This window comes from Novosphingobium indicum (genome assembly GCF_014645195.1).
Lineage (GTDB): Bacteria > Pseudomonadota > Alphaproteobacteria > Sphingomonadales > Sphingomonadaceae > Novosphingobium > Novosphingobium indicum.
In genome coordinates this window covers 1-57,671 of the sequence record NZ_BMLK01000014.1, presented here as the reverse complement: position 1 = coordinate 57,671, position 57,671 = coordinate 1, and the positions used below count along the sequence as shown (strand labels likewise).

Annotated in this window: 47 protein-coding genes, 2 tRNA genes and 2 pseudogenes (1 of these 51 running past the window's edge); 25 read left to right on the top strand and 26 right to left on the bottom strand. The window is 63.6% G+C overall.

The window, feature by feature from the left end:
- Positions 1 to 154, top strand: the 3' end of a protein-coding gene (locus tag IEX64_RS15100; protein WP_188820826.1) for a BCCT family transporter. Its footprint begins 1,433 nt before the window's first position; only the last 154 of its 1,587 coding nucleotides appear in the window; its start codon lies beyond the left edge, outside the window; its stop codon occupies positions 152 to 154.
- On the opposite strand, the gene IEX64_RS15095 is transcribed toward IEX64_RS15100, so the two are convergent.
- Positions 151 to 3,030: a CHAT domain-containing tetratricopeptide repeat protein gene (locus IEX64_RS15095; protein WP_188820824.1), complete on the bottom strand. Its 2,880-nt coding sequence runs from the start codon at positions 3,028 to 3,030 to the stop codon at positions 151 to 153. The genes IEX64_RS15100 and IEX64_RS15095 overlap by 4 nt on opposite strands.
- A gap of 148 nt (positions 3,031 to 3,178) precedes the next feature.
- Here IEX64_RS15095 and IEX64_RS15090 point away from each other — a divergent pair, with 148 nt between their 5' ends.
- On the top strand, positions 3,179 to 5,740 hold the full coding sequence (locus IEX64_RS15090; RefSeq protein WP_188820822.1) for a cation-translocating P-type ATPase: 2,562 nt from the start codon (positions 3,179 to 3,181) through the stop codon (positions 5,738 to 5,740).
- 148 nt (positions 5,741 to 5,888) lie between these two features.
- On the opposite strand, the gene IEX64_RS15085 is transcribed toward IEX64_RS15090, so the two are convergent.
- The 11 genes and pseudogenes from IEX64_RS15085 to IEX64_RS15035 all read right to left on the bottom strand — a co-directional run bounded on the left by IEX64_RS15085 (position 5,889) and on the right by IEX64_RS15035 (position 17,646).
- A complete protein-coding gene (locus IEX64_RS15085; protein ID WP_188820820.1) occupies positions 5,889 to 6,893 on the bottom strand; it encodes a sodium:calcium antiporter in 1,005 nt (334 codons plus the stop codon).
- Between the two features lie 146 nt (positions 6,894 to 7,039).
- Complete coding sequence (locus tag IEX64_RS15080) at positions 7,040 to 7,879, bottom strand: TorF family putative porin (RefSeq protein ID WP_188820818.1); 840 nt, start codon at positions 7,877 to 7,879, stop codon at positions 7,040 to 7,042.
- A gap of 269 nt (positions 7,880 to 8,148) precedes the next feature.
- Positions 8,149 to 9,690 (bottom strand): SulP family inorganic anion transporter, encoded by a 1,542-nt coding sequence (locus IEX64_RS15075; protein ID WP_188820816.1) that lies wholly within the window; start codon positions 9,688 to 9,690, stop codon positions 8,149 to 8,151.
- The gene (locus IEX64_RS15070; RefSeq protein WP_188820815.1) at positions 9,687 to 10,376 is read right to left on the bottom strand and encodes a carbonic anhydrase; all 690 of its coding nucleotides are present in this window, start codon (positions 10,374 to 10,376) and stop codon (positions 9,687 to 9,689) included. The genes IEX64_RS15075 and IEX64_RS15070 overlap by 4 nt, the downstream gene beginning before the upstream one ends.
- Before the next feature lie 130 nt (positions 10,377 to 10,506).
- Complete coding sequence (locus IEX64_RS15065; RefSeq protein WP_229710413.1) at positions 10,507 to 11,820, bottom strand: ATP-binding protein; 1,314 nt, start codon at positions 11,818 to 11,820, stop codon at positions 10,507 to 10,509.
- Positions 11,821 to 11,831: 11 nt separating this feature from the next.
- Positions 11,832 to 12,559 (bottom strand): annotated as a pseudogene (locus IEX64_RS15060) (response regulator transcription factor).
- A 139-nt stretch (positions 12,560 to 12,698) separates the two neighbouring features.
- On the bottom strand, positions 12,699 to 13,316 hold the full coding sequence (locus tag IEX64_RS15055; RefSeq protein WP_188820810.1) for a hypothetical protein: 618 nt from the start codon (positions 13,314 to 13,316) through the stop codon (positions 12,699 to 12,701).
- Complete coding sequence (locus IEX64_RS15050; RefSeq protein ID WP_188820808.1) at positions 13,313 to 13,588, bottom strand: hypothetical protein; 276 nt, start codon at positions 13,586 to 13,588, stop codon at positions 13,313 to 13,315. The genes IEX64_RS15055 and IEX64_RS15050 overlap by 4 nt, the downstream gene beginning before the upstream one ends.
- Positions 13,589 to 13,835: 247 nt before the next feature.
- Positions 13,836 to 14,648, bottom strand: coding sequence for a TauD/TfdA dioxygenase family protein (locus IEX64_RS15045; RefSeq protein ID WP_188820805.1), 813 nt, complete (start codon positions 14,646 to 14,648; stop codon positions 13,836 to 13,838).
- Between the two features lie 129 nt (positions 14,649 to 14,777).
- Positions 14,778 to 15,833, bottom strand: a complete 1,056-nt coding sequence (locus IEX64_RS15040) for an AraC family transcriptional regulator (RefSeq protein ID WP_188820803.1) — start codon at positions 15,831 to 15,833, stop codon at positions 14,778 to 14,780.
- Between the two features lie 61 nt (positions 15,834 to 15,894).
- A complete protein-coding gene (locus IEX64_RS15035; protein ID WP_188820801.1) occupies positions 15,895 to 17,646 on the bottom strand; it encodes a cation:proton antiporter domain-containing protein in 1,752 nt (583 codons plus the stop codon).
- Between the two features lie 269 nt (positions 17,647 to 17,915).
- Here IEX64_RS15035 and IEX64_RS15030 point away from each other — a divergent pair, with 269 nt between their 5' ends.
- Positions 17,916 to 18,746, top strand: a complete 831-nt coding sequence (locus IEX64_RS15030; RefSeq protein WP_188820799.1) for a universal stress protein — start codon at positions 17,916 to 17,918, stop codon at positions 18,744 to 18,746.
- Positions 18,747 to 18,767: 21 nt separating this feature from the next.
- On the opposite strand, the gene IEX64_RS15025 is transcribed toward IEX64_RS15030, so the two are convergent.
- The 3 genes from IEX64_RS15025 to IEX64_RS15015 form a co-directional block, all read right to left on the bottom strand.
- A complete protein-coding gene (locus IEX64_RS15025) occupies positions 18,768 to 21,503 on the bottom strand; it encodes a cation-transporting P-type ATPase (protein ID WP_188820797.1) in 2,736 nt (911 codons plus the stop codon).
- A gap of 239 nt (positions 21,504 to 21,742) precedes the next feature.
- A tRNA-Leu gene (locus IEX64_RS15020) sits at positions 21,743 to 21,829 on the bottom strand.
- Between the two features lie 163 nt (positions 21,830 to 21,992).
- The gene (locus IEX64_RS15015; RefSeq protein WP_188820795.1) at positions 21,993 to 22,841 is read right to left on the bottom strand and encodes a zinc-ribbon domain-containing protein; all 849 of its coding nucleotides are present in this window, start codon (positions 22,839 to 22,841) and stop codon (positions 21,993 to 21,995) included.
- 148 nt (positions 22,842 to 22,989) lie between these two features.
- Here IEX64_RS15015 and ftsE point away from each other — a divergent pair, with 148 nt between their 5' ends.
- From ftsE to IEX64_RS14995, 4 genes are read left to right on the top strand one after another with little or no spacing between them, the layout of a single operon-like run.
- Complete coding sequence (gene ftsE, locus IEX64_RS15010) at positions 22,990 to 23,703, top strand: cell division ATP-binding protein FtsE (protein ID WP_188820793.1); 714 nt, start codon at positions 22,990 to 22,992, stop codon at positions 23,701 to 23,703.
- Complete coding sequence (locus tag IEX64_RS15005; RefSeq protein WP_188820791.1) at positions 23,703 to 24,605, top strand: cell division protein FtsX; 903 nt, start codon at positions 23,703 to 23,705, stop codon at positions 24,603 to 24,605. The genes ftsE and IEX64_RS15005 overlap by 1 nt, the downstream gene beginning before the upstream one ends.
- Before the next feature lie 28 nt (positions 24,606 to 24,633).
- Complete coding sequence (locus IEX64_RS15000) at positions 24,634 to 25,167, top strand: YdcF family protein (RefSeq protein ID WP_188820789.1); 534 nt, start codon at positions 24,634 to 24,636, stop codon at positions 25,165 to 25,167.
- A complete protein-coding gene (locus IEX64_RS14995) occupies positions 25,167 to 25,862 on the top strand; it encodes a lysophospholipid acyltransferase family protein (protein WP_188820787.1) in 696 nt (231 codons plus the stop codon). Before IEX64_RS15000 ends, IEX64_RS14995 begins: the two co-directional genes overlap by 1 nt.
- 34 nt (positions 25,863 to 25,896) lie before the next feature.
- Here IEX64_RS14995 and IEX64_RS14990 read toward each other — a convergent pair whose 3' ends face one another.
- From IEX64_RS14990 to hisC, 3 genes are all read right to left on the bottom strand, one after another.
- The gene (locus tag IEX64_RS14990; RefSeq protein ID WP_188820785.1) at positions 25,897 to 26,673 is read right to left on the bottom strand and encodes a transglutaminase-like domain-containing protein; all 777 of its coding nucleotides are present in this window, start codon (positions 26,671 to 26,673) and stop codon (positions 25,897 to 25,899) included.
- Between the two features lie 78 nt (positions 26,674 to 26,751).
- Positions 26,752 to 27,681: a prephenate/arogenate dehydrogenase family protein gene (locus IEX64_RS14985; RefSeq protein WP_188820783.1), complete on the bottom strand. Its 930-nt coding sequence runs from the start codon at positions 27,679 to 27,681 to the stop codon at positions 26,752 to 26,754.
- Positions 27,678 to 28,790 (bottom strand): histidinol-phosphate transaminase, encoded by a 1,113-nt coding sequence (gene hisC / locus IEX64_RS14980; protein ID WP_188820781.1) that lies wholly within the window; start codon positions 28,788 to 28,790, stop codon positions 27,678 to 27,680. The genes IEX64_RS14985 and hisC overlap by 4 nt, the downstream gene beginning before the upstream one ends.
- A 112-nt stretch (positions 28,791 to 28,902) precedes the next feature.
- On the opposite strand from hisC, the gene metX reads away from it, so the two are divergent.
- On the top strand, positions 28,903 to 30,018 hold the full coding sequence (gene metX, locus IEX64_RS14975) for a homoserine O-acetyltransferase MetX (RefSeq protein ID WP_188820779.1): 1,116 nt from the start codon (positions 28,903 to 28,905) through the stop codon (positions 30,016 to 30,018).
- Entirely contained in the window at positions 30,015 to 30,623 is a 609-nt protein-coding gene (metW, locus tag IEX64_RS14970; protein ID WP_229710411.1) for a methionine biosynthesis protein MetW, read from the top strand. Before metX ends, metW begins: the two co-directional genes overlap by 4 nt.
- Here metW and IEX64_RS14965 read toward each other — a convergent pair.
- The 3 genes from IEX64_RS14965 to IEX64_RS14955 form a co-directional block, all read right to left on the bottom strand.
- Entirely contained in the window at positions 30,616 to 32,295 is a 1,680-nt protein-coding gene (locus tag IEX64_RS14965; RefSeq protein WP_188820777.1) for an FAD-dependent oxidoreductase, read from the bottom strand. The genes metW and IEX64_RS14965 overlap by 8 nt on opposite strands.
- Positions 32,296 to 32,384: 89 nt before the next feature.
- Entirely contained in the window at positions 32,385 to 32,771 is a 387-nt protein-coding gene (locus IEX64_RS14960) for a VOC family protein (RefSeq protein ID WP_188820775.1), read from the bottom strand.
- A gap of 28 nt (positions 32,772 to 32,799) precedes the next feature.
- Complete coding sequence (locus tag IEX64_RS14955; protein WP_188820773.1) at positions 32,800 to 33,183, bottom strand: VOC family protein; 384 nt, start codon at positions 33,181 to 33,183, stop codon at positions 32,800 to 32,802.
- A gap of 209 nt (positions 33,184 to 33,392) precedes the next feature.
- On the opposite strand from IEX64_RS14955, the gene IEX64_RS14950 reads away from it, so the two are divergent.
- Positions 33,393 to 34,064, top strand: coding sequence for a glutathione S-transferase family protein (locus IEX64_RS14950; RefSeq protein ID WP_188820770.1), 672 nt, complete (start codon positions 33,393 to 33,395; stop codon positions 34,062 to 34,064).
- A gap of 58 nt (positions 34,065 to 34,122) precedes the next feature.
- Here IEX64_RS14950 and IEX64_RS14945 read toward each other — a convergent pair whose 3' ends face one another.
- Positions 34,123 to 35,091 carry a complex I NDUFA9 subunit family protein gene (locus IEX64_RS14945; RefSeq protein WP_188820769.1) on the bottom strand — a complete coding sequence of 323 codons (969 nt, stop codon included), beginning with the start codon at positions 35,089 to 35,091 and terminating at the stop codon, positions 34,123 to 34,125.
- A 248-nt stretch (positions 35,092 to 35,339) separates the two neighbouring features.
- On the opposite strand from IEX64_RS14945, the gene IEX64_RS14940 reads away from it, so the two are divergent.
- Both IEX64_RS14940 and IEX64_RS14935 read left to right on the top strand, forming a co-directional pair.
- Positions 35,340 to 35,426 (top strand) — tRNA-Leu (locus IEX64_RS14940).
- Between the two features lie 165 nt (positions 35,427 to 35,591).
- Positions 35,592 to 37,088, top strand: coding sequence for an integrase arm-type DNA-binding domain-containing protein (locus IEX64_RS14935; protein WP_188820767.1), 1,497 nt, complete (start codon positions 35,592 to 35,594; stop codon positions 37,086 to 37,088).
- 16 nt (positions 37,089 to 37,104) lie between these two features.
- Here the strand turns inward: IEX64_RS14935 and IEX64_RS14930 are convergent, their stop codons facing one another.
- Positions 37,105 to 37,647, bottom strand: coding sequence for a hypothetical protein (locus tag IEX64_RS14930; protein ID WP_188820765.1), 543 nt, complete (start codon positions 37,645 to 37,647; stop codon positions 37,105 to 37,107).
- A 25-nt stretch (positions 37,648 to 37,672) separates the two neighbouring features.
- Here IEX64_RS14930 and IEX64_RS14925 point away from each other — a divergent pair, with 25 nt between their 5' ends.
- The 6 genes from IEX64_RS14925 to IEX64_RS14900 all read left to right on the top strand — a co-directional run bounded on the left by IEX64_RS14925 (position 37,673) and on the right by IEX64_RS14900 (position 47,414).
- A complete protein-coding gene (locus IEX64_RS14925) occupies positions 37,673 to 39,475 on the top strand; it encodes an nSTAND3 domain-containing NTPase (RefSeq protein ID WP_188820763.1) in 1,803 nt (600 codons plus the stop codon).
- Positions 39,476 to 40,258: 783 nt separating this feature from the next.
- Positions 40,259 to 40,600 carry a hypothetical protein gene (locus IEX64_RS14920; protein ID WP_188820761.1) on the top strand — a complete coding sequence of 114 codons (342 nt, stop codon included), beginning with the start codon at positions 40,259 to 40,261 and terminating at the stop codon, positions 40,598 to 40,600.
- A 9-nt stretch (positions 40,601 to 40,609) separates the two neighbouring features.
- The gene (locus tag IEX64_RS14915; RefSeq protein WP_188820759.1) at positions 40,610 to 41,788 is read left to right on the top strand and encodes a hypothetical protein; all 1,179 of its coding nucleotides are present in this window, start codon (positions 40,610 to 40,612) and stop codon (positions 41,786 to 41,788) included.
- A 485-nt stretch (positions 41,789 to 42,273) separates the two neighbouring features.
- Entirely contained in the window at positions 42,274 to 44,025 is a 1,752-nt protein-coding gene (locus IEX64_RS14910) for an SIR2 family protein (RefSeq protein WP_188820756.1), read from the top strand.
- A 1,128-nt stretch (positions 44,026 to 45,153) separates the two neighbouring features.
- A complete protein-coding gene (locus IEX64_RS14905) occupies positions 45,154 to 46,188 on the top strand; it encodes a hypothetical protein (RefSeq protein ID WP_188820754.1) in 1,035 nt (344 codons plus the stop codon).
- A gap of 53 nt (positions 46,189 to 46,241) precedes the next feature.
- Positions 46,242 to 47,414 (top strand): hypothetical protein, encoded by a 1,173-nt coding sequence (locus IEX64_RS14900; protein WP_188820752.1) that lies wholly within the window; start codon positions 46,242 to 46,244, stop codon positions 47,412 to 47,414.
- Between the two features lie 944 nt (positions 47,415 to 48,358).
- Here IEX64_RS14900 and IEX64_RS14895 read toward each other — a convergent pair.
- Positions 48,359 to 48,829: a GIY-YIG nuclease family protein gene (locus IEX64_RS14895; RefSeq protein WP_188820750.1), complete on the bottom strand. Its 471-nt coding sequence runs from the start codon at positions 48,827 to 48,829 to the stop codon at positions 48,359 to 48,361.
- Positions 48,830 to 49,001: 172 nt separating this feature from the next.
- On the opposite strand from IEX64_RS14895, the gene IEX64_RS14890 reads away from it, so the two are divergent.
- On the top strand, positions 49,002 to 51,260 hold the full coding sequence (locus tag IEX64_RS14890; protein WP_188820748.1) for an FdhF/YdeP family oxidoreductase: 2,259 nt from the start codon (positions 49,002 to 49,004) through the stop codon (positions 51,258 to 51,260).
- A 3-nt stretch (positions 51,261 to 51,263) separates the two neighbouring features.
- Here IEX64_RS14890 and IEX64_RS14885 read toward each other — a convergent pair whose 3' ends face one another.
- Positions 51,264 to 51,950: a DUF2238 domain-containing protein gene (locus IEX64_RS14885; RefSeq protein WP_188820746.1), complete on the bottom strand. Its 687-nt coding sequence runs from the start codon at positions 51,948 to 51,950 to the stop codon at positions 51,264 to 51,266.
- A gap of 170 nt (positions 51,951 to 52,120) precedes the next feature.
- Between IEX64_RS14885 and IEX64_RS14880 the strand changes: the two genes are divergently transcribed.
- From IEX64_RS14880 to IEX64_RS24630, 6 genes are all read left to right on the top strand, one after another.
- Positions 52,121 to 53,131 carry a 2-hydroxyacid dehydrogenase gene (locus tag IEX64_RS14880; RefSeq protein WP_188820744.1) on the top strand — a complete coding sequence of 337 codons (1,011 nt, stop codon included), beginning with the start codon at positions 52,121 to 52,123 and terminating at the stop codon, positions 53,129 to 53,131.
- A gap of 169 nt (positions 53,132 to 53,300) precedes the next feature.
- Positions 53,301 to 54,260, top strand: a complete 960-nt coding sequence (locus tag IEX64_RS14875) for an isoaspartyl peptidase/L-asparaginase family protein (RefSeq protein ID WP_188820960.1) — start codon at positions 53,301 to 53,303, stop codon at positions 54,258 to 54,260.
- A gap of 36 nt (positions 54,261 to 54,296) precedes the next feature.
- Positions 54,297 to 54,962, top strand: coding sequence for a DUF969 domain-containing protein (locus tag IEX64_RS14870; RefSeq protein ID WP_188820742.1), 666 nt, complete (start codon positions 54,297 to 54,299; stop codon positions 54,960 to 54,962).
- A complete protein-coding gene (locus tag IEX64_RS14865; protein WP_188820740.1) occupies positions 54,959 to 55,867 on the top strand; it encodes a DUF979 domain-containing protein in 909 nt (302 codons plus the stop codon). Before IEX64_RS14870 ends, IEX64_RS14865 begins: the two co-directional genes overlap by 4 nt.
- Positions 55,867 to 56,859 carry a DUF2891 domain-containing protein gene (locus IEX64_RS14860; RefSeq protein ID WP_188820738.1) on the top strand — a complete coding sequence of 331 codons (993 nt, stop codon included), beginning with the start codon at positions 55,867 to 55,869 and terminating at the stop codon, positions 56,857 to 56,859. The genes IEX64_RS14865 and IEX64_RS14860 overlap by 1 nt, the downstream gene beginning before the upstream one ends.
- On the top strand, positions 56,820 to 57,080 hold the full coding sequence (locus IEX64_RS24630; RefSeq protein WP_268238458.1) for a HipA N-terminal domain-containing protein: 261 nt from the start codon (positions 56,820 to 56,822) through the stop codon (positions 57,078 to 57,080). The genes IEX64_RS14860 and IEX64_RS24630 overlap by 40 nt, the downstream gene beginning before the upstream one ends.
- 37 nt (positions 57,081 to 57,117) lie before the next feature.
- Here the strand turns inward: IEX64_RS24630 and IEX64_RS14850 are convergent.
- Positions 57,118 to 57,600 (bottom strand): annotated as a pseudogene (locus IEX64_RS14850) (IS630 family transposase); the annotation flags it as partial.
- Positions 57,601 to 57,671: the final 71 nt, after the last annotated feature.

Here is a 57,671-nt window from a genome sequence, read left to right as displayed (position 1 = left end):
GGCGTTGCAGACGGCGGCAATCGTTACCGGGCTACCCTTCGCGCTCGTGCTGCTCGCCATGTGCTACGGATTGATCAAGATGCTCCGCGCCCATGCAGCGCATCCGCCTGCGCCAGCCGAGCCGAAGGGGCAGCCTGACGAAAGCCCTGCCTAACGGCTAACGAGGATGAAAGGCGCCCAGATCGCGGGATGGACGCTCCCCGGCACGTCCTTGTCGTCGATCAGGTCGAGAATGGCCGACCGCAAGGCTTCGGCACGGCTCTTTCCACGCGCATTGCCGCGCACGGTAGCGACCGAGAGGCGCGCCGCCGCATCGTCGCGCACCTGCCAGTGCGAGAGCAGCAGCGACTTGGCTCCGGCATAGAGGAAGGCATGGGCAAGCCCCGTATAGGCGGGCGCTGCCTGCGTCGTTCCCGCCGCCGTGTTGCAGGCCGAAAGCACCACGAAATTGGCCGAGATATCCAGATCGGCGATCTCCCCCGCCGTCAGCAAGCCGTCGTCGTTGTCCTCAGCCTGTTCGGGAGGCGTCAGGACCAGTGCCGGTTCCTTCAAGCCGTGCAGTTCGCCGGCGATGAGGCCGTGCGTGGCAAAGGCCAGCACGGAATAGCGGGTAAGGTCCATCCGCTTCACAGCCCCCTCGCGTGCCGCGTTTCCGGTGAGCAGCCGGGACCGGGCATCCGGGAAAGCGGCGTACATGCGCCGCAGTTCCTCGAGCGTTCCCGGCAAGGCGGGCAGGTCGCGCACCGCGGCCAGATCGACCTCGCCATTGCGGAACAGTCCCGCCAGTTCGAGCGCAGGCGCGGCATTTCCGGAAAGAGAAGGCGCACCGATCCCGGCAAACGCGGGATACCTGTCGACGGCTTCTTCCGGGCTACCCACCGCGCCCAGCGATACCGGAACCTCCACGCTCATGTCACGGATCAGCCAGTGCGCCTTGCGCATGCTGCCGTCTGCATCGGGCTCACGCGTGACCAGTAGCGAGAACGGCACCTGCGCAAGGGCATCGGCGGCATCGACATAGAGGTGCTTCACCCGCTTTGCCTTTGCCCGGAAGGCCTCGGGAAACAGATCGCGATACAGCGCGTACGAGGCTGCCAGATCGAAAGGCGGAAGGTCCTTCTGGTTCGAGAGCAGCGCATCGTCGATCGATGCGCGGATCGCGGCCACGCGCGAACGGATGTCGGGCCGAGCGCTGGTGCTGGTGGCCGCCTGCACACCATCCGGCGTGACCAGCATCAGGGTCGTGCGCAGCCGCGACGGGAGCGCCAGCAGCACCGCATCGCCGCGCGACAACCGCGCCTGCACATCTTCCAGAGGCAGCGGACGGCTCGTGTTGAGGCGCTCGAAGCCCGGCACGGCCGCAGCCAACTGCGCGCGTCCCTGTTCGATTGCCGCGCTCGTCTCGTCCATGTCGCGCCGGACCGCTTCAGCTGCTTCGGTCTTGCCCTTGGCGAGCAGTTGCGTGAGCTGGACGTTGAGGGTGCGCATATGGCGCTGGCGGTCCTGCAAATCGCGGACGAGTTCCGCCGCATCGCTGCCCTGCCCGGCAGCCTTGCGCAGCGCGACCTGCCCGCTCGCCTGCGCGACGCTGTTGTAGGAAGCCAGCTGGAAATAGCGGAAGGCATCGGCGGGGTGCCCGGCATCCACTGCCGCTTCGGCCGCGCGCGCGAAAGTATCGTAATAACTGTTCACCGAAGCGCCGAGGTCAGGCGCTTCGGCTGCTTCGTACATCCGGGGCACCAGCGCATCGGCCGCTCTGGCGACACGCGCGTAGCCTTCATCGCGGTCGCCTGCACGGATCTCGGAACCGCCGAGAAAAATTTCCGTGCGCAGTATCAGCGTCTGATCCGCGCCATCATGCCCGGTGAGGATCTGCAGGGCCTCGCGGTAGAGCGGCAGAGCCCCGGCATCATCCCCGTGCCGCTCGGTAGCCATCGCCGTCGCCATCGCCATTTGCGACAGGACCTGATGGCCGGGTGGCAGAACCTCGCGCGCGATGGCGAGACCTTCGCGCGCGATCTTCAGCGATTCCGCGTCCTGACCGGCTTCGGCGGCGTAATTGGCGGCATTGAGGTAGTCGCGGACCTGTTCAGGCGGCGCGCTGCCGTCGTGCTTGCCCATCGAGGCGAGCGTCAGCGCCTTGGCTTCCTCGAAACGGCCCAGGATCGCCTGCGCCTTCGCCAGCACCGAGCGTGCCTCGGCGGTCAGACGGTTGGACTTGCCCATCGTCGCGGCAAGTTCGTCGATAGCCGGCCGGATCACCTCGATGGCCTCCGAAGCCCGTCCGCCGTTGACCAGTGCCTTGCCGAGCACGCCGCGCACGAACCCGGTGTAGGGGTGTCCGGGATGGTAGCGGTTGACCAGATCCACCCCTTGCTGCGCGAACCGGATCGCCTCTTCCGGCCGTCCGGCGGCAGACACGATCCCGGCAGCGGAAGCGAGGGTAATGAACAGTTCGGGATCGTTCGGCGCGGTACTGGCGAGCCGCATCCGGGCGCCGCGCTCGATGTTGTCCGCCGCTTCTTCCAGCAAGCCGCGTTCGTAAAGCGCATTGCCGAGGTTGAAATAGTTGGGCGCCAGCCGGTTGTCGTCCGCCCCGTAGAGCTTCTTGCGGATTGCCAGAGACCGCCGCTGCATCGCCACATCGCGTTCGGCATGCCCCTGCGCGCTGAGCATGACGCCGAGGTTGGTGAGCGTTTCGGACATCATGTCCGTCGCCCCCAGCCCGGCCTCTTCCAGCACAGCGACAGCGTGCTCCATCTCCGCCTGCCCCTGGTCGGGTCGGCCGCGGTAGTAGAAAGTGTCGGCAATCCGGTTGTAGGCGCGGGCACGCAGCAGGGCATCGGGCTTGGCAGCGCCTTCTTCCAGCGCGAGCACCTTGCGCCAGGCCGCCTCGGTCTCTGCGGGCTGGCCGCTGGGATCGGACGCTTCGGCCTTCGCGATGGCCGACGCCATGGCTTCGCCGGGGCCGGTTGCAGCCATTGCCTGCCAACTTGCAGCGGCGAGCACCGGCGCTGTCGCCAGCAGCATCGCACGCCGTATCGCCCTGAATCGCATTGCCTTTGCCCCTTCCCCCGAATGGCAAACTCATAAACCATGCATCGACACGGGCAACAGCAAGCCGAAGTGATCGCCATCTTGATCCCGTCACAATTAGCAAACACACTGCTCGCGTACGATGACAGAGCCCTCTTCCAATCCAGCCCGCCATGGTCTGACGCAGAGCGATGCCGAAGCGCGCCTTGCGGCGGACGGTCCCAACGAACTTTCCAGCGCCAAGAAGCGCTCGATCCTAGCGGTTGCGGCAGGTGTCCTGCGCGAGCCCATGCTGCTGTTCCTGCTGGGAGCGGGCGCGATCTATCTGGTGCTGGGCGAGCTGCACGATGCCCTGATCCTGATGGCCTTTGCCGGGCTGACCATCGTCATTGCCGTGGTTCAGGAAGCCCGCACCGAAAAAGCCATCGATGCCTTGCGCGATCTCTCGATGCCGCAAGCCCTAGTCATCCGCGATGGCCGACGCCAGTCGATCCGCTCGCGCGATGTCGTTCGCGGCGACCTGCTGGTCCTGAGCGAAGGCGGACGCGTGGCGGCAGACGGCTGGGTCATCGAAGCCGACACGCTGCAGGCGGACGAAGCGATCCTGACCGGCGAATCCGTCGCCGTGACCAAAGCCGCGCTCAAAGGGGAAGAACCGAACGAAGCGCCGGTGCCCGGCGGCGACGGCATTCCCTATGCCTATTCGGGCACGCTGGTCGTGCGCGGTGCCGGGCTGCTGCGGGTCGCGGGCACAGGGCCACGCACCCGCATTGGGGCTATCGGCCAGTCGCTTTCGACGCTGGGCAATGAAACGCCGCGCCTGACCCTGCAGACCCGCAAGCTGGTGCGCTGGTTCGCCGCCGGTGGGATCGGCGTCAGCGTGCTCGCGATCCTGCTCTACGGCTTCCTGAGAGGCAGCTGGGTCGATGCGCTGCTTTCCGGCATCGCGCTCGCCATGTCGCTGCTGCCCGAGGAACTGCCGGTAGTCCTCACGCTGTTCATGACCATGGGCGCGCTGCGCATGTCCCGTTCGCGCGTGCTGGCAAGGCGCGGGACGGCCATCGAGACGCTGGGCGCAGCAACAGTGCTGTGCACCGACAAGACCGGCACGCTCACGCAGAACCGCATGCAGGTGGAGGAAATGCGGCTACCCGGCGGGGAAGCCTTCCGCCCCGGCGAGGACGGCGTTACCTTTCCCGAACCTTTTCGCGATCTGGCCCGCGCGGGCATTCTCGCCTGCCCCGAAGAGCCCTTCGATCCGATGGAGAAGGCCTTTCATCAGCTCGACAGCGCCTTTCCGAACGTCGAGCTGAAAGACCGCCAGGACGAAGGCTGGACCCTCCACCACCACTACCCGCTGGCTCCCGAACTGCTGGCCATGACCCACGTCTGGACCAGCAACGAACAGGACGGGAAGCTGGTCGCCGCCAAGGGCGCGCCTGAAGCGATTGCCGAACTGTGCGGTCTGGACGGCGCAGAGCGGCACGCGATGGAAGCCTCCGTCGCCGAAATGGCCGAACGCGGCCTGCGCATCCTTGGCGTCGCCCAGGGCCGCTGGGAGGACGGTGAATTGCCCGAAAGCCAGCGCCAGTTCGACTTCGCCTTCGCCGGGCTCGTCGGTCTGGCCGATCCGTTACGCGAAAGCGTGCCCGAGGCCGTGCGCACATTGCAGGGCGCGGGCATCCGGGTGGTGATGATCACCGGCGACTATCCCGCGACCGCGCGGGCCATCGCAGCGAAAGCCGGTATCGCCGAAGGCGGTACTCTGACCGGTGACGAAATCGAGGCGCTCGGCGACGAAGACCTCGCCGCACAGATCGGCACGATAGCTGTGTTCGCCCGCGTCATGCCCGAACAGAAGCTGCGCATCGTGCGCGCGCTCAAGGCGGCGGGCGAAGTGGTCGCGATGACCGGCGACGGTGTGAACGATGCCCCCTCGCTCAAGGCCGCGCACATCGGCGTCGCCATGGGCCAGCGCGGCACCGATGTCGCGCGCGAAGCCTCTTCGCTTGTCCTGCTGGACGACGACTTCAAGTCGATCCCCGTCGCCGTGCAGCTCGGGCGCCGGATCTACGACAACATCCGCAAGGCGACCGAGTTCATCTTCGCCGTGCACCTGCCCATCGGCGGTCTTGCCATTGCCCCCTTGCTGACCGGATGGCCGATCATCCTCGGCCCGGTGCACATCGCGCTGCTGGAAATGATCATCGACCCGATCTGCTCGCTCTCGTTCGAGGCCGAGCCCGAAGAGGCGGACATCATGCGCCGCGAGCCGCGCGATCCGGAAAGCCCGCTGGTCACGCGCGCGCTGCTCAAGTGGTCGGTACTACAAGGCGGCCTCGCGCTTGTCTTCCTCGTGGCGCTGGCGGCCTGGACGCATTTCTCCGGCATGGAGGACGAGCTGTTCCGCGCGACCTGCTTTGCCGGACTGATCTGCACGGTTCTGGTGCTGGTCTTCATCAACCGCTCCTTCCGCATCGGCAAGGGGCCGCATCGCACAGGCCATAACCTGACGTTCTTCGTGATCCTGGGCGTCACCGGCGCGATCTACGCCTCACTCTTCCTGATCCAGCCGGTGGCAGACCTGTTTCACTTCGCCGTGCTGGATATGCGCGGCATCGCTGCCGTCAGCGTCATGGTCGTCGCCCTCGCTTCTGTTCTGGCCTTGGCGAAGCGCCACTATGGCAGAGGGATCGCGCGCTAGGGCGGATCGACATTCAGAAGATGGCGAACCGAAAATAGTGTTTTTCCGGGCCCCGGAGCGCAGCGTACTTTTGGCACGTGAGCACCGGAAGCACGAAAAAGCACCATTTGCAGGCCGTCAGGGCTGAATGTCGATCCGACTTAAAAGCTCAGTGCCCGTGCAGATAAATCGTGTAGGCACTCAGCAGATAGACCGCCAGCAGCGCCAAGCCGATCCAGCTGATCACGCCGAAGAAGCGGTTTCCCGGTCGGTACAGCAGCGCGACGATCAGGATGCCTGCCATGATCGAGCCCGCGAAAGCCGTCACCGCATGCGCCGGGGATACCGCCGCGAACAGCGAACCGTGGCCATAGGCAAGATCGTCGATAGCGATCACGAGAATGGCGAACAGGTTGCTGCCCAACAGGTTACCGATCGCCATGTCGGCCGAGCCCAGCCGCAGCGCCATGATCGTCACGACCAGTTCGGGAATGGATGTCGCCGCCGCCACGAACAGGGTTCCGACGAACGATGTCTGCCACCCCATGGCAGCCGCCACGTCCAGACCGGCGAAAGGCAGCCATGCCCCGGCCCCGGCAACGACCAGCGCCGCCAGAACGTATTGCTGGATGGAGCGCCCCAGCGTCTCGCCTTCGACAATGGCGGCCGGCTCCTTGGCAACCGCCCGGGGGCGGTTTTCGTAGTGGAACGCCGCGCGCATCGCGATCAGGTACAGCAGCAGAAGCAGCGGCGAATAGAGGCTGACATGACCGATCTTGAAGTCGAAGCCCTCGCGCACGACGAGAACCAATGCGCCGACGAAACCGATCAGGATCACGCCGAAACCCGCTGTGAGAATGTGCCCCTGATCGACCCGGCGCCACACCGGCTCACCGCGCGATAGCGCATCGAGAATGACCAGCATGACAAGGTTGAACAGGCAACTGCCCAGCGCGTCACCCATCGCGATGTTCGGGGCGTTGGCCAGAGCAACCGAACTGATCCCGGTATAGAGCTCAGGCAGCGAGGTCGCCGTGGCCAGCAGGATCAGGCCGGCCCAGCCCTGCGACATGCCGGAAAGCCGGGCGATCGCGTGAGCGCTGCGAGTGAGAGAGGGGCCGGCAATGGCGATCACCGCCATGCATGCGAGAAACTGAAGCCAGGCGACCACCATTCACACAGCATACCCGATCGGAGGTTTCAGGATAGCGTCAGCGGGCACAAATCAGTTTCCCCGCCCAAACGAAAAGACGCCCGGCTTCGCGGGGCCGGGCGTCCAAAGTGCGGCTAGGGCGCCGCGTTTTTCTGACTGTGGGTAGGTCAGAAACCAGCAGAGAGCGAGAACACGACGGTCGATCCGGCGATCGACGAACCGTTCTTGCTCGAAGAGAAGTTCGGCTGCAGGTAGGCCGTTTCCGACTTCGTCAGATCGGTGTCGATATAGGCCACGCCGAACGTGAGCGGACCAAGCGCGTATTCGGCGCCCAGGCTCCAGTCCATGTACTTGCCGGTCGGCGCCGGGCTGGTGCCCCAGGGGCCAAGGCCCGGGTTACCGTCGGAAAAGCCGATGTGACCGCTGATGGTCAGCGGCGTTTCGGGGACGGCAATGCTGGCGTCGGTCCAGATGTAGAGGTTGTCGCCCTTGTCACCCGGGTTGTCGTAAGTGGCCGAAGCGGCGCTGTTGTACCAGGTGCCCAGAGCTTCCTGCTTCGGGGCATAGGCAACGCCGACGAGAACGTTGGCCGGGCCGATGTCGCTCGACAGCTTCACGTAGGGCTCGGCGAAATCGGTCGTGTCGAGGCCGCCCGGGAACATGTACCAGGTCACACCGACGTCGAGGTTGATGCCGCTGCCGATGTCGGTCGCGAAACCACCGTAGATGTCGAGTTCCATGTTGGAACCGCCGAAGGTACCCCAGCCCGAGAGGTTCGAAGCCCAGGTGCCGATGTAGAAGCCGCTTTCGTGCGCGACGTCGATACCACCCTGGATCGCCATTTCCTTGTCGGTCATGGAGACGCCACGGAAGCGGTAGTCGGTGACCAGCGTGGCACTACCGGAAATCGTAATGGATTCGGGGATGTCCTGCGCCGAAGCGGGAGCAGCAAACGCGAGGCAGGCCGCGGCGAGACCTGCGGCACCTGCAAGCAGACGAGTTTTCATATGTGGAACGCCCTCATGTTGATGTGATTATTCACGTTCCTTCCTGCGACCGGCGTGCCGAATCCTGCTTCGTGGCGGATCCGTTTCACTCCGGCTTTCTTCGCATACGCAATATAATTGTCGCGTTTTTTTCCCTTGTGTAACGAAGTGTTTCCATTGCACGCCGCTGCGATCTGTCATGAAAAGAAAGCCGGGCGGGCCGCATTGCGAGCCCGCCCGGAAGGTTGGGGGACCGGACGTGAGGGTGACCGGCCTCCAGGTGAACGTTGTCAGCCTCCGACCGGCAGCGGCCGCAGGATGGCTTCGTCGCCGGTGATGCGGTCCTTATGGCCGCTCTGGCGACGGCGCTGGATCCACTCGCTCAGCGTTTCCGCCGTAGTGTGGTCCATGGCCTTGACCTTGCCGAGATCGAGGTGAATGGGACGCCCCGCCGGCTGGCGTTCCAGCACGGAGTTGAGCTTGGTCAGGCCTACGAACGTGGCCGCACCATCGAGTTCCAGACGGGTTTCCTCTTCGCCGTCATGCTCATGCACCTTGAGACGCAGATCCTTGATGTGCGGCAGCAGTTCGACCACCGTCAGCGCCAGGCCGACGAGGACGCCGGTGAGCAGGTCGGTCGTGACGACGAGAATGAAGGTCACGGCCCAGACGGCAGCCGGCAGGAAACCATGCGCCTTGAACAGGTGACGGACATGCTTGAGGCTCACCAGCTTCCAGCCTGTAACCACCAGCACACCGCCCAGCGCCGCCATCGGCACTTCGGCCAGCAGCCAGGGAAGCACGGCAACGAAGCCGAGGATCCAGATGCCGTGAAGCATCGTCGAAAGACGGGTCTTGGCGCCGGCCTGAACGTTGGCCGAGCTACGCACGATAACGCCGGTCATCGGAAGCGCGCCCACAAGGCCGCACAGGAAATTGCCCACGCCCTGCGCGCTCAATTCCTTGTCGTACTTGGTGCGAACGCCGTCGTGCATGCGATCGACCGCCGCTGCCGAAAGAAGCGTCTCGGCACTGGCGATAAAGGCGATGGCGAGCGCGGCAACGATCAGCGAGGGGCTGGCGAGCGGCGCGAACCATTCCATCGACGTCGGCAGCGCAAAGGCGGCACCGATCGATTCCGGAACCTGAATGCGGGCAACGTTGAGGTCCATGCCCCAGGCAATGGCCGTGGCAGCCATGACGCCCAGCAAGGCACCGGGAACGAGCGACATCGCCTTGGGACGGAGTTTTTCCCACCCCATCATCACGACAATCGTCAGCACGCCGAGCGCGAGGGCAAGTTCGGTCGCGGCAACGTCGTTGAAGTCCAGGCCCAGCACGCGAGACGGCATCATCGCCATATTCTCGAGCCCGCTCGAAAGCGGCTTCTCGTCGAAGAGAATGTGGAACTGGCCGATAACGATCAGCGCACCGATACCCGCGAGCATGCCGTGAACGACAGCCGGGCTGATGGCACGAAACAGGCCGCCGAGCTTGAGCGCGCCGGCGACAAGCTGGAGAACGCCGGCCAGCAGCAGCACCGGACCGAGCGCTTCGAGCCCGTTTTCACGGACAAACTCGAAGACGATGACGGCGAGGCCGGCAGCCGGACCACTGACCTGCAGCGGAGAACCGGAAACGAGTCCGACGACGATCCCGCCGATAATGCCGGTCACCAGACCCTTTTCGGGCGGCACACCGGACGCGATCGCGATGCCCATGCAAAGAGGCATCGCGACGAGGAAAACGACGATGGACGCGGTGAAATCGCGCCCGAAATGGGCGAAGAGGCCTGTGCGCTCCTCGCCCGCTGTGGCGAGGCTCGCGCTCATTCGGCAGCCTCGGCGTACTCGGAAGCAATACGCTGACGGGCAGCAAGCGCGACAGGCAGATCACGATTTTCGCGCAGCGCCACGAATTCACCCGTATCGCCGTCGAGACCCAGCACCTGACCGGCGTGGATATCTACGAACCAGCCATGCAGTGTCATCTCGCCGCGCGCGATGGCTGCTGCCACCGAGGGGTGCGTGCGCAGGTGCGCGATCTGGGAGATGATGTTCTCGAGGCTGACCGCGCGAACACGCTCCTTGCCGCTCAGTTCGCCATGGCAAGTGCTGACGATGTGCTCGGCGGCGGCGCCGTGGCGCAACCAGGCAGCAACGTTGGGCATCGATTCAAGGCCCGTCGGATCGCTCAGCGCCTTCATCGCGCCGCAGTCCGAGTGACCGCACACGATGATGTCGCGCACGCCGAGTGCCGCAACTGCAAACTCAACGGTGGAAGTCACGCCGCCGTTCATGGTCGCATAAGGCGGGACCATGTTGCCGGCGTTGCGGCAGACAAACAGATCACCGGGCTGCGCCTGCATGATCTGCTCGGGAACGATGCGCGAATCTGCGCAGGAAATCATCAGCGCCTTCGGCTCCTGCCCATGGGTTGCCAGCTTGCTGAACAATTCGCCGTTGTCAGGAAAAATCGACTTCTCGAAGTGGAATACGCGGCCGATCAGCTCGTTCATGTCGGTCACCCTTTTCTTGTTATCTCGACACGGCAGCACGTTGCCACCGGGATAGGACAAGAGTTAGGTGGCGCGATTTTCCTCCATCGTGCGGAAACGTAACGAAGTTTTGCTGCAGCGCGTCAAACGCTCAATTCGGCGTCAACGGCAATCGGATCGTCGCGCGCAATCCGCCCTCCGGCCGGTTGCGCAAGTCCAGCGTGCCGTTTTCCATGCGAACGGCCTTGCGCACGATCGGCAGACCCAGCCCCATGCCGGCCGTGTCGCGGGCTCGCGATGTGTCGAGCCGGACGAAAGGTTGCAAGGCATCGGAAATGCGGTCTTCGGGAATGCCGGGACCATCGTCCTCGACCACGATTTCCGCCGCTCCGCCATCCTGACGGACATGAACGCGCGCATTCCCGCCGTAGTGAATGGCGTTCTCTATGAGGTTGGACAGTGCCCTGCGGATCGCCACCGGGCGCACGCGCACCACCAGACTTGATGCACCGGAATAGGTGGCATCCGCGCCTTGATCGGCGGCGGTATCCACCAGCGTTTCCGCCATCACCGCAATGTCCATGCGCTCGGGCGGAATGTTGCGACCGTCGCTGTCGACATAGGCCTGGAGCGATTCCAGCAACATGCGCATCTCGACGATGTCATGATTCAAGCCTTCGCGCACATCGGAATCGAGCGCACTGTCGTCGAGCCGCAGTTGCATGCGCGAAAGCGGCGTCTTGAGATCGTGACCGATAGCCAGCATCGTCTGGGTCCGATCGACCAGCGACTGGTGAATGCGCTCCTGCATTTCATTGAGCGCGCGAATAAGGCTGCGCAACTCGTCGGGGCCGCGCTCGGGCACTGGATTGGGCGGCCCCGAGCCCAGATTTCGAGCCGCGCCGATCAGATTGCGAAGCGGGCGCAATGTTGCCCGCAGCAATATCCAGGCAAGTACGATCAGCAGAAGCGTGGGCAGCAGCATGCTGATGATGCGCCCGACCGTAAGCGTCCAGGCGGCATGGGCGTGGGTGTGGAAGCGCAGCACGCTGCGATCGGTAAGTTGCAGCGATCCGCCGATGTTGCCCTTGCCCGGCATTTCCTCGAGGTGCAGCTCAAGGTCCGCATAGGCCAGCTCGGGTTCGATCTCGACCACCTGCGCGCGCAGGTTGGCAAGACCCAGCGAACCGCGCTGCCGCTCGCCGGGGGCCATCCAGTCGAGCGCAAAGCGCTCTGTGCTCAGTTCCGTCGCGAGGGCATCCCGCTTTTCGGTCGGGGCGCGCTCGAGCATGCGGGTGGACAGAACGAGGTTTTCGGCAATGCGTTCGGCATCGTCGCGGCGCAATTCGAAGGAGTTGGCACGGTCGAACAGGACCGAATTCGCCACAAAGTCGACGACGATCACCAACAGGAGAATACCCAGCAACCGCTCGGGCAGCCCCAGCCGCCGAAACATCGCAACCATGCGACCTGCCATCAGCCTCGCGTCACTTCCGCCTTGAACATGTACCCAACGCCGCGAACCGTCACGATGGGGGCTCGCAGCCCTCTGCCTGTAGCTTGCGGCGCAGACGGCTGACAAGCACGTCTATACTGCGGTCGGAACTGTCGCCGATGCGCGAACGCGAAAGCTCCATGAGCCGCTCGCGCCCAAGCACCCGCTGGGGATAGCCGAGAAAAGTGGAAAGCAGATCGAATTCCGCGCCGGTCAGATCGACGATGGCCCCGCTCGGAGAGCGAAGCTCGCGGCGCGCCAGGAACACCTGCCAGCCATCGAAACGGATGATGTCCGGCGTGCGGCTATTGTCGCCCCCGCGATCGGCCGTCGTTTCCATCCCGCCGCCACGCCGCAGCACGGCGCTGACACGCGCAGCAAGCTCACGCGTGCTGAACGGCTTGGCCAGATAGTCGTCCGCTCCGAGTTCGAGGCCGAGCACACGGTCTTCCTCGCTGCCCCGCGCGCTGACGAAGATAATCGGCACGTCGCTTTCACGCCGTAGCCGGCGGAACAGGTCGAACCCGCTCGTACCCGGCAGCATGATGTCGAGGACCACGAGATTCACGGCGGATTCCCGAAGGGTGACCCACATCTCGGCGCCGGTCGCGGCGGTAAGCACATTGAAGCCGCTCTGCCGCAGCGCACGAGCCGTCAACGTCCTCAAGGCCCCGTCGTCTTCGACCAGCAATATGGTCGGCGGAGCCATCATGGTTTCGTGGGGGAATTTGGGTGTGGATGCGAGCGTCATCGTCTCATTACTATTTTGAGTGCATATAGGTACGAGGGCGCGGTCAGGCAAACCGCACCCTCCATGAGCGAACTGATTTTATGTGCTGGAATGGTGCTCAATCGCCGCGCATCCGATCCACTGCCTTTACCAATCCTGCCGCCTCTGCAGGCGCCAGCCCTCCGGTGATCGAGCCGCCGTTCACGTCCTTGAAACGCAGCCGCCAGGGGGCGCGGCTTTCCGGGCGATAGGCCGCGGCTATTTCGGCCACGACATCGTCCGGAATTTCAAAGACGAAACGTGCATACTTGTTGCACGAAACGGGCGGATCGTCGGTGCCCGGACAGTCGTCCTGCCAGTGCTCCGCGAACAGGAGCTCGGCCTGTTCCAGGCGGCCGCCAGCCCGGTAGTTCACACCCACCATTTCCGGGCGATGTCCGGGATAGACCAGCTCGTGCCAGACCTGCCAACGCACCGCTCCGCTCTGACGGTCGACCAGAGCACGCAAGTGCACGTCGGTGGCATGCGCCCCCTCGATGCCCCGACCACGCTTCCAGGCCTTTTCCGTCGAGATCACGATATGCGGTTCGAGCATCTCGTCATCGATGTGGATGCGGTCCACGACTTCTGCCGGCGTAAGCTTTGCCAGTCCGCGCGGCAGTTCGTCATAGGCGGCTGCAACCCCGGCCCAACCCAGCGTGAAGCAGGTGGCCAGGGCAGCGAGGAGCGTCCTCACTCGGCCATCTCAGCACGGCTGTTGGCAGCCGCGAGAGCACGGGCTTCACGACGGTCCTGTTCGGCCTGCACGATGTGGTGGCGGCAAATCCGGCGCTTGGTGGGATCGGGATGGCATGCGGCCGGCAGGTTGGCCGTCTTGCTCTCCGCGCTGCGGGCAGGAAGCGCCGGGTGGCCCTTGAGGCTGCGTACGGTGTCTGCGCCGAAGGAAGCTGCGGGAGCTGCTGCGGGCGCCGAAAGCCCAGCGACAGCGAGAAGAATTGCCGAAATCATAACGGTCTCCATTTGCGATCTTGTTGTCGCTAATTAAGGGGACCTGCATTTCGCGCCTTGTTCGAAACCGTAACGAAATGTTTCCGGACAATTGCTTAGCAGCTATCGGGGTACGAGCGAGACACGCAACACCCCGGAACCTCGGGCAATTCCCACGTTACGCCCCCCAAGCGGAAGCGCGAAAACTGTTTCCAGGAAATTGCCGGGCAAGCAAATCCAGCTTGCCCGGCAGCCTTTCAGCAACAAATCAGGCGATGGCTTCCTCACCATCGAGCGTTACGCGATGCATCACGCGTCCGCTGTCCATCGGATAGGGCTCGACCCGGTGCAGGACACCGCAATTGTCCCAGACAATCATGTCGCCCACGTTCCATTCGTGACGATAGACGAAACGGGGCTGCGAAGCCCAGGCCTTGAGTTCGGCTAGCAGGGCATCGCTTTCGGCCCGGTCCATTCCTTCCACCCAGTCCGCGCTCGATCCCAGCAGCAGCGACTTGCGCCCCGACCGGTGGGTCCAGACGAGCGGGTGGCGGTGGATGTGGAAGTTGGCCCAGTCCGCTTCCATCTCGGGCGTAACCTCTTCGTGGACGCCGCGCTGCGTGCCTTCCATCGTATGGGCAACCTTGAGGTCGGCGATCTGCGCCTTCTTGTCCTCAGGCAGCTCTTCGTACGCTGCATAGGTATTGGAGAACTCGGTCTGCCCGCCGACTTTCGAGAGAACACGGCCGGTCAGTACCGTCCCGCGGGCGGGAATGCGGTCGTTCCAGCCGTCGAAGTGCCATAGCACCGTTCCCTTGAGGTACTTTGCGGTGGCCGTAACCTTTTCGTCCAGGCTGATCTTGTGCAGGCCGCGCTCGCCCTGATCGGTCGGGGTGCCGATGGTATGCGCAAAGGTGCGCTGCTCTTCATCGGTCATGTTGACCTGCGGGAATACGAGAACGCCGCGCGCCTCGAGCAGTTCGCGAAGCTCCGCCGCGCGGCTTCCGTCGAGCAGGATGGCCTTGTCGGCTTCCACGCGGGTACCGATAAGCGGCGTCAGGTCGGTTGTCTGAAAAGTCACCTTGGCTTTCTCCCATGAACGTCAAAGGCCCGCTCCGGCCGGGAGGCGAGAAGCGGTAGGATCGCGTTTGATCCTGTCATCCAACAATCCGCGTCCGGCGACTTGCCCATTTCGGACAGGCGCCGCCGTTCAGTCGGATCGACCTGCCCTGCGCTGGGTCGGAGATACTGCCAGCTGCTGCCGGCAGAAGCGCGTCATGGCGGATTGCTCGGCGAAGCCCAGCCTTTCGGATATCTCGGCAATCGGCAAGGCGGTCTGGTCCAGATAGTGGATCAGAAGATCGCGCCGGACCTCGTTCTTGATCTGCCGGAAAGACGTTCCCTCACCCCGCAGCTTACGATGCAGGGTACGGGGATGCAGCCCCAGTTCTTTCGCCACGTCCGGGTCAGTGCAACGCTCACTGGAGAGAAGATGCATCACCAGCCCGCGCACGCGAGCGTGGAGCGGTGGTTCGTGCTCTGCAAATGCCCCGTTGATCCGCGCGATCACGCGACGGCATTCCGACGGGTCGGAGGCGACGATAGGGCTGGCGAGAACCTGTTCACCATAGACGATCGCATCCGCCGCCTGCCCGAAGCGCACCTCGCTCCCGAAATTCGCGCGGTAGACCGACGGCGCGGACATAGGCAGGTGGCGAAAGTCCACCCGTCGCGCCCGCGCCAGACCCGCCGTGGCATCGAGGCGGGTGAGGTATTCGATCAACAGGATCTGCTCGATCGCCTGACGCCTGTCCGGCACGCCTTCGATGAGGATGTCATGCCCCACCGTCACCGTCTCCTCGGCCGGGCACCGTTGCAGCCATATTCCGGCGGCAAGGCTGTGCGCATAGCTGTGATCCAGCACATGCTGCAGCGCCTCGCCCAGCGTAGCCGAATTGCGGAAGAGCTGGAGCAAAGGAGACTGGATGCCCCCTGCCTGCAGCTTGGCCAGGCGCATCCCCAGATCGGGGCAGTCGAGATCCTTCGCCGCGACGGCCAGCAGCGATACCATCTGCCGATAGCTGACGGTCCAGTCGCCGCGCCCGGCCGCGCCCGGATAGATTCCGACCTGGCCCAGCATCGCGTCCGGCTCTCCGCCGAGACCACTCACAAGATCGGGAAAGAACCAGAGTATGCGCGGGTCGACCCGGTCGAACCGTATCGTTCCAGCCTGTTCGATTGCGCTCAGGTCATCCACCGGGGTCATCTCGCCATCCGCGGTAGAGCTGCGCCGTCGGGATGGGAAGGTCTGCTCAGGGCCGGACGGGTCAGATTGCGGAGCGTTCCTGCGCAATGATCGCGCTGGCGACATTGTCCGGCAGACCCGCCGACAGGAGCAGCGCTTCGGACAGCTTGAGTCCGGCCTCCGTCGCTTCGGGAACGGCAAGCTCGGCCCCGGCCATGGTCAGCGCGCGGGCATGCGCCGGGTCCTTGGCCCGGGCGTAGATCGGCAGGTTCGGGTGGGACCTGTGGAGCGCGGAAACGACGGCCTCTGCCCCGCCACGCTCGTCGATGGTCGAAACGAAAGCGATAGCATTGCTGACGCCGACCTGATCGAGCAGCCGATCGTTGCTGGCATTGCCGAAATGTATCGGCACGCCTGCTCTGCGTTCGCGCGCGACCAGTTCGGCGTCGGAATCGATGACCAGATAGGGGATACGCTGATCCTCCAGAACCTTGCCAATGGCCCTGCCGACCCGCCCGAAACCGCCAATCACCACGCGGCGTTCGGCGGAATCGCCGTCCTTCGGCAGGGTATGCTCCGCGTTCGCATGGGTGAGCCAGTTCCCGATGCGCCGGCCCACTGCCGCGAGGCCTGGCGCCGCGAACATGGAGATGACCACTACGGGGATGATGAACTGCGCCGTCGGCGGGGTGAGCACGCCCAGACCGGCCCCGGCCCCCACCGCGATCAGCGCGAATTCCCCGCCCTCCCCGAGCAGAACCGCCACTTCGGCAGAGACGGCGAGCGAATGGCCGAACAGGCGCGCCAGAACGAACAGCACCGCCGCCTTGAGCACGATCAGCCCGGCCGCAGCCGCGAAGATCAACCCGATCTGGTCCCACACGGCCGCGACATCCAGCCGCATGCCCACGGAAAGGAAGAAAAGCGCCAGCAACAGTCCCTTGAAGGGCTCCATGTCGTTGTGGATCTGATGGCGATATTCAGTTCCGGCGAACAGCAAACCGGCGAGAAAGGCGCCCAGTGCCATCGACAACCCGGCCATGGCCGTGAGCGCAGACGTGCCGATGATCAGCAGCAGAACGCAGGCCATGAAAAGTTCCTGGCTCGCGCTGCCGCCCGCATAGCGCAGTACCGGCTTCACCAGGAAACGCCCCGCCAGGAAGATCGCGAGGATCACGGCGAAGGCTTCCCCGAATGCCGTCAGCGCCGCGCCGCCGGTCGAACTGCCGTGCCCGGCCAGAACGCCGACAAGAAACAGAATGGGCACCACCGCGAGATCCTGCATGAGCAGGACCCCGAAAGCCGCGCGGCCGGGCGAGGAACTCAGCCGCATCTGCTCCGAGAGCAGCTGGACGACGATGGCGGTGGAAGACAGGGCAAGGCTCAAGCCAAGCAGCACGGCGGTGGAAACGTCGCTGCGATAGAAATAAACAATCGTGCCTATAGCGGCGGCACTGACGAGGATCTGGGCCGAACCGAGCCCGAACACGTCCTTGCGCATCGCCCATATCTGCCGGAACGACATCTCCAGCCCGATACTGAAGAGCAGGAAGACGACGCCCAGCTCTCCTATCGCCTCCACGCCTTCGGTGCGGGTGATGACGATGAGGTCTAGCTTGGGCACGAACGCGGTAAGGCGGCCCAGACCGTAGGGCCCGATCAGCAGGCCGATACACAGAAAGCCCAGCACCGGGCTGATCCGCAGCCGGCGTACCAGCGGCATGATCAGTCCTGCCGCGGCCAAAAAGATCAACATCTCGCGCAGATAGGGTATTTCGGCGTGCACCCGTTCGTCCTTGTCCGTTTCCCTTGGGGCAGCGCTGCGATCGTTCACGCCCCGAACCGCCGCCCTAGACTATCGCGCGCCTGCAAACACGCCCAGCCGCGCAGGCAGCAAAGATTTGTCACTTGTCATCCCATTGCGGGCACGCGAGTCTCGACGCGCAATCCGGTCTGCGCAATGGCAGGTCAATGCATGGGCCAGCCAGCCGGGTCTGGCCGAACTGGCCCGCCCGTCTCATTGACCGTCCGCAATGATCGGCATGCCTCCTTGCGGCAGGCATGGGTTTCGAAAACACACGGATCACGGCGAGAGAACAGGTCATGCCCAAAAATCACCATCCCATCCTCGTCGCTACCGATCTGAGCGCCCGCTCTGACCGGGCGGTCGACCGCGCCGTTTTCATGGCCGCGAAGTGGGATACCCGGCTTATCGTCCTGCATGCGATAGAGCCCGGCTCGCGCCTCGATAAGCACCCGGAATTGTCCGACAAGGCGATCCGCGACGTCCTGCCCGATCCCACCGCTGACGTGGAGATCCTGCCCTCGGTCGGTCCCGCGCCCACGCTGGTGACCGAGGCGGCGAAGTCGGCGGAGTGCGGTTTGATCGTGACCGGCGTTGCGCGCTACAACACGATGGGCGACTTTTTCACCGGCACGGCGGTCGATCACATCGTGCGTCATGCCGATGCGCCGGTGCTGGTCGTCAAGCAGCGGTGCCATGCCCCCTACCGCTCGATCCTCGTCGCAACAGACTACTCCACATGCTCGCGCGAGGCCTTGCTGAAGGCGGCGGAGATGTTTCCCGAGGCGACCATCCAGCTCGTCCATGCCTATCACGTTCCCTACGAGGGATGGCTGCGGGCGGACGACAACAAGCAGGCCGCGACGCAGGACGCGGAAAAGGACCTGAATGCCTTTCTGCGGGATTCCGCCATTCCCGATGCCGTGCGCGAACGGACCCGCATCCGTATCGGCTATGGCGAAACCACCCGCGTCGTTTCCGACATGGCGCTGGAAGACGGCGTCGATCTCGTCGTGATCGGCACGCATGGCCGCACCGGCCTGATCCAAGCGACAATCGGCAGCATGGCCGAATCCCTGCTCGAATGCGTCCAGGCCGACACGCTCATGGTGCGTGAAAAGAAGAAGTAGCCTTATGCCCGCCCTGACGGCCTAGGCGCGCGGCGTTCCGCGCCCGAGGCCGATGCGGGCCGGATAGCGGAACGTCAGACGCATCTGCTTTTCGACTTCCATCATCCCGAAGAACACCACACCTAGCCCGACGATCAGCAGGCCGTCGCCGAACGGCACTGCCTGGGTTCCGAAGACGGTCTGCAAGGCCGGTACATAGGTGATCGCGAACTGTGCCACCGTTACCACCAGCACGGCGGCCCAGACGTATGGCGTGCCTCGTACGGCGGACAGCGTCAGCGACGGGCCGTGAATGTTGCGGATGAAGAACAGGTTGAAGATCTCCAGCACCACCAGCGTGTTGACGGCCATCGTCTGGGCCAGCGGTTCGGGGTATCCCTTGTCCAGCGCGTAGAAGAAAATGCCCAGAACGCCGACGACGAACAGCATCGAGACGAGCAGGATATGCCAGATCAGCTCGCCGGTGAGCAGCGGCGCGTCGCGCGGACGCGGCGGGCGGCGCATGGTCCCCGGCTCGGTCGGTTCGAATGCGAGAGCAATCCCCAGCGTGACGGCGGTGATGAGATTGACCCACAGGATCTGCACCGCGGTGACGGGCAGCACGATCCCCGCGAACAGTGCAACCACGACGGTCATCGCCTCGCCCGCATTGGTGGGCAGGGTCCAGCTGATGACCTTCTTGATGTTGTCGTAGACCGTGCGCCCTTCGCGCACGGCAGCGGCGATCGATGCGAAGTTGTCATCGGCCAGCACCAGCTCGGCGGCTTCCTTCGCCGCCTCGCTGCCCTTGAGCCCCATGGCCGTCCCGGCATCGGCGCGCTTGAGCGCGGGCGCATCGTTCACGCCGTCCCCGGTCATGGCGACCGTGAGGCCGCGCGCCTGCAAGGCGGACACCAGCCGCAGCTTGTGCTCGGGCGAGGTGCGGGCGAAGACGTCGGTCTCCACCACGGCATCGGCCAATTCGCCGTCGGACATGCCCTCGATATCGGCGCCGGTAAGCACGCTGCCGGTATTGTGCAGCCCGATCTGCGCGGCGATGGCCAACGCGGTGGCGCCGTGGTCTCCGGTGATCATCTTCACGCGAATGCCCGCTTCATGGCATTCGGCGACCGCGGCGATAGCCTCCGGACGCGGCGGATCGATCAGACCGACCAGCCCGATGAACACCAGCTGCCGCTCGAGATCGGCGCTATTGAGCACCGTGTCGTCCTGCTGCATCGGACGCGATGCCAGCGCAATCACGCGCATGCCCTGCGCGGCGAGGGCCTCGATGCTCTCCTGCCAGTATTCGGCATCGACAGGTTCGATCCCCCCTCCTCCGTTCCGCTGGCCCGAACACATCGGCAGCACGGCTTCGGGCGCCCCTTTGACATCGACGAAGGCATGGCCCTCGTGATCGTGATGCAGCACGGCCATGTAACGGTGGGCGGCATCGAAGGGGATTGCGTCGGTCCGCGCAAAACCGGCCCACGACGCGCCGGACCCGGCCGAGACCTTTTCCGCCAGGGCAATCAGCGCGCCCTCCATGGGATCGCCTTCGACCTGCCAGTCGCCATCGGCGCAGACCAGTTCGGCATCGTTGCAGAGACGGGCCGCGCGGGCGAATTCGTGCAGGATCGGAGCGCCGGCCGCATCTACCGGACGGCCATCCCCGGCATGCACGGCACCCGCGGGGGCATAGCCGTCGCCTTCGACCGAGAATTCACTGTCGGCAGAGACCAGCGCGGTCACCTGCATCTCGTTGCGCGTCAGCGTGCCGGTCTTGTCGGTGCAGATCACCGAGACCGAACCCAGCGTCTCGATGGCCGGCAGCCGCCTGACGATGGCGTTGCGCCGCGCCATGCCCTGCACGCCCACGGCAAGGGTGATGGTCAGGACCGCCGGCAGCCCCTCTGGGATGGCCGCGACGGAAAGGCCGACAACGACCATGAAGACTTCTCCGAACGGCATATGCCGGACGAAGACGCCGAACGTCAGCAGGCATGCCCCCACCATCAGGATGAACAGCGTCAGCCAGCGCGCGAAGATGTCCATCTGCCGCACGAGCGGCGTGGTCAGCGTTTCCACTTTCGCCAGCATCGAACTGATGCGCCCGATCTCGGTGGCATCGCCGGTGGCCACGGCCAGCCCGCGCGCGGTTCCGGAGACTACCAGCGTGCCGCTGAACAGCATCGGCGTGCGATCGCCGAGCGCAGCGTCGGGATGAACCGGGGCCGTCCCCTTGTCCGCCGGCACGGACTCGCCGGTCAGGATCGCCTCTTCCGCCTTCAAGCCCCGCGCCTCGATCAGACGCAAGTCGGCCGGAACACGGTCTCCGGCCTCCAGCAGCACCACGTCGCCCGGCACGAGCGCATCCGCCTGGATGGTGCGCCGCGCGTTTTCGCGCAGGACGGAAGTGTGCGGTGCCAGCATTCCGCGGATCGCGGCCATGGCATTTTCCGCGCGCCCCTCCTGAATGAAGCCGATCACCGCATTGGCCAGAACGACCGCGAGGATCACCGCCGTGTCGACAAGGTGCCCGAGCACGGCCGTGACCGCCGAAGACGCCAGCAGGACGTAGATGAGAATGTTGTGAAAGTGCGTGAGGAAACGCAGGATCGGGTTGCGTCCGGGCGCTTCGCGCAGCCGGTTCGGGCCATGCCGGGCCAGCCGTTCCTCCGCCTCCGATTCCGTGAGCCCCTGCGGCCGTGATCCGAGCGCACCGAGCACACTGTCGATCGGCTCCGCGTGATGGTTCTGGCGATTCTCGTCGGGCATCGCTTGGCGTGCTCCTCGATGGCGGCAGACGTTTCGTACCGTGTGCCGGCAAAGCATAAGTGCTTCGGGCAACAGGTACAGCGTCGCACGTCGGCATCCGATCCCGCAACCGCGAAGATGCGCTTTCGCTTTATGATTCGAGGGAGAAACAATCGGCCACACAGCACCGCGCGTTGCCGAGAAAACCGCCGCTGCCGGGGTGCCCGAAGGCAAAAATCAGTGCTGTTTCTGAAACTGCCTGGTGCGGTCGAGAAGACTCGAACTTCCACGGGCTTTCGCCCACAACGACCTCAACGTTGCGCGTCTACCAATTCCGCCACGACCGCTAAATCAACGGGGCCGGATCGCATCCGCCCCGTGGCAGGAGCGCGCCATTAGCAAAGGGATTCGGGGGCCGCAAGCGAGTCGCGAACAATATTTTCCAGAATCTTTCGTTATCTGCCGAAAAGCCGCAATTGCAGGGCACGCTGCACGGCTATCACCGAAGCCTCAGTCGGGCTTCCAGCCGATCTCTGCCGAAGAGGCTGCCTTGGGAATATCGGTCAGCGCCTCGTTGATCGTGATCGTCTCGCCGGGCGCGAGCTTGCGCTTGGGCGGAACCACTTCCTTCTCATAAACGATGCGGTCGCGCTCGTCGCGCAGCACCACGAGCAGCGAGGGCACATAGCGCGCTTCGCTGCCGATGTTGCTGACCGTTCCGCTGACGCTGAAGAACTCGGTGCCATCGGGCAGCGGCTTGCGATCCTGCCGGTTGCGCGGGAAATCGAGCTGCAGGTCGGGCTCGCCCTGCTGGAAGGTCGAATGCGGAACCGGAACCCAGTCGGGCAGACCGCCCCAGGCGATAGCCCCCGCGAGACCCAGCGTGACGACGGCGAAGATACCGGCGGCATAAGTCCCGATCTTCGTCCAGTTGCGCCGACGGCGGAACGGAGGCGCAAAATCGAAATTGGAATGCGCCTCGTCGGCATAGGGCTTGATCTGGGTGTCGTCGTAATAGACCGGTGCCTTGCGCTCCGCCTTCCTCGGCGGCGGCGGGGGAGCCGGAAGCGGCCCGAAGTCGGGCTCGTCCTCGCGACCGGGAGCGACCGGCGCCGGGGCTTTTTCCGGCGCAGTCTTCACCTCGGCTTCGGGCTCGCGCCAGGGCGCGGGCTGCTCGCGCGGAGGCGCCGGAGGGGGCGCAGCCTCGGCGGGTGCTGGAGCCGGTTCGAACGGGACCTCGGGCCCTTCCTGAAACCAGCTATGACGGCACTTCGCGCACCGCACGGTGCGGCCTTCCACGCCGATGGCGCTATCCGGCACGGCATAGCGCGTAGAACAGGCAGGGCAGGCGATAATCATGACGACATCCATAAGCACGGATGTTTCACGCGCGACAAGCTATCGCGCTGTGGGTTCGCGGCCTAATGCCCTTTTTTCCACATACATTGATCGTTATAGGCCGTGCGACGCCCGTTCGGACCAACACGGACACAGTAGAATTACGAACATGACCGCGGACGGGGAAATCATCCACTTCGACAATGTCGGCCTGCGCTACGGCACCGATCGTGAGGTGCTGAGCGACCTGACGTTCACCTTGTTTCCCAGCCGCTTCTACTTCCTCACCGGAGCCAGCGGCGCGGGCAAGACGTCGCTGTTGCGCCTGCTCTATCTGGCCCAGCGCCCCTCGCGCGGCGCGATCCGCATGTTCGGCACCGATGCGATAACGATGCCCCGCAGCCGGCTGCCGCAGCTTCGCCGCCGGATCGGCGTGGTCTTTCAGGACTTCCGGCTGATCCAGCACTTATCCGCATTCGACAACGTGGCGCTGCCGCTGCGCGTCGCCGGCCACCGTGAAGAAGACCTTGCCGCACCGGTGCGCGATATTCTCGACTGGGTAGGCCTGGCCGACCGCCTCGACGCCAAGCCTGCGACGCTTTCCGGCGGTGAACAGCAGCGCGTGGCCATTGCCCGCGCGGTGATAGCACGCCCCGCCATGCTGGTGGCGGACGAACCGACCGGCAACGTCGACCCCGACATGGCACTCAAGCTGATGCGCCTGTTCGAGATGCTCAACCGGCAGGGGACGACCGTTGTGGTCGCCACCCACGACCTCGACCTGCTGCGCAAGGTGCCCGACAGCCTGATCATGCGGCTCGACCGTGGCCGGCTTTCCGATCCCACCGGAGCGCTACGCTATCCGCCGAGAAAGCCGGCCTGATGGTGCGCCGCCTGTTCACCGGAAGGGACACGGAGCTGATCCCGCAAGGCCGCATGTCCGGCCCGATGCCCTGGGTCATTGCCATCATGGTCGCGATGACGGCGATTGCGCTCGCGGCGGGACTGGCGCTGGGTAATGCAGTCTCGTCCGCCAAGGCCGAGATCGAAGGCGGCGTGACCGTCCAGATCATCGAGCCCCGCGCCGATATCCGCCAGAAAGAAGCCGAAAGCGCTGTCGCCGCGATCAAGACCATGCCCGGTGTCGCAGGGCTAAGGCTGGTCCCGCAGGCGGAGCTGGATGCCCTTATCGAACCCTGGCTCGGCACCGGCATTGCCAATGCCACCGGATCCGCAATCCCGGTCCCGTCGCTGATCGACGTGCGATTGAAAGGCCCCGCCACGCCAGCAGCGCTCTCCGCCATTGAACAAAGGCTGAAACCCGTCGCGCCCTCGGCCCGCGTCGATGCGCAGTCGAACTGGCTGAAGCCGGTCTTCAACGCCATGGTCTCGCTGCAGGTGCTGGCCATTGCCATCGTCGCGCTGCTTGCTCTGGCGCTGACTGCCGCAGTGCTGCTGGCGGCCCGCACGGCGCTGGGTACCAACCGCGATACGATCGAGATCGTCCATCTGCTGGGCGGCACCGATGCGCAGGTCGCCCGCGTCTTCCAGCGCTCAATCGGTTACGACGCGGCGGGCGGCGGTGCAGTAGGGCTGGCACTGGCGCTGGTGGTCATCCTGGTGCTGGCACGGCGGTTTGCGGGCCTTGGCGCCGGGCTTGTAAACAATGGCGCGCTGACGTGGGGCGACTGGCTGCTGCTGGCGCTGGTCCCGGTTCTCTCCACGCTGCTTGCCATGGTTACTGCACGGCTTACGGTTCTCCACGCCCTGCGTAAGATGCTATAATACACACAAGCCCTATATAGCTCCTGCAATGTTTCGTCGCTTCGCCGCCTTTATCGTGCTGATCTGGCTCTTCGGGTTCCTGTGGTTCGCCATCGCGCTGCCGGGGCCCTTGCCGACCAGTGTCCGCACCGACGCCATCATCGTCCTGACCGGCAGCCAGGGACGGATCGAACATGCGCTTGACGTGTTGAGAGCGAACAGCGCGCCGCGCCTGCTGGTTTCCGGGGTCGACCGCGAAGTGAAGCCCCGCGAGTTTGCAGCCGAATTCGACGTTGCGCCGCGCCTGATGAAGTGCTGCGTCACGCTGGGGTACCAAGCCTACGACACGCGTTCCAATGCCGTCGAGACGGCGCAGTGGGTAAAGCGGCATCGCGCCCGTTCGATACGGCTGGTGACGGCGGACTGGCACATGCGCCGCGCCACACTCGAACTGCGCCGCGAACTACCGCAAGGCGTCAGGGTGGAGCATGATGCCGTGCCTTCGCAGCCCAGCCTTGGCGCGCTGCTGCTCGAATATCACAAGCTGATCGCGCGCGTGGCGCTTAACCTGGCCGGACAGTAATGCGCACCACTCCCGCCGACGTTCTGCGCAGCCTCGCGTTCTACGCTGCATTCTATCCCGGCACGGTCGTGTTCGTGCTGCTCACCCTGTTCTTCACGCCGATCAGCGAAAAGGCCATGCGCTGGAGCGTCCACGGCTGGTCCTGGTATCACCGCCTGTGCGCGCGGTGGCTGCTGGGGATCAAGGTCGTTATCGAGGGTGAGATGCCCAACGAGGGACTGCTCGTCGCCGTGAAGCATGAAAGCTTCTTCGAGGCGATCGACCTGCCAAATCTCATGGACTGGCCCGTGCCCTTCCCCAAGATCGAACTGGCCGAAATCCCGGGATGGGGACGCGCGGCAAGGCAATACGGCATCGTCGCGGTCGAACGCGAGCAAGGCGCAAAGGCGTTACGCAAGATGGTGGCAGACGCGCGTACCTTCGCCGCGCAGAACCGCCCGCTCGTCATCTTTCCCGAGGGCACACGGGTTCCGTCAGGCGAGCACGGGCAACTGCAATCCGGCTTTACCGGGCTCTACAAGCTGCTCCGCCTGCCGGTCGTCCCGGTGGCCGTGAACAGCGGGCGGCTTTACCATCGACGCTGGAAGAAGCCGGGTATCATCACGGTGCGAGTTGGCCAGCGCATCGAACCGGGTCTTCCGCGCGCCGAGATCGAGGCGCGGGTGGAAGCAGCAATCAACGCCCTGAACGACTGACCCAGAGCGCTCGCCGTGCCCACTCGCAGGCCTCCTAGACTTCGCTGACCTCGACTGACTGTTCCTGCAGTTCCACAGCCCCGAAGCTGGTCAGGAACGATACGTCGGCAGCATCGCGCCCCACGCCGATCTTGGCGATGCTCTCGGATCGGGCCATGCGCGTGGGATCGACCATGTGCCACGCACCATCCAGAAACACTTCGGCAACGGCGTGGAAGTCCTGTGGCTCGACGCCGATTCCGTAGACACTTGCAAACCGGGCGGGAATGGCGCTGGCGCGGGTCAGCGCGATCATCAGGTGGGCATAGTCGCGGCAAACGCCCTTGTGGCTGTGAAAAGTGTCTATCGCCGTCGTCATGGCATCGCTCGATCCCGGCTCATAGCTCAGCGTTTGGGCAATCCAGTCCCGCAAGGCTGCCACACGCGCACCGCCTTCGGTTCCTGCAAACTCGCTGTTCACGAAGTCCTGAAACAGGTCGGCGGGACAATAGCGTGATGCCAGCAGGTAATCGACGGTCTCGCCCGGCAGCATGTGCGGCGGGGTTCGCTGCAGTGTATCGACATCTGCAATCAGGCGATTGATCTCGACCACGCCGCGATAGCGCACCTTCAGTGGCTGCGAGAGCCTGAGCCAGATACGGTCACCGATATCGGCCTGCCCCGGAACACGGGCAAAATGCTCGAACTCGGGCAAGTCGATATGCGCGCTTAGCACCGTCTGCTCGGGGATCATGGCCGCTTCGATTTGAAGCAGGACGTCGACCGGCCCCGGCACCGCATATTCCAGTCGGGTTTCAATCGCAATTTTCATGGGCAGCCTCGCTGGAAATCCGGAATGTACCGGCTCAATTCCCGAAACCGTCGCAGGCTCCCGCCTGGACCGGGAATTTCAGCCTGTATGGCCTTGAACGCCTTCGTGATCGCCGCGACCGAAGTCGGGGCGCGAATCGTCCTGCCCCTCTTCGATGATCGAGCGGCGGATCGCTCGGGTACGCGCGAAGTGTTCGAACAGGGTATCGCCGTCGCCGATGCGGATGGCGCGCTGCAGAGCGGTAAGGTCCTCGGTGAAGCGCTGCAGCATGGTGAGCACCGCTTCCTTGTTGGAGAGGAACACGTCGCGCCACATCGTCGGATCCGAAGCGGCAATGCGAGTAAAGTCGCGGAAGCCGCCCGCCGAATACTTGATGACTTCGCTCTGCGTCACGTCCTCCAGATCGGAGGCGGTGCCAACGATGGTGTAGGCGATCAGGTGCGGCAGGTGGCTGGTCACCGCAAGCACCAGATCGTGGTGCTCGGCGGTCATGATCTCGACGTTGGCGCCCAGCGTTTCCCAGAACTCGACAAGCGCGCTCAGCTTGACAAGGTCGGTATGCTCGGGCGGGGTGACGATGCACCAGCGATTGCGGAAAAGGTGCGCAAAGCCCGCGTCAGGTCCGGAATTCTCGGTACCGGCAACCGGGTGGGCGGGAATCACCAGATGATCGGGCAAGGCCTCGCCCAGCGCCTTGGCGACGGCCTGCTTGCTCGAGCCGACATCGCTGACGAGGGCATTCGGCGCTATTCCATCGCGCACGGCGGCCGCGGCATCGCCCATCACGCCGGGCGGCACGCAGAAGATCACCAGATCGGCATCGCGCACGGCCTCGCCCGCGGTATCGCACACCTTGTGGACCAGCCCCCGCTCCGCCGCACGGGCGCGGGACTCGGGGGAAATGTCGTATCCGGTAGTGGCGATCTTCGGCAGGAACTCCTGCACGGCAAGCCCGATGGAGCCGCCCTGCAGGCCCAGGCCGATAATCGCGAGCCGCTGAAAACTCACCGCGCCGCCTCCGCCATCTCGCGCAGGGCCGTGGCTATCGCGTCCATGTCCTGCGGGTGCCCGATGGTGATCCGCAGGCCGTGCGGAAGCCCCTGATTGGGCAGCCAGCGCACGATGTAGCCGCGGTCGGCCAGCCCTTCGAAGGCCGTCTCGGCACGGAGCGCGCCTTCGAACAGGATGAGCACGAAGTTCGCCTGGCTTGGCAAGGCGCGCAGGCCGTGGTTGCCCATCGCCTCGATCTGCTCGACGAAGCGCGCCCGCTCGTCGCGATTGTGCACGCGTGCCCGTTCGACAAAGGCCATGTCGTCGAGAGCCGCGGCGGCCATCGCCTGCCCCGTGCTGGAGACGTTGAAAGGCCCGCGGATGCGATTGAGCGTGGCGACGATACCCGGCGCGCCCGTGCCCCAGCCGATCCTTTCGCCGGCAAGTCCGAAGATCTTCGAGAACGTGCGCGTCACCAGCACGTTTTCATGCGCTTCCGCGAGAGCCATGGCCCCGTCATCATCCTCGGGCGCAACATATTCGCCATAGGCCTGATCGACGACGAGCAGCACATCGGCAGGCAGAGCGGCATGGAGACGGGCGATATCGCCCTTCGGCAGGAAAGAGCCGGTCGGGTTGTTCGGGTTGGCGATGAACACGACGCGGGTCTTGTCCGTGACCAGCGCCAGCAGCGCGTCGACATCGGTGCCATAATCGGCGTCGGGCGCGACCACCGGCGTGGCGCCGCAGCGGCGTGCGGCGATGTCGTAGACCGAAAAACCGTAGCGAACGTAGATCACTTCGTCGCCCGGACCGGCATAGCCCTGTGCCGCCAGATTGAGCAGTTCGTCCGACCCGGTGCCCATGACGATGCGTGCGGGATCGATCCCGTGCAGTTCGCCGAGCCGCGACCGCAGGGCCTTGCTGTCGGGGTCCGGATAGAGCGCAGGTGCGTTCGCCCGCGCCGCGAGCGCCAGTTCGCTGGTGCCGAGCGGGTTCTCGTTTGCCGAAAGCTTGATCAGCGGGCGCCCATCCTTGCCGGCCGACTTGCCCGGCACATAGGCATGGATCGCCTCGATCCAGGGCTTGGGCTGGGGCGAACGGTTGCGGGTCTGGATTTCGGTCATGACGGGCGCGCCTTTAACGCAGCGCGTGGCCGAATGACAGGGAGAATGCGGCCCTCAATCGACATGCAGCGATTGACTTGGGCCCGGCTGTCCCCCACTTGGCAACACCAAGATGGCAACCGCCCAGATTCACGACGAGAGCGAAGTGCTCGAACTGGACGAACCGCTGCCGCTTGATGGCGGACAGAGCCTGTCCGGCGTGCGCATCGCCTATGAAGCCCACGGCAAGCTGAATGCAGCGAAGGACAACGCGATCCTGATCTGCCACGCGCTGACCGGCGATCAGTATGTCGTTTCCAACCATCCCAAAACCGGCAAGCCCGGATGGTGGGCCCGCATGGTCGGTCCCGGCAAGCCGATCGACACCAACAAGTTCCATGTGATCTGCGCCAATGTGATCGGTTCGTGCATGGGCTCGACCGGCCCGGCCAGCCTTGCGCCCGACGGCGAGCCCTGGGCCATGCGCTTTCCCGTAATCACCATCCGCGACATGGTCCGCGGCCATGTCGCCCTGCTCGATTCCCTCGGGATCGAGCAGTTGCACGCCGTGGTGGGCGGTTCGATGGGCGGAATGCAGGCGCTTTCGCTGGCGGCGAATTTTCCGGAACGCTCGAGGGCCTTTCTGGTGCTCGCCTCGACCGCGCGCCACTCGGCACAGAACATCGCTTTCCACGAAGTCGGCCGGCAGGCGATCATGGCCGATCCAGAGTGGCAGGAAGGCAACTACTACCACGCCGACGAGGGCCGCGGTCCCGAAAAGGGCCTTTCGGTGGCGCGCATGGCCGCGCACATCACCTATCTTTCCGAAGAAGGCCTGACTGCCAAGTTCGGCCGGCGCCTGCAGGACCGCGAGCAGAAGACCTTCGGTTTCGACGCCGATTTCCAGATCGAGTCCTATCTGCGGTATCAGGGCCTCTCGTTCACCGGCCGCTTCGACGCCAATTCCTATCTCTACATCACGCGCGCCATGGACTACTTCGATTTGGCCGAGGAACATGGCGGCCGGCTCGCAAACGCTTTCTGTCAGTCGAAGGCCCGGTTCTGCCTCGTCAGTTTCGACAGCGACTGGCTCTATCCCACGTCGGATTCGCGCAATGTCGTCAAGGCGCTCAATGCCGCCGGCCTGCCTGTGAGCTTCGTCGAGCTTTCGGCTCCCTTCGGGCACGATTCCTTCCTGCTGGAAGTGCCTGCGCTCGATCACGTGGTGGAAGGGTTCCTCAACCAGTGAACGCCGACATCAGCGCCCTGCGTCCCGACCTTGCCGTCATCGCCGACAACGTCGCCCCGGGGTCGCGCGTTCTGGACGTGGGCTGCGGCGATGGCACGCTGATGGCAGCCCTGCGCGACACGAAGCACTGCGATGCTCGCGGCATGGAACTGGTACCGGCAAACGTCGGCGCATGCGTCGCCAAGGGCCTTTCGGTCATTCAGGGCGACGCCGACACCGATCTGGCTTTCTATCCCGACAAGTCGGTCGACTACGCGATCCTCTCGCAGACGCTGCAGACCACGATGTACCCGGGCATGGTGCTCGATGAACTGCTGCGCATCGGCCACCAGGCCTTCGTGAGCTTTCCGAACTTCGCCCACTGGCGCGGGCGGCTCTCGCTGCTGTGGAACGGCCGCATGCCGGTGACGCGTCTGCTGCCGGAAGCCTGGCACGAAACGCCCAACATCCACCACCTGAGCGTAAATGACTTCAGGGCGCTTCTGAAAGAGCGCAACATCAACGTCGAGGGCTGCTGGTTCCTCTCGGGCGACACCCGTTGCAGCCCGGCCGCCGCGAACTTCCGCGCCGAGCACGCCATCTTCCTGCTTTCTCGCCCTATTTGACAGGTTCCGCCTGCGGTGGACGGTTGTTCTGCCGGTTGGCGGCAAAACTCGCGCCGATAAAGCCGAATGTCGCGGCCGCGGCGATGGTCGCTCCGGCTCCCGGGTAGGCATTGCGAAACGGCGATCCGCTTCCGTTGCCCGCCGCATAGAGCCCGGTGATCGGCTGATGGTCGCGATCGAGCACACGCGCGTTGGCATCGGTCATGAGCCCGCCGTTCGTGCCGAGGTCTCCCGGACGCAGCACCGCCGCCCAGAACGGCGCATGGCGGATCTCTCCCAGGCTCGGATTGGGGCCATGGTTGGGATCGGCCCAATAGCGGTCGTAGTCGGTCTCGCCTCGCTGGAAATCGAGGTCCCTGCCCGCGCGGGCGAACCCGTTGAAACGCTCGATCGTCTCTTCCAGCGCCTGCGGATCGAGGCTGCATTCACGTGCCAGGTCCGCGATCGTATCGGCCCGCTTCAGGAAGCCGTTGGCCATCATCTTTTCGCGGATCGCCTTCTGCGACAGTTCGGCGAAGATGTAGCGCTTGAGAAAGCGCCCATCCATGATCAGCCAGTGGCGCTCTTTGGCGGCGCCGTTTTCATACATCGCCTTGCCCGTCGCCATGTAGGAGCGCGCCTCGTTGAGATAGCGCCGTCCCTGCGCATTCACGATCAGGCTGCCCGGCAGCGCGCGCAGGCCAAGCGCCAGGCCGTTCTGCCCTTCGCTGACCTGGATCGAGGGCATCCACCAGCAATCATCGGTCAGTTCGCTGTCCGCGCCGATGCTGCTCGCCGCAACGAAGGCATCGCCCTCGTCTTCGGGAATGGCATTGGTCCATGTCTCGTCCCGCCCCTGCAGGGACTTGCGCAGCGCGGCATTGCGCGCGAAGCCGCCAGCCGCGAACAGCACACCCGCCGGCGCCTCGATCCGCTCGCGCACGCCGCCGCTTTCCACGATCACGCCCGTGACCGAGCCCTGCTCTACTACAAGCTCGACCAGCCGCGTGGACAGCCGCACCGGAATGCCGCGCCTGACGGCAATCCGCATCAACGAAGCCGCCAGTGCCCGCCCGTTGCCGAGCGGCTTCTGGCCGACAAGCGTGCGCAGCTTGTGACCGATCGCCGTGCGCGCCCCTTCCAGAAACAGCCCGAAACTCGTCCAGGTGCGCGTGAGCGTGCCAAACTGGCCGCTGTGGATCGCCGGCATGTCGAGCTCGGAAAGCCGCATGGTCTCGAACTGCGGACCGAGCTTGCGCCCATCGAGCGGTGCCGATTCCAGCGTGCGGCCTTTCCCGTGCCCCGGGGTGCCGGGATAGTAGTCGGGGTGATCGGAACTGCGGATCCAGCTCACCCCCTCCTCGCCCAGCATGCGCGCCATTTGCGGCGCATTCTCCAGGAAGGCATCGGCCTTGGAGACTTGCCGCTCGTCGGCATCCTCACCGATCAGCGCATGAACATAGGCCCGGGCGTCGGCGGCGGAGTCGGGCTCACCCTGCGCCGCCATCAGGTCGTTGCCGGGAACCCAGAGCACACCGCCCGAGGTGGCGGTGGTCCCGCCCCAGTGATCGGCCTTCTCGATGATCAGCGGGCGCAGCCCCCTGCGGCTGGCGGTAATCGCGCCGACGAGTCCGGCGGCACCGCTGCCGATCACGATGAAATCGAAAGTGTCCTCGCCCAAGGCCTGTCCCATCCTTCCCTCTCCATGAGAAGGAAGGAATAGGGATCAAGGCGAAGGGCCTGCGACCCTTACTTATGACAGGTAGCGCAGCTTTTGCCGCATCATCCCATCTGCAGACCGAAGTAGGCCCCCAGCTTGTTGCCGTCCGGATCGCGCAAGTAGGCCCCGAAGGCACCGCGCGCCTGCGGCTTCGCTTCCGCGTCGCCCTCGCTGGTGCCGCCATTGGCAAGCCCTGCGGCATGCCAGGCCTTCACGGCATCCTCGCTCGGCGCCTCGAAGATGATCGTCCCGCCATTGGCGAAGGTGCACGGCTGGCCGTCGCGCGCAGGACCGAGCAGGAACTTCACGCCACCCAGATCCCACATGACGATGGGATATTGCTCGGGCGTGGAGCACTCGTCCACGCCCAGCGCAGCGAAGGTCGCATCATAGAACGCGCGGGTCTTGGCGAGGTCGTTCGATCCCAGCCGGATGGATTTCAGCAGCATGTCTTTTCCTCTCCCTTGTGGCTTTTCGTCAGCCCATCGCGTGCATGGCACAAAGCTTGTTGCCGTCCGGATCGCGCAGATAAGCGAGGTAGAGCTTGCCGAACGGAAACTCGCGCACGCCCGGCGGGTCTTCGCAGCTTGCACCGCCCGCTTCGCAGCCGGCCTTGTGCCAGGCATCGACGACTTCCGCGCTGTCGCACGAAAAGCCGATCGTGCCGCCATTGGCATAGCTCGCCGATTCCCCGTTGATGGGCCTGCAGATCATGAAATTCGCGCCCTTGTTCGAATAGGCGACGCGGCCGCCCTCGATATCGGCCATGATCGGCGTCGCCCCCAGAGGCTCGAAGACGGCGTCGTAGAAGGTCTTTGCCTTGGCAAGATCGTCGCTGCCGACACAGATGTGGCTGTACATAGGCTCTCCGCTTTCAGAAATTTCACTCACGACGAAGAGTGTCGTCCACGCAGTCCACGGTCAACCGCCCTGCCGCGCGTCGCTGCGATATATGCTGGCCCATAGCCGCAGCGCCTCCCGGTCGTCTCGCCGACTTATCCACGCGTTTCGTCCCGATACGAAAAGGCCCGCGGGTGGACGCCCCGCCCCGCCTTTGGCATCGAACACCCATGTGGCACATCTATCAATTCCCCCTCTGCCCCTTCAGCCGCAAGGTGCGGCTGCTGATGGCGGAAAAGGGCATTGCCTACGAACTGCAGAGCACGCGCCCGTGGGAAGGTGAGGACCGCCTTTTCGCAATGAACCCGGCCGGGCAGACGCCGGTGGTCAAGGACACGCAGAAGGGCACGGTCATTTCCGACAGCCGGGCCATCTGCGAATATTTCGAGGAAACCGTCGACCGCAATCCGCTGATCAGCGGAACCGCGCAGCAGCGCGCCGAGATCCGCAGGCTCATCGCGATGTTCGACGAGAACTTCTTCAATGGCGTTTCCGGCCCGATGCTGCTTGAACGCATGAAGAAGCGGCTGGTCCTGCGCCAGTCCCCGGATGCCAAGGCGCTGCGCAATGCCATGAAGCTGGCACACGACTACCTCGACTATGTCGACTACCTCATCGACACGCGTCCCTGGCTCGCCGGGCCGACAATGACCCTCGCGGACCTGGCCGCGGCCGCGCAGATTTCGGTGGCCGACTATCTTGGCGGTATCGACTGGGCGGGCCACGAACAGGCGCGCGGCTGGTATCTGGTGATGAAGTCTCGCCCGTCGTTCCGCCCGCTCCTGTCGGAACGCATGGAAGTGATCCAGCCGCCCAGCCACTACGCCGAAGTCGACGCCTGACAGGTATCAGCGGGCCGGCGTCAGCCAGCCCTGCCCCACTCGTACACGCAGAGCGAAATCAGGCCGCGCTGGGATCCTTGGCGCCGAAGCGGCCGTGCTTGCGGAACTGCGTCATCCAGCGATCGAGGAACAGGCCCAGCGGACGCGGCGATACGCCGAGGTCCGCGATGCCCGGTGCCGTGCCGCCGGCAACGCTGCCCGCCTTGAGCAGCTTGAACTGATCGGTGGTGATCGGCGCACCCGGCAGCCAGCCGGTCGTGGCGGCAATCAGGCTCGATACGCCATCGGGCAGAGCGGCGAAGTGCCGCGAGCGCCCTTCCGCCTCGGCAATGCGCTCGTTGAGTTCGAGCATGGTGATCACTTCGGGACCGGCCAGCTCGAAGGTCTTGCCGCCGTGCACCGCCGGATCGGCCAGAGCGTTGCCGATGGCCTCGGCCACATCGTCCACGAAAACCGGCTGCAGCTTCGCGTCGGGCGCGAAGACCGGCATCACCGGCATGCGGGAAATGAGATCGCCGAACATCATCACGAACTTGTCGTCCGGACCGAACATCAGCGACGGACGAACAATAGTCGCTCCGGGGAATGCCGCGCGCACGGCTTCCTCGCCCTCGGCCTTGGTGCGCGAATAGGCAACGTCCGATTCGGCATCGACGCCCAGCGCGGAAACATGAACGAATGCGCCTGCCCCCGCAGCCTTGGCCGCCGCCGCGATCCGGCCGACGCCCTTGCCCTGCAGCGCATCGAGATCGCCTGCGAAAGCCCCGACCAGATTGACCACCGCATCGGAGCCCGCGAGCACCGCGGCCAGCGAATCGGCCTTGGTCACATCGACGCGGGCGAACTGCACCTGCCCGAGATTGCCGAGCGGCTTGATCGCATAGGCCTTGCGCGGATTGCGGCTGGCGATGCGCAGACGCGCACCGCGCGCGAGCAGTTCCTGCGCCAGATGCTTGCCAACGAAGCCGCTGCCACCCAGCACAGTGACGATCTTGCCGGCGAGGGAATCGGTGGGGCGTTTGCTCATGGTCAGATACGATCCTTCAGTCGGCGGCGCAGACGCACGCGCATCCCGCACCGCAGCACATGATTTTCGCCCCTGCCACAAGGCCGCACGAGGGGCAACCGGACAGTTGGCGAGCTCCCGCGTTCCGACCGCACGCAGGACGCTGGCGAACATGCAAAATCTTCCCTCCGACTCAGTTGACAACCCCGCCCCGCCTGCGTAGAGGCGCGCTCCTACCCTGCAGGGACGCACCTTGGCGCCCTGCCCGTGCCCAGATGGCGGAATTGGTAGACGCACCGTCTTCAGGTGGCGGCGCTCGAAAGGGCGTGGAGGTTCGAGTCCTCTTCTGGGCACCAGTAGCCTTTCCAAGGGCGTCCATGGACGTCCGGGAAATGGCTGATTTCTCCCGTTTTTTGTGCTATAGCCGTCCGGTCAAATCCGGGCGGATACGGCACCAATCGGGAACAAAATGGGTATCCTGATGGGTATCGTGCCCCCGCCTTGCACAAGGCGATACCCATATGAGCACGCTGTTTGCCACGACCGTCGCGAGCGCGAAACCCAAAGATCGATCCTACAAGATGTTCGACGGTGGAGGGCTGCACCTTTTCGTCAAGCCAAATGGCTCCAAGCTCTGGCGACTCACCTATAGCTGGCTCGGCAAGCAGAAGACCTTGTCGTTCGGACAATGGCCCGAGGTCACTCTTGCCGACGCGCGGGAAAAGAGGACCGAGGCGCGCCGCCTGATTGCTCTCGGTACAGATCCTGCCCAACAGCAGAGGATCGATGCTGCACGCGCCAGGATTGAAGACAATGACACCTTCAAGGCTGTCGCTCTCGAATGGGTCGCAAAGAACGAGCGCGAGGGTATCCGAGTGCGATCGCTTACTGAACGTAATACGCGCAATCTGCCCTTTATTGAACGCTACGCAAGCCGACCCACCCGGGCTCCAGCGACACAGAGCATGCCCTGCGCAGCCGTGACACATTTGCCCGATTCCGATCAGAGACTGCGAAATTTGCTGGGCGGCGAATTTGCCCTCTCGCCGAATAACGCAAGGCACTGCCTACCGGCAGATATTTCAAGCGGCCGACGAAGTCGCTATCGTCAAGCCATGACTAAGGGCGTCTTCATTCATCGGGCAGATTCCATCTACGATGATAGTCCAGCCGAAAGGTACCAATTTCCCAAGTCCTACCTGAGCCGCGTCAGCGCCTGTATCGGTGACTGGATCATCTACTATGAGCCGAGCAAGGTTCCTGAGGCCAAAGGCTACTTCGCAGTAGCCAAGGTGGCAGATGTTGTCGCCGACCCGACGACCAAGGACATGTATCTCGCCCTGATTGAACCGGGCACTTATCTCGACTTCGTAAATCCCGTGCCATTTAATGGACCGCTAGGTGTTGTCGAAAAGGGCGTGCTCAATGCGGCAGGCAAGAACTCTGGCCGTGCCCAGGCGGCCGTGCGCAGCCTTGCCATCGAGGACTTCAATCGCATCATTGATCTTGGTCTCTCCGAGGAAGGAGACTTCTTGCCCCGGATCGATCCGATCGAAGGAGAACACAATGTTCTCCGTGAAGAGCGCCTGCCCTTTGTCCTTGAAATTGAACGCGATCGTGTGGAATATTTGGGCTCACGCTTGGTGCGCGACCGCCTTTTCCGCCGCCGGATCGTGACTGCCTATGATGCGCGCTGTGCGATTACCGGTCTGAAGCTGATCAATGGTGGTGGAAGGGCCGAGGTGGAGGCCGCTCACATCCGTCCGGTCGAAAGGGGGGGGCCTGACATCGTCAACAACGGCCTTGCCTTGTCGGGCACCGTTCACTGGATGTTTGATCGCGGCCTAATCAGCTTGCAGGATGATTTGGAAATCCTTGTCAGCCGTCAGGCCAATGATCCGGACAGCATCCGCTCTTTGATCAACCGGACCGGGTTCGCCATTGCGCCCGCCAGAGCCGGCGATCGCCCTCATCCAAGCTTCCTGTCTTGGCATCGCGACAACTGCTTCAAGCAGTAACCGCATCGCGCGACAGTTATTCCTGATCCAGCGTTGGTGCCCGCAAGTGCTGTAGGATCTGACCTGATAGGACGGGATCAAGCTTGTCAGCCTCAGCGCGGGCCCATGCCTCCCATTCACCTAGGGATTGGCTATCAACATCGGCATGCGAGGATAAGGCTTCACGCACTTGCGGGATCAGTGCCCGCAGCTCGGCGGCTTGTCGCATCAACTTGCCGCTCTCGAGCAGCGCATCGATCCGCATTTGGTTTAGCTCTGCGATCCTTGCCAATCGTTGGCGTTCACGCTCAGCTCGTTCCTCCGCTTCTCTTGCTTCGCGTTCGATACGCTCCTTTTCTAAGCGTTCTTCGTCTTTACGCAGATTTTCACGGAACTCCCGTTCCCCCGCGACAATCACGGCCGCTACGATCTCCGAAAGCTTGGACTCCAGCTTTCCGCCATCATCATCCTGCCACGTCATGATGATCTCGCGGCCATATGATCTGTGTAGCTGTAGCATGAGAGGCGTGGTGGCAGGCAGATCCCTTGCCGGGCGCATGTAGCCGCTCACGCGTTCCATGCGGTGCTTGCCGGCGACTTTAAGCGTGGTCCTCAAGGTCGTCTGGCCAATCGTCACATCACCTGCAAAATCCTCGTTACTCTCGCGGACGCTGCCGGAGTGCCCACGGCTGTCGGGCCTGCCCGGTGTCGGTAAGACCACGCTTGCCGACCTGATCCTCTACGAGCATTTGGCCCGGGGGTTCGAGCCGGTGGTGATGCGGGAGAATTTCGCGGAGGGGAAGAAGCTCTTCCGGAAGGACCGGCCGCAGATTTTCTATTTCGACGATTTCATGGGCGTGACCTTCCTCGGCGACCAGGGGGCGGCCGGGCAGCAACGCGAATATCGCGCGATCGTCGAGTTCATCGAGATGATCGGCACAACAAAGGACAAGAGGCTGGTGCTCACGACGCGCGATCATATGCTCCAGCAGGCCTGGGGCGCGTCCGAGCAGCTGCGTGATTCGGGCCTCATCGACCACAAGCTCGTCATTCGCATGGGCGACTACAGCCTCCACCAGCGTGCCGAGATTCTCTACAATCACCTGTTCTTCAGCGATCTGCCATCGACCTATCGTGACGAGCTTCTCAAGGATGAATTCTACTTCAAGATCGTCAAGCATGATAAGTTCAATCCGCGCCTGATCGAGTGGCTTTCGACGCTGCGTCGGCTGCAGGGCGTCGCGGTTAAGGACTATCGGGCGTTCGTGACCACGCTGCTCGCTAATCCCGCGGAGATCTGGCGCCATGCCTATGAGCAGCAGATCAGCGATGCTGGGCGCAGCTTGTTGCTCACGCTCTCGAGCTTCGGGGGGCGGACAGGGGAGGCGCTGCTGCGCGAGGGGTTCGACACCCTGCACGCGCACCGCGCGCAGAAATACGGCCTGCAGCGCCGGCCCGATGATTACACCAGCGCGCGCAAGGAGCTGAACGGCGCTTTCGTCAGGCCAATGCTGGGCGATGTGATCGAGTTCATCAACCCCTCAGTTCAGGACTGGCTCAACAGCGTGGTACGCGAGGCACCCGAAAATGCGGTCGATCTCATCCTGTGTGCCTGTCGCTTCACCCAGCTCTCGCAGGTCTGGGGCTTTGCCCGGTCCGATCAGGGCGGCGCGAGCCGTGACATGCTGGCCCGACAGATTGGGGTGCTCGCGCCCAGGATCGCTGAACTCGCTGCCGCACCGCGCGCGGTGCAGCAACGTGACGGCAGCACCGCCTATCTCGCACCCACCTACGAGCAGCGCCTTGCCAAGCTGATCGAGATCGCCGACGAGATCAGGATCCCAGACGCGCTGGTGCCGATCCAGCGGCTAATCGAGCGAATTCTGGTCGAGCGCCAGCAGGAACTCTGCCCAATCGACGACATGATCACGGCGGTGCGCGAGTTCCAAGAATCGAAGTGGCCGGCATTGCAGCGGTTTAAACCCTTCTTCGACGAGAGCGCAGGCGAGCTTATGGCGAGCGCCCGCGAACATTGCCGCTCGGACGAGTTGCGCAACCTGCTGCTCTTCTACGAGGCGAGCGGCGCTGAGCATCATCCGCTGAGATCCGAGCTCCAGGACGCTTACGCCACCTTCCTGCGGCAGAGCTTGTCGGACGAACTCAGCGAATGCTGCTCCGAGGGTGACTACGAGGGCCTGCTGTCGGATCTCGAATATTTTCATGGCGCGCTCGGCGTCGATGTTAGCGCGCATGCCGCGCGGGTCGCCGAGGCCCTCGATGAACATCGAGAATATGAAGAACAGCGCGCCGACCAGGAGATGGATAGCTACAAGGAGAAAACCCGGATGAGCCGCGACTACGATGACAGCATCCGTGCGATGTTCGGATCGCTGGGTGGGTCGGTCTAGAGGGCATAGTCCCAAGATTCCCAACCACTGCGTTCAATGCAGTATCGGGGATCTATCTTTCGCTCGCAAGCTCCGGTCCAACGCCTGCTTCCGACCGAACCAGACGTTCACCGTGGGTGTCGTCTATGACAAGGTTGTCGGCGGATCCCGCCGGACGGCCTGACGTAGCCCGAATGACCGCTCTTTTCAGATTGCGACGTTCACGCCGCCAGAAGCGAACGTCGCAATCTGGTCGACTGCTGCCGGAAGCGAACGCCGGATCGTGAGACTTTGCCGTCATTCGCAATACTTATGCTGAACGGCAGAATTTGCTGGAACCGGTCGGTGATTAGCCATACCTGATTTGTTTGGACCGGCAAGTTTGCGGGCGGACGAAGGCTGGCATCGCTGACTTAGGATCAGCGGCTGCAGGCATGATGCTTTAACGGCGCTGCCAATGCACTCCCGGTCGGTCATATCGCTGGAATAGCGCAATCCTTTTCGGCTATGCTCCTGTCGGGCAATACCAGCCCATGCCATCGTTCACTCGATCTCTCTGCAGGTCGGCGTGAATCACAATATGCTGGTATTGCTCAACAACTTTCGGGGCCGGATCTGACAGTCCCGCGTAGCTCATTCTCCCGGAGAGTACGCGCGAACGAGCACATCTGAGGGGGTAAAGCTATGGCTAGACTTGTCATTCCAACATCTAGTACGAACGGTCATCTCGCTACTGCAACCGCCAGTGATAGACCCGCTGACAATTATAGCGATCGCCTCGTCAAGTACCTTCCTGCCGAGTCGGTGGCATTCTATGCCGGCATTGATAAGCTAGTTGCCTCGCATTTCGGTATCGACAGCACGGTTGCCTCTACGACGCCGGCACCGGCGGGCGCCTTGCTGTGGGCCGCCCTCTTCTTCGTAATCGGCCTCGTGGGTACACCCATCTACCTCTATCGACGCAAACTCCCAAACCAGCCGTGGGCGATGAACGTGATCATTGCGACGGTCGCCTTCCCGCTTTGGGCCTACACGCTTGGTGGCAGCCTGTTCGTGATCACCGGCTGGTATTCGGTGTTCGTGGCCGGCCTGCTCGCGCCGCTCTTCACTTTCATCGCCGGGTGGTTCGAACCCGCAGCGCAATAAGGTGAGACCATGCCAACCTACGAGGATCTGCGCACGTACTTCAACGAATCTGAGGCACTTCAAGGCGTGGTGCGGCAGGCCGCCGACATTCCGATTGTCAGTGGCTTTACCCTTGACATCCATCCGCTGTGGACCCTCCTTTATGATCTTGAAGAGGGTGCGATTGGCGATGATGGATTGAGAAAATTCCTGCTCGACCGTTACTTTTACCGGATGATCGAAACGCCAATCTGGCCCTATACCGATTGGCCAGTCCCGACATTCCAAGGCTATCGCCGGCGCGACCTTAATCGCAAGGTTGCAATATGGTCTGACCTTAGGCGATTCGGCCGGAAGCTCGGCAAATCACCGGTAGTTATGACCATCGTGCATAGACCAGTGCGAACCCCCGTTGGCGACGTGCTTGAGACAGACGAAACTGATCGCGCTCGCCTGATCGCGCTCGCCAATAGCGCTGCGGCGCTCGTACTGGTCGACGAGCGCCCGGTCGCCACTCTCGCCTTCGCGCCCGGCGACGGGATAGCCACCAATCAGGGGCATACCGGGACGTATGGCGGCACTCTCACAAACCCTGCCGGCAAGGCCTACGGCATGAGTTGCGCCCATGTCGCCGAAAAGGGCGACACCATCGACGATGGTGCCGGGTTGCATCTCGGGACCTGCAAGGATCATACGACGCTTTTCCCTTTGGGCGCCGGTGTCGTCTGCGATCCATCGATCCTGCCGATGCCCAATCCCTATCCGGGGAACGGGCCATCGGTGAACATGCTCGACGTCAGCCTCATTGAGCTTGCCACCACACCCACCTCGGCGCGCACACTAAGCGGGGTCGCGACATCGCTGACGATCGGCCAGGATGTCGATGTCGATGGCGCGCTGACCAAGGCGAAATGCCGGTTGGGTTCATTGGCGATTAGCTACGCCTTCGTGACAGGCGGCAAGACTTACTGCTTCCGCGATTCCATCGAATTGAAGCCGCGACCGCGGTTCGGACTCGGCGGCGGACTCGGCACGCTCTTCTCCCCGCTGCCGGTGCAGGGCGATTCCGGCGCCTGGGTTTTAACCATGGATGCTACCCCGGCCTGGGCTGGCATCTTCTTTGCCGAGGATGGCCAACGAGGTTTTTGCATCAGGGCTAAGTGGGCGCACGACTGGGCTGAAGGTCTCGTTGGCAGCCTTTCCGTCTGATCGCGATCCTCAGGAGACAGCGGCACGGGGCGGCGAACGGCAGGTTAGAATGGGCACTATGTTCGAAACTGCGGTGCTATGCTTGCGGTCCGCTTCACGACGCCTATCAACCGCATCTGTCTGGAGCCGTCGTTCGAGTTGGCTTATCTGAGCGACCGGGTCTGGGTCGAGATCCGCGACCTCCGGCAGGCAGCTACGCCGTGTCCACAGCCGCCGACTAAGCGGACATTGAGGGCGCCTAGGGTCAGGACCTATTACTTGCGCCATCGAGGTTTGAGACAAAATGGCTCAGCGCAAGGAGAGAAGGCCCAGGAATATGTCGATATTTCACGATTTCTCGACGCGGCGATGGGCGATTTGGTCAAATCCCTGCGGGACGCTCGAATGGCGCAAGTAATAGGTCCTGACCCTGGCTTGCTCCGACCGCCAGAAGGCCTCATCCCGCAGCGAGGGCGCGGACCGCGCCGAATTGAGGGGAGCATGAATTGAGTCAGATTCTGGATCCGCTGGTGTCGCTCGCTTTTTCCTTGCGCTCGAGCCCTGGCGTATATGCACTGTTGCTAGGTTCGGGTGTTTCGCGCTCGGCCGGAATTCCGACGGGTTGGGAAGTCGTCCTTGACCTCATCCGGAAAACAGCAGCCGCACAATCAGAAGAACCAGGCGATGCCGTCGATCGCTGGTACGCCGAGAAATTTGGCAAGGAAGCGGGCTATTCAGATCTACTCGACGGCCTTTGCCGTACCCAGACCGAACGCCAGCAATTGTTGAAGAGCTATTTCGAACCAAGCGCGGAGGAGCGCGAACAAGGCCTGAAAGTGCCGACGCCCGCGCACCATGCCGTCGCCGAACTCATGGACGCCGGACTGATCCGGGTCGTCGTTACTACCAATTTCGACCGCCTGCTCGAACAAGCGCTCGAGCAGCGGGGCATCGTGCCGGTGGTAATCGGGAATGCAGACCAAGCGACCGGCATGATCCCGCTGACCCACCAGAGGCATTGCATCATCAAAATCCATGGTGACTATCTCGACACCCGGATCCTCAACACCGAAGACGAGCTGGCCGCCTATGATCCGGCGATGGCGACGCTACTCGACCGCGTATTCGATGAGTTCGGGTTGGTGGTCTGCGGCTGGTCCGCGACCTGGGATCATGCGCTGCGCACGTCGATGGAACGGGCGACCAATCGCCGTTACGCCTGCTTCTGGTCGACGATGGGTGAGCTGTCCGGAGAAGCCAGTGCCCTGGTTACCAGCCGACGGGCAGATGTGGTCCGCATCAAGTCAGCAGACAGCTTTTTTGCCAGCCTCATCGACCATGTGCACGGTCTCGAGGAGTTCGACCGACCGCATCCGCTGAGCGTGCAGGCCGCGGTCGGCGCCGCCAAGCGCTATCTGGCCAATCCCGAGCAGCGCATTCGGCTGCACGACCTGTACCGTGACGCCGTTGCAGAGGCGAAGGCGGTATGGACCGGCCCGGCATTTCCGCCTCATGGCGATAGCCCAACGTCTGAAACGATTTCAGCGCGGATAAAAGCCTATGACGCAGCCGGCGCGACGGTCATCGCGCTCAACGCCACAATCGGCGTCTGGTCACGTGGCGAACAGGACGACCTGCTTGTCGATGCGATCAGCGAGATAGGCCGCGAGCAGTTTATTAATGGCTCGCAATATACAGTCTGGGGCAACCTCAGGCCATATCCCGGTACATTGATGCTCTACACCGGAGGTATGGCGAGCCTGATCGCAAAGCGGCCGGAGTTGCTCTCCCGACTGCTGTCTGTGCGGACCTCGACCATCGGCAACAAAGACAAGACGGCGGTTTCGCACCTCATCGCCTTGCGATTGGCCGAGCGTGATCACGTCGCTCCCTTATTTGGCGGGTCACGGCGCCGTGTAGCCATGAGCGATTGGCTACACGATACGCTGCGCGAGACGTTCCGCCCGTTCGTCGCCGAGAATGAGGACTACGATCTGCTGTTCGACACGTTCGAGTATTTCTTTGCGCTCGCCTATGTCGGGTTGGCCGTTTCGAATAGCGGTTGGGTACCGGTCGGGGCTTGGGCAGCCTATCGGCACGAAAACCATGCGATAATTCTGGATGGCCTAAAGGGGACAGAGGTTCGCTACGGCGGCAAGGCGTTCGCGGAGAATTGCAGCGCGCTCACCCGCAATGGCCAGTCGCTCGACGAGAACGTCGCAATCGTGGAGACCTATGGCGGCAGGGTAAGCTTCTAATGATGCGCCGCTCTTGCCGGCATCGTATAGCGGGACAAACTGGGCCTGACGGCTTTCGGCCCTAATCCGACACTTCCCGGAACGTCGTAGTCTGGTCGGAACCGGACGGTCTGAACAACCTATGGGCCTAATCTGATCGCTAAACGTTTCATGAAGGCCGATTTCGACGCCCTGCCTCTCTAGGCTACGCCGCGAATCGCACCACCGGGCCGTGCCTCGTCGCCCTTACGAGAACTCGAACCTGTCGCGAAAAATCACTCTGGGCATCGACATGGGTACTGGAACCGAAATGAAAGTAATTTATTAATATTTTACAATGAATTAGACTTTTATTTCGAGTCCTCTTCTAGCACCACTTTCTGGCGCTAAGTGCGTCCAGCAACGTCCAGCAAGCGTCTGGTTTCACAGCATAAATCGACCGATGATCGCCGGCTAAATTTCCGGTGACGTCCGGCCAGGACCACCAACAGCACCCCCACGATTGGGGTGCCTTTGATGGCCCCGGATCGACCCGGCTTGCTGGGATGAATCCAATGCTGACTCACATCAAGATCACGACCGCGAAGCCCTCAGAAAAGCTCTATAAGCTCCACGATACCCGTCTTCTGCCCTGCGCTGCTGATAGAGGTTTGAGAGGTCTGCTTCCCACGACATCTGTTCGGCGAGCGGCCGCTACCGAAAGTGTCGTTACCTCTTCAGGGAGGGAACCTTTTCCCGGAAGCCAGTGAGTTCATCTCGAAGACCGAAAATCGGCAACTAAGCGCCCCTAATCCGCCATTCCGCGGGTTGTCCGGCGAACCCAGAAGCGGTCGTACATTCAGCTCGACAGCAAGGCTGCGCGAAAGTCAGACCCTTGGGGTAGCTGCCGTCAGTCGTCAGCAGGCATCCAGCTCCGCAGGGGGGATTAACGCGCTTTCGTAGAGCATTCATGAGTGCCTGCGGATGGCGGCTGGCGCCCGGTCATGCTGGCGATCGTCGCCCTTGGGCGGCGTCCCCGGCAGTCGCTGTCCGATGCCCAGGCCGAGAAGAGAGCCGCGGATCCCGTTCTTGCCCGTTGACGCGGGGCGACGATCGCACGGCCGCCGGAGGGCGAGCCGGAGATGTACTACGCCGGCGGTAGACTGCCACATGATTACACCCCACATCATCGCCATGAGCGAGACGATACGAGAACCCCGCCGGGCCATGAACCTGCAGATGGGAACGGTGCAGACGGCCACCGAGCTTCACCTTACCGGCGGTCTTCGTGCCCCGATGCAAGGCGACAAATTGTGGAGCCTTGGCCCTGTCCTGGATGGCCGCACCGTCAGGCAACTGTCGCCCAGGCCGATCCAGCATGTTGCCGGCATCGCCGCCGGCATTGGCGGTACGCTGTTCGGCGGCGATGAGATGACCGGCATGGAGACACCGCTTCTCTCGCGGGTCTGGACACCGCTCGACGGACCCGGTTCCGGTAAGCCGCAGCCCGCCGATAAATGGGGGGCGATCGCCGGAAACGCGGCGGACGCAGGTGCCGCCGACTATGCAGAGCTTGCGGGGCACATTGCCTTCAGCCTCAAGGCCGCCGGTATCCGCCTGCGCGACGCGTCAGATCATCACCATGATCAGCTGATGGCGGCTCTTGCGGAGGGCAAGGTTTCCGGCAACCGCTTCACGAACATTCCGGTCAGTGATATGCAGCTCGCCTTCCATTCCGTGCTCTCCGAGCTCGCAAGCGCGAGGGACTATCTCGCGAAAACTCTCGCGATGGGACTCGGCGCGCCGCCGCGCATCGATGCGCTTGCTCGTCTGAAGGATTGGCTCGACGCTGCGAGCCGTGCCCACCTGCGCGCTTCCCCGATCGTGTCGGACATGCTGACCGCTTATGATCCGGCCAGCCTCGATCCCTGGATGCATGAGCTGACCGAATACCGCAATCTCTTCCTGCACCGCCAGCCGCTGGGCCGGCGTGGCGCTGGCTGGCTGCGGTACGAGGAGCGGAGCCATGATGGCCTGACCATTCCCGTCGTGACAATGCCGCTCGCGGATGACGACCTGTTCGCGCCTGGCGCGGATGCGCTGCTGAGATTTGTCGGACTGTATCGCAAGATGACCGACTTGCTCGACCGGGGAGCCGACGCCGCCCCGCACCCGAGCACCTTTCCGCATATCGTCGCCGACTAGCGGCGGGCGGGTGTCGGCAGGCTTTGGGCTTGCGCCACGGAGAGCGCCTGAAGATGATTGATCTGTTTGAACCGAGACTGCCGGCTGCGCGGCTTCACAAGAGCTTCCGCCTGATCCTGGACGATCCAGCCTGTGCAGCGGTGATGCCGGTTATTCAAAGCTGGTCGGCCGGCTTGGTTGAACGCAGCAGGGAAGGCGATAAGTTCGTCAAGGAGTTCCAGTCGACGTTCAACTCCGCGATGTGGGAATTATACCTTAACAAGGCGCTTACGGAGCTGGGATTCACTGCCGATTTCTCGCTGGCCGTGCCGGATTTTTGCGTGACCGCGCCGGACGGATACCGGTTCAATATCGAGGCTGTGATATCCGATCGGGGCGCGGGTGCCGCGCCGGCCAGTCCCGCATCCCTGGATGCTTTCAAAAATCGCTGCGCGCTCAAGCTCATCGGCAAGCTCAAGGACAAGGCCGAGCTGTTCAGGGGAAGCCAGGGAAAGAAGAGGGCCTATGGCTCGCTGAGCCATGTCCGAGATGTACCCTTCGTCGTGGCCATCGCGCCCTTCGACAGCGACTATTCGCTACTGCAGAATAACGAGCTGATAAATCTGGTTCTCTTCGGCATCGGCGAACCGTCGCATGATCCCGGCAGCTTCGGCGAACAGGCCAGGGTTGCGGAGATCCACACGCGCTCCGGCGCGCCGGTGGAGATGGGCATTTTTACCAATGATTCTTTTAGGGAGATCAGCGCAGTGATCTTCTCGACGGTGGGAACCTTCGGAAAAGCCGTTGTCGAGAGCGGTGTCAACAAGATCATCCGGTCGAATCGGTACCGGTGTATTGAAAAGAGCGCCGTCGGGTATGACGCCGCCGCCTGGGCGCTGGGAGACCGCTATTCCATTTCCCAAAAAAAGCTGGATTACCTGAAGACGCGCCGATGGAATTTCGGACGTGAGATCGCGGGGTCGGATATACGCATCTGCGCGACGGCGCTCCACGCCGAGACGCACCTTGACGGTCTGCATATCTACTACAATCCCTACGCGCAGTGCCCGCTGCGCCCCGATGTCTTCCAGTCAGGAGAGATCACGCACAATTTCTACGACACAGTTAAGAACGAGCCTGCGCAGTTCCATCCCGATGGCGCCTTGGTATCGCGGCTCTTGTTCGAGCCGGATTTGCAGAGCCTCGAGCGTCTTCTCCGTACGGATGGCTTTCTAGGGCAACGATAGCCGCGGCTGTCCGCCGGCGGCGTGGCGGATGGCGCGCACTACATCGCGGCGGTGTTGAAGACCGAGGACCCGATCCGCGTCACAGGCGCGAACGCATGTCACGCACTGCTATGTAGAAGCTGCTCATCACTCCGCAGGCAAGGTGATATGTTCACATAGGCCTGCGGGCGACTGCGCTGGTAAAACGGTCGGGCTGCCACGTTTGAGGAACAGTTTAATTAGCCAGGGATGAACGGGCGTCCGAAGGCGGATGGCAGCTTATAAGGAAGAACCCAAGAGCTTTAGCCGACTGCCATTGGCACGGTGCCAACCAGCGGGTCTGGAAAGTACGAATGGCGGGTTTGAACGGGGACGGTCGGTCTTGCCCTGATCGTTGAAGGTCGTGAATTGGTCGGCGGCTTCCGTGCTGGGCAACCAAGCGGCGACTGCAGCTTTCCTAAGTCGATCGCCTCGGATCGTTTATCGCAACCGACCCATCTCTAGTCGTGGGTATTCCGGCAGAAGACCACCCCCTCGATACCGCCGTAACGACGTCGGGACTCGAACTTAACGTCCAAGTACATCCAGCCTTTTCCACGAATAAAGAATGTGCTATAGGGGACTCCGGCGATCAAAAGGATCAATGATTCTGCTTGTCAGATCAGTTGCTTGACTGAACACCAGTCAAGCTCTTCTGGAACTCGAAACTTCAACACTACCAGCCGTTGAAATCATGGGGGAAATCTCACCGCCTTCCCATCATGGCCGGGATGACCCTCGGCTCAATCCTCTTCTGGGCACCATTCACCTGTTCGCAGGCGTTCGTAAGTAGCCAAAAAGCCTGGATTTCCCCGGGCTTTTTCCTTTTTGGCGTTCACCAATGTTCGCCCGTAAAGGCCCCCAGCCGCGACCATGTGGGGGCCTCGAACGAGGCCTGCGATCAGGCCCCGCCTGCCCTGAGTTCATCAAGCCACTCGATCCACCCGTTCTTCAAAGACCGGCGCCAGAAGGTGTGCCGGGCAGCGGCGGCAGTCGGTACTGCCGAAGCCCTGCAGGGCGGGTTGGAATGCGCCCGAGCCGACCAGCCTTTCCACGATCTCGCATTCCGATCCGCCGGGCATGACGATGGCGGCCAGCCTGTTTGCCGCGACGGTCAGTTCGTCGACGTGCCAGTGGATGCGCTTGTTCGTTTTGAAGTGGCGTTCCAGCCGCGCGCCGATCCTGCCGCCGCCCCGCGTGCTGCCTGCGTAGATCAGCCAGCCCGACAGGCTCGCTTCGGAGATCTTGGCGCGCGCAAAGCGCAGCGGTGCGTCGAGGTGCATCACGAGCACGTAGGCGCCGGGCACCCGACGCAGGGTCTGGACGGTTCCCGCGTCGATGGGTGTGCCTTCGCCCAGCACGGCGTAGATGCGGGCCAGCATGTCCGGTTCAGGCATTGCGGAAAGCTGCAGGTCTTGGGGGCCGGAATGCATGGCGAAGAGCGTACGCCCGCTCCCTGCACCGGCCAAGCGCGTTTACCGGCTGGAAGAATTCGCCGGCGCAGGAACGAGATGGCCGCGAGCCCGTTCCCGTTACAAAACATTTCTCTGCCAGAAAGGACGCCCCGCCATGTCGGACCAGGACGAAACCGTACACTATGACGGACCATCCGGCGGCTGGGGATCGCTGCGGGGCATCACGCGGATCTTCGGCAAGGAGTGGGACAGTCCGGCCGTGCTCGACACGCTGCGCCGGCAAAACAAGCCGGGCGGCTTCATGTGCACCTCCTGCGCCTGGACCAAGCCGGCCAATCCCCATACCTTCGAGTTCTGCGAGAACGGCGCGAAGGCCACGCTCTGGGAACTGACATCGCGGCGCTGCACGCCGGAGTTCTTTGCCGGCCATACCGTCAGCGAACTGCGCGAGTGGAACGATCACGATCTGGAGCAGACCGGTCGGCTGACTCATCCGATGCGCTACGATCCCGCCACCGACCGCTACGTGGAGACGAGCTGGGCGGATGCCTTCGCCGAGATCGGCAAGGAACTGCAACGGCTCGATCCCAAGTCCGCCGTCTTCTATGCCTCCGGGCGCGCGAGCCTGGAAACCTCGTATCTCTATGCGCTCTACGCACGGCTCTACGGGCACAACAATCTGCCCGACAGCTCGAACATGTGCCACGAGACGACGTCCGTGGGGCTGAAGAAAGTGACGGGATCGCCCGTCGGCACCTGCGTGCTGAGCGACTTCGAAAAGTGCGATGCGATCTTCTTCTTCGGCCAGAACACCGGAACCAACAGCCCGCGCTTTCTCCATCCGCTGCAGGAAGCGGTGAAGCGCGGCTGCAAGATCGTTACCTTCAATCCCGTGCGCGAAAAGGGCCTGGTCGAATTCGTCAATCCGCAGAGCCCGACGGAAATGCTGACCGGCAAAGGGACCGAGATTTCGTGCCAGTACCATCAGGTGCGGCCGGGCGGAGACATCGCTGCGGTCATGGGCATGTGCAAGCATGTGCTGGCTCGGTCTGAAAGCGAGGACCTGCTCGATAGCGCCTTCCTGGAACAGCACACCAACGGTTTCGATGCCTTCAAGGCGTCGGTGGAGGCGGCCTCTTGGGACGAAATCGAAGACGAGTCCGGGCTGTCGCGCGCCGATCTGGAGGCGGCCGCGGACGTCTATTGCAATGCCAAGAGGGTGATCGGCATCTACGGCATGGGCGTGACCCAGCATGTACACGGCTCCCAGACCATCGGCATGATCGTGAACATGCTGCTGCTGCGCGGCAACATCGGGCGCGAGGGCGCGGGCATTTCCCCGGTACGCGGCCACTCTAACGTACAGGGCCAGCGCACGGTGGGCATTTCAGAGAAGCCGGAACTGGTACCACTCGATTTTCTGGCGGAGCGTTTCGACTTTTCGCCGCCGCGCGAAAAGGGCCGGACCACGGTCGAGGTCTGCGAGGACATCATCGGCGGGTCGGTGCGCGCCTTCGTCGGACTGGGCGGCAACTTCGTGCGCGCCATTCCCGAGCGCGAGAGGATGGAAGCGGCCTGGCAGAAGATGCGCCTGACCGTGCAGATCGCCACCAAGCTCAACCGCAGCCACCTTATCAACGGCGAAGTGGCCTATCTCCTCCCCTGCCTCGGCCGATCCGAGGAAGACATGCAGGCGCGCGGCCCGCAGACGGTGACGATGGAAGATTCGCTATCTTGCATCCACGGCTCGGTCGGCAAGCGCAAGCCGGCGAGCGAGCACCTCCTTTCGGAATCGGCTATCATCGCCGGCATGGCCAAAGCGACCGTGCCGCCGAACCCCAAGGTCAAATGGGACGAATGGGTGGACGACTATTCCAGGGTCCGCGACCTGATCGAGGAAACCTACCCGGACAAGTTCGAGAAGTTCAACGAGCGCATGTTCACGCCGGGCGGCTTCTACAAGGGTAACAAGGCGCGCGAGCGGATCTGGAAGACCGAAAGCGGCAGGGCCGAATTCACCGTGCCGGACAAGCTCAATGCCGTCGGGCTGGCCGACAAGCAGGGGCGCTATCGCCTCATCACCATGCGTTCCAACGATCAGTTCAACACGACGATCTACGGCTATTCGGACCGGCTGCGCGGGATCGAGGGCACGCGCGATGTCCTTCTGATGAGCCCGGAGGAAATCCGCGCGGCGGGGCTGTCTGAAGGGCAGGTCGTCTCGCTGGTATCGGACGCGGACGACGGCGTGCATCGCGAGGTTGGCGGGCTGGTGGTTACCCCGTTCAGCCTGCCCCGCGGCTGCGTGGGTGCCTACTATCCCGAGACCAATCCGCTGGTGCCGCTGTGGTACCATGACCAGCTTTCCAAGACCCCGGCATCGAAGGCCGTGCCGGTGCGGATCGTCGCCTGAGGCTCAGCCCTCGCTGTCCTGCTGGTCGGCGAAGACGTGGGGATAGCGGGCTGCGAACCGGGCGGCCCAGTCAGCCTTGCCCTTGTCGCGGGCCTTGCGGATGTAGAGCCATCCGCCAACGCTTGCGAGAATGGCGCCCGTGGCATCGATGATGAGGTCCCACATGGTATCGGTGAGACCGGAAGGATCGCCGAGCATGGGCTTTTGCATCTGCATGCCGAAGACCTCGTCCATGGTGAATTCGAAGATCTCCCAGATTCCGCCGATGCTGAAGCTGAAGAAGAAGGCGAAGATCGCCAGAAATGCAGGACGCATGTGGAGATTCACCACTTCGGCCTCGTTCAGCAGGTAAAGTACGAGAAAACCCATGAGGCCGAGCAGCAGGCCGGATGATCCGTGCAGGGCCAGATCCCACCACCAGATTCGCCCGTAAAAGTCGCGCACCTCGCCGAGGAACAGCGTCGCAAAGACGAACAGCGTCACGAAGATCTGCATCTCGACCGGAATGATCGCGCTGCCCTGCTCGTGCGGGATCAGCATGGACAAGGCGATGATCAGCATCAGCCCGAGGACGATGAAGACCTGCATCCATCGCTGATTGGCGATCAGCACGATCAGTTCGGCCGCCATCGTCATTTCGACGACGATTACGATCAGACGGTAGAGGCTGGTCAGCGACTTGATGTGCAAGGCCTGCGCCCCTCTGCCTCTTTCTCGTGAACGTGCGATCGGTGGTGGCGAAAAACATAGCAGTGATCGCGGTTTAGAAAACCGGCGATTGCGCTTTCTCCGGCGCGGCCGCGTTGGAGGCCAATCACTTGTCTGTTAATCTTCGAAAAACGCTGCCAAGGAGAATGCCTTTGCGAGTGGCCGTATTCAGCGCGCGCGCCTACGACCGGGACTTCCTCGAAAAAGCGAACGCTGCCGCGGACGGTAAGCATGAGCTTCTGTTTTTCGACATCCGTCTCGGCACCGAATCCGCACGCCTTGCAGCGGAGTGCGAGGCCGTCTGCGCTTTCGTGAACGACCAGCTTGGCCGCGACGTACTGGAACTGCTGGCCGGCCACGGCGTGCGTCTGGTGGCGCTGCGCTGCGCGGGCTTCAACAATGTCGATCTGCAGGCCGCGCGCGATCTGGACATCACCGTGGCGCGGGTGCCCGCCTATTCGCCCGATGCCGTGGCCGAGCATACCGTGGCGATGATCCTCGCGCTCGCTCGGAACATCCACAAGGCCTATGTGCGCGTGCGCGAAGGCAACTTCGCGCTCGAAGGGCTGCTGGGTTTCAACCTGCGCGGCCGCACGGTGGGGATCGTCGGGACCGGTGCCATCGGCCTTTGCGTCGGGCGCATCATGCGCGGTTTCGGCTGCGAAGTCATCGCTGCCGACCCCATGCCCAACGATGAGCTGGTAGCCTTAGGCGGCCGCTACGTTTCCATGCCGGACCTGCTGGCCGCATCGGACATCGTCTCGCTCCACTGCCCCCTGACACCGCAAACGCACCACCTGATCGACCGTGATGCCATCGCCCAGATGAAACCCCGCGCCATGCTCATCAACACCAGCCGCGGCGGTGTCGTCGATACCCCCGCACTGATCGCCGGACTCAAGAGCGGGCGCATCGGCAACCTCGGCCTCGACGTCTACGAGGAAGAAGCCGACCTGTTCTTCGAGAACCTCTCGGACCGGATGATCCAGGACGACGTCTTCGCCCGACTGCTGACCTTTCCCAACGTGCTGGTGACCGGCCATCAGGGTTTCTTCACCCGTGAAGCCATGAGCGCGATTGCCGAGACGACGTTACACAACATCTCCGCCTTCGCCGAAACGGGGGCCGCGCTCCATCCGGTCTCGGTCGAGCGGCTGGCCTGACCGGTAGCACCCCATTCCGGGTGTTATGCACCGACGCAAGGAAAGAACGCCTTGCGGACCAATTCGAATAGGCCAATACCCTTGCCGCATTGTGAGCGGATCTGATGGGGCGAGACGACCATTGCATAAGCGACATCTGGCAAGGCTGGCCGCAATCGCGGCGGCACTCATGGGGCTGGCGGTGAGCACGGCGGCATCGGCCAAGGACGACTGGACTCTCGTCATCCACGGCGGCGCCGGTGTCATCGAACGCGACAGAATCACGCCCGAGCGCGAAGCCGCCGTTCGGGCAGCGCTGCGCAAGGCTATCGATGCCGGCAGCGCGGTTCTCGACAACGGCGGCAAGGCGATCGACGCGGTCGAGGCGACCATCCGCTTGCTGGAGGACGATCCCAACTTCAATGCCGGACGCGGCGCGGTCTTCACGTCGGCGGGCACCAACGAACTCGACTCCTCGATCATGGACGGCGCCACGCGCGAGGCCGGGGCCGTTGCTGGCGTGACCATGACCCGCCACCCGATCAGTCTCGCCCGCGCGGTGATGGAAAAGAGTCCGCACGTCATGCTGAGCGGCGACGGCGCCGACGCCTTTTCCAGCGAACACGCGCTGGAGCAGGTCGATCCCTCGTGGTTCCGCACCGAGGAACGCTGGGAACAGCTGCAGAAGTTCAAGGCCGATCACAAGGCGCTGGGCGATTTCGAACGCGAAGTGAAATACGGCACTGTCGGCGCGGTCGCCCGCGACACGGACGGCAACCTTGCGGCGGGCACATCGACCGGCGGAATGACCGGCAAGCTCTATGGCCGCGTCGGCGACAGCCCGATCATCGGCGCGGGCACTTATGCCGACAACCGCGCCTGCGCCGTCTCCGCCACCGGGGCGGGCGAGTTCTACATCCGCGAAGGCGTGGCGAATGAAATCTGCGCGCGCATCCGCTTCCTGGGCGAAGGCCCGCAGGAGGCCGCCGATACTGTGCAGGCCGAAACACAAGCGCTGGGCGGCGACGGCGGGGTGATCGTGGTCTCGCACGACGGCACGCCGGCCTGGTCGTTCAACACGCCGGGCATGTATCGCGGCATGGCCCGCAAGGGCAGCGAGCCGCGCATTGCCATCTACGGCGATGAATGACCCGATCGGACTTCTCATGGTGAGACCCTCCGCCTGATGCTCGTGCTGGCCGGCATTGCCGTGATCGCGGCGGGGTTCATGCTGCGGTTCAACCCGCTGCTGGTCGTGATCGCCTCGGCTCTCGTCACCGGCATTGCGGCGGGGCTCGATCCCGTCACGGTGATCGAGGCCTTCGGCAAGGCCTTTAACGACAACCGCTACATCACGATCATCTACATCGTGCTGCCGGTGATCGGGATCCTCGAAGGCCATGGCCTGCAGACCCGCGCCCGCGACCTGATCGGCCGGGTGCGCGGAGCGACGATGGGACGGCTCTTGCTGGTCTATCTCGTCTTCCGCCAGGTGACCGCGGCACTCGGCCTCACCTCGATTGCCGGCCCCGCGCAGACGGTGCGCCCGCTCATTGCGCCGATGGCCGAAGCGGCAGCGGATGCGCAGTCTTCCGGCGAGAGCGATCCCGACGAAGCCAAGGCGCTGGCTGCCGCCACCGACAATGTCGGCCTGTTCTTCGGCGAGGATATCTTCATCGCCATCGGCTCGATCCTGCTGATGAAGGGCATTCTCGAAGCCGACGGCATCGACCTTGCCCCGCTCGACCTGTCGGTCTGGGCAATCCCCACTGCCATCGCCGCGCTGGTCATCCACGGCACGCGGTTGCTGCTGGCAGACCGCCGGCTCAAACGCTGGACAAACAAGCCGTGATCGGGCTTGGTTTCCTCTATCTGGTGGCGGGCGTGACGTTCGCCTCGTTCGCGCTGCTCAGCGTGACGCAAGTGCCGCGCCGGCCCGGCAATGCGCTGTTTTATGCGCTGATCGCGGTCAGCTTCCTGCTGGGCGACCGGCTCGGCGATCTCGGCAATGGTGTGCTGGTGCTGGCGATCGTCGCGGTGACGACGCTCGGCAAGATGGGCTTTCGCGACCGGACGCAGGAGCCGATCGAACCGCGCGGCCCAATGCTTTTCGTCCCGGCACTGGTCATCCCCGTTACCGCGCTGGCCGGCACTTTCGTGTTCTCCGAAATTCCCGGCATCGTCGATCCCCGGCAAGTGACGCTCGTTTCGCTGACGCTGGGCGTGATCCTGTCTCTGACGATCTGCTACGCATGGCTCCGGCCCGCGCCTGCCGAGCCCTTCCGACAGGGCACCCGGCTGATGGATCACATCGGCTGGGCCGCGATCCTGCCGCAGATGCTGGCAAGTCTCGGCGCGGTGTTCGCGCTGGCGGGCATGGGCGATGTCGTCGGGTCGCTGATCGGACAGATCATCCCCTCTGGCAGCGTACTGGGCGCCGTGGTAGTCTATTGCCTGGGCATGGCGCTGTTCACCGTGATCATGGGCAATGCCTTCGCCGCCTTCCCCGTGATGATCACCGCCATCGGCCTGCCACTGCTGATCCACACCTACGGCGGCGCCCCTGCGCGCGTAGCCGCCATCGGCATGCTGGCCGGGTTCTGCGGCACGCTGGTCACGCCGATGGCCGCGAACTTCAACCTCGTGCCTGCCGCGCTGCTGGAACTGCGCGACCGCTACGGCGTGATCCGCGCGCAGGTGCCGACCGCGATCCCGCTGCTGATCTTCAATATCGCGCTACTCTATCTGGTGATGTGATGACCCGTCTCGATGCCGAAACTGCGGCACGCTTCGCCCGGCTGACGCTCAGCCATCTGGGGCTGGAATACCCGCACAAGCTCGACCATGTGCTGACGGGCGACGAGGACGCCCTGCCCCCGCGCGTGCTCCATCCGATCTTCCACGGCAGCTTCGACTGGCACAGCTGCGTTCATGGCTGGTGGCAGGTGCTGACGCTGGCGCGGCTCTATCCCGAGATGCCCGAAGCCGCCGACGTTCGTGCCTGCGCCCATGCCATGCTGACGCCGGAACTGGTGGCGCAGGAATGCGCCTATCTCGACCGCCCGAGCTCGGCCGGGTTCGAGCGCCCCTATGGCTGGGCCTGGCTGCTCGCGCTGCACGGCGAAGCGATGCGCCACGATGCGCCATGGGGCCCTGCCCTCACCCCTCTCGCCCAAGCCTTCGCCGAGCGCTTTCGCACCTTCCTGCCAAAGCAGACCTATCCCATCCGCACCGGAACCCACTTCAACAGCGCCTTCGCCATCACGCTCGCGCATGACTGGGCGCAGACATACGACGCGGCGCTGGCCGACCGGATCGCGCAAACCGCGCAAGGCTGGTTCGCCCAAGACCGGGGCTGTCAGGCCTGGGAACCCGGCGGCGACGAATTCCTCTCCTCGGCCCTGTGCGAAGCGCTGCTGATGAGCCGCCTCCTCGACCGCGAGGACTTCACCCGCTGGTTCGATGCCTTCCTGCCCGAAGCCGCATCGGGAGTTCCCGCCACCCTCTTCACGCCCGCGACGGTATCCGACCGCAGCGACGGCAAGATCGCTCACCTCGACGGGCTCAACCTCAGCCGCGCATGGTGCTGGCGCGAAATTGCCTCGAAGCTGGACGAGCCCCATCCCGTCGCCGCTCCGGCCCGCGAAACCGCGGAACGCCACATCGCCGCCAGCCTGCCGCACATCGCCGACGACTACATGGGCACCCACTGGCTCGCGAGCTTCGCGCTACTGGCGCTTTTGGCCTGAACGCGGTCCGACCGGCGGCATCATCCCCGGACCGTTTTCCATTGTCGCTTGCAATGCCGCTCCAATCCGAAGCCTATGACGGCAAGCTGGTTCTTCCTTGGTTAATGAATCTTCTGCCGGAAGGGGAGCCGCTGCGGGCCATGACGTCTCCGCTACTGCAAGCCGTACAGGCCCGAACAAAACCTCTCGTGATGGTGGCAAATCTTCCAGTGGCTCCTTGAGTGGCGGGGCGTCAGGAAACCTTAGAGTCAGATGACATTACATTGACGCATAGCCGGAGTTTCTGAGGTAGTTCGCGCACTCATCTGGCGGGAAGGCATTAAGCAGCGCACCGATACGCTGCCATGTTGCTTGAACGGAACGCTCTGCGGCCTTGCGGAGCAAGTGCTTGAGCTTGGCGAAGACCTGTTCGATCGGATTGAGATCGGGGCTGTAGGGCGGAAGGAACAGGAGGTGCGCTCCCCTGGCCCGGATCGCAGCCCTGACAGCGGGCCGTTTGTGGCTTGAGAGGTTGTCCATCACGACGATGTCGCCCGGTCCCAGTGTCGGGCAGAGTTGCTCTTCGACCCATGCGGTGAAGGTGACGGCGCTGATCGGTTGATCGAACACGAACGGGGCATCGATCCGGCCGCAGCGCAGCGCGGCGATGAAGGTCATCGTCTTCCAATGGCCGTAGGGCACTTTGGCGTGGAGCCGCTGGCTGACCGGCGCCCAGCCCCGCAAAGGGGCCATGTTGGTCTTGGCCCGGGCCTGTCAGTAATTTTGTGCGCGAGGTCATATAGATGGAATGGAAAGGACCATCGATATGGCGA

What these genes read in the sequence shown, in the direction of transcription:
- IEX64_RS15070 (WP_188820815.1), bottom strand. Translation starts at nt 10,376, where the DNA reads ATGAACGAGCTGATCGGCCGCGTATTCCACTTCGAGAAGTCGATTTTT.
- IEX64_RS15030 (WP_188820799.1), top strand. Translation starts at nt 17,916, where the DNA reads ATGCCCAAAAATCACCATCCCATCCTCGTCGCTACCGATCTGAGCGCC.
- IEX64_RS15095 (WP_188820824.1), bottom strand. Translation starts at nt 3,030, where the DNA reads ATGCTGCTGGCGACAGCGCCGGTGCTCGCCGCTGCAAGTTGGCAGGCA.
- IEX64_RS14875 (WP_188820960.1), top strand. Translation starts at nt 53,301, where the DNA reads ATGGGGCTGGCGGTGAGCACGGCGGCATCGGCCAAGGACGACTGGACT.
- IEX64_RS14990 (WP_188820785.1), bottom strand. Translation starts at nt 26,673, where the DNA reads ATGAAAATTGCGATTGAAACCCGACTGGAATATGCGGTGCCGGGGCCG.
- IEX64_RS14860 (WP_188820738.1), top strand. Translation starts at nt 55,867, where the DNA reads ATGACCCGTCTCGATGCCGAAACTGCGGCACGCTTCGCCCGGCTGACG.
- metX (WP_188820779.1), top strand. Translation starts at nt 28,903, where the DNA reads ATGGCAACCGCCCAGATTCACGACGAGAGCGAAGTGCTCGAACTGGAC.
- IEX64_RS14955 (WP_188820773.1), bottom strand. Translation starts at nt 33,183, where the DNA reads ATGTACAGCCACATCTGTGTCGGCAGCGACGATCTTGCCAAGGCAAAG.
- IEX64_RS14895 (WP_188820750.1), bottom strand. Translation starts at nt 48,829, where the DNA reads ATGCCTGAACCGGACATGCTGGCCCGCATCTACGCCGTGCTGGGCGAA.
- IEX64_RS15090 (WP_188820822.1), top strand. Translation starts at nt 3,179, where the DNA reads ATGACAGAGCCCTCTTCCAATCCAGCCCGCCATGGTCTGACGCAGAGC.
- IEX64_RS15000 (WP_188820789.1), top strand. Translation starts at nt 24,634, where the DNA reads ATGTTTCGTCGCTTCGCCGCCTTTATCGTGCTGATCTGGCTCTTCGGG.
- IEX64_RS15075 (WP_188820816.1), bottom strand. Translation starts at nt 9,690, where the DNA reads ATGAGCGCGAGCCTCGCCACAGCGGGCGAGGAGCGCACAGGCCTCTTC.
- ftsE (WP_188820793.1), top strand. Translation starts at nt 22,990, where the DNA reads ATGACCGCGGACGGGGAAATCATCCACTTCGACAATGTCGGCCTGCGC.
- IEX64_RS15050 (WP_188820808.1), bottom strand. Translation starts at nt 13,588, where the DNA reads ATGATTTCGGCAATTCTTCTCGCTGTCGCTGGGCTTTCGGCGCCCGCA.
- IEX64_RS14965 (WP_188820777.1), bottom strand. Translation starts at nt 32,295, where the DNA reads ATGGGACAGGCCTTGGGCGAGGACACTTTCGATTTCATCGTGATCGGC.
- hisC (WP_188820781.1), bottom strand. Translation starts at nt 28,790, where the DNA reads ATGACCGAAATCCAGACCCGCAACCGTTCGCCCCAGCCCAAGCCCTGG.
- IEX64_RS15085 (WP_188820820.1), bottom strand. Translation starts at nt 6,893, where the DNA reads ATGGTGGTCGCCTGGCTTCAGTTTCTCGCATGCATGGCGGTGATCGCC.
- IEX64_RS15015 (WP_188820795.1), bottom strand. Translation starts at nt 22,841, where the DNA reads ATGATTATCGCCTGCCCTGCCTGTTCTACGCGCTATGCCGTGCCGGAT.
- IEX64_RS14870 (WP_188820742.1), top strand. Translation starts at nt 54,297, where the DNA reads ATGCTCGTGCTGGCCGGCATTGCCGTGATCGCGGCGGGGTTCATGCTG.
- IEX64_RS14905 (WP_188820754.1), top strand. Translation starts at nt 45,154, where the DNA reads ATGATTACACCCCACATCATCGCCATGAGCGAGACGATACGAGAACCC.
- IEX64_RS15025 (WP_188820797.1), bottom strand. Translation starts at nt 21,503, where the DNA reads ATGCCCGACGAGAATCGCCAGAACCATCACGCGGAGCCGATCGACAGT.
- IEX64_RS14930 (WP_188820765.1), bottom strand. Translation starts at nt 37,647, where the DNA reads ATGGAACGCGTGAGCGGCTACATGCGCCCGGCAAGGGATCTGCCTGCC.
- IEX64_RS14915 (WP_188820759.1), top strand. Translation starts at nt 40,610, where the DNA reads ATGCCAACCTACGAGGATCTGCGCACGTACTTCAACGAATCTGAGGCA.
- IEX64_RS14935 (WP_188820767.1), top strand. Translation starts at nt 35,592, where the DNA reads ATGAGCACGCTGTTTGCCACGACCGTCGCGAGCGCGAAACCCAAAGAT.
- IEX64_RS15040 (WP_188820803.1), bottom strand. Translation starts at nt 15,833, where the DNA reads ATGACCCCGGTGGATGACCTGAGCGCAATCGAACAGGCTGGAACGATA.
- IEX64_RS14890 (WP_188820748.1), top strand. Translation starts at nt 49,002, where the DNA reads ATGTCGGACCAGGACGAAACCGTACACTATGACGGACCATCCGGCGGC.
- IEX64_RS14995 (WP_188820787.1), top strand. Translation starts at nt 25,167, where the DNA reads ATGCGCACCACTCCCGCCGACGTTCTGCGCAGCCTCGCGTTCTACGCT.
- IEX64_RS14945 (WP_188820769.1), bottom strand. Translation starts at nt 35,091, where the DNA reads ATGAGCAAACGCCCCACCGATTCCCTCGCCGGCAAGATCGTCACTGTG.
- IEX64_RS15005 (WP_188820791.1), top strand. Translation starts at nt 23,703, where the DNA reads ATGGTGCGCCGCCTGTTCACCGGAAGGGACACGGAGCTGATCCCGCAA.
- IEX64_RS14950 (WP_188820770.1), top strand. Translation starts at nt 33,393, where the DNA reads ATGTGGCACATCTATCAATTCCCCCTCTGCCCCTTCAGCCGCAAGGTG.
- IEX64_RS15080 (WP_188820818.1), bottom strand. Translation starts at nt 7,879, where the DNA reads ATGAAAACTCGTCTGCTTGCAGGTGCCGCAGGTCTCGCCGCGGCCTGC.
- IEX64_RS14960 (WP_188820775.1), bottom strand. Translation starts at nt 32,771, where the DNA reads ATGCTGCTGAAATCCATCCGGCTGGGATCGAACGACCTCGCCAAGACC.
- IEX64_RS14900 (WP_188820752.1), top strand. Translation starts at nt 46,242, where the DNA reads ATGATTGATCTGTTTGAACCGAGACTGCCGGCTGCGCGGCTTCACAAG.
- IEX64_RS15065 (WP_229710413.1), bottom strand. Translation starts at nt 11,820, where the DNA reads ATGGTTGCGATGTTTCGGCGGCTGGGGCTGCCCGAGCGGTTGCTGGGT.